Raw genomic sequence first — 55492 nt, forward strand, 5'->3', positions numbered from 1 at the left:
CAGAACGGCAGGAGCGATCGGACCTGCTGGACGACGCCGCCGGAGTGTCGTCGCCGGTACTCCTCGAAGGGTTCGTGCAGGGCGTTCAGCAGTTCCTGGCGGGATCGAAACTCCTCGGTGTCGACCTCCGCGAGCATTTCGCCCAGGGCGACGTCGTTGCCGTGGACGTCGTAGGGGATGCGTTCGTGACCGAGTTCCGCCGCGACGTCGTCTTTCGTCGCCGGGAACGTGAGATCAGCGTCTTTGAGTCGAACGTCGACGGCGGCGATACCGAACTCGACGCTCTCGGGTTCGTCGTCGTCTCCACTCGATGGTGGCCGGACTCCCATACGTATCGCTAGTCAGGGAGGTATAAAAACCGCTACGGAGACGATCCGTCGGCCCGACGCTCGTGGACCGTGCCGACACGCCTTTGACCTCGGCGACGGAGTATCGAGTATGACCGAATACACGACGGTGTCGATCCCGAAGGAACTCGCCGATCGGGTCGACGAGACGATCGAGGGGACGAGTTTCCAGAGCACGAGCGACCTCGTTCGGTTTCTCCTGCGCAGTATCGTCATCCAGCACCAGAAAGAGGGGAAGCTGACGGAAGCCGAGTTCGAGGAGATCGCCGAACAACTCCAGGGACTCGGCTATCTCGACTGATACGGATCGCTGTACCGATGTACCGGCGCGACCGCGATCCGGGCGGCGGTTGCGCCGGAAATGACTTACAGTAAACCGTGTGAGGACCGCACGCGTTGACGTCCACCGATCGCCGGCCGCGGACCTTCGCGACGGCCGGGACGCCCGCTCGCCGTCGGCCGGACGCTTTTGGGCGTCGAGCGATCTAGCACCGAACGGAGGTCGAGAACCATGCCACACGTGCCGAACTTCCCGACCCCCGCGGACGATTCCGAGGACGATCGCGACGACTCGAACCGGAGCCTCATCGATCGGATCATCGGAAGCGGAGACGGGCCGATACCGACCGGTGGCTGATACGGGCTGCTGTACCGAGGTCCCGGCACACCCGCGACCCACCTTGCGGGTGTGCTGGAACCGACGGACAGCAGCCCCCGCGAGGCTGGCGGTCGCCCGTCAAACCGGTCGCTCACGGCCTCGGTTTTTCGAGGGCGACGGTATCACCGTCCCGTCTTCCACTCGACGTCCGACAGCGACTTGTCCGGCGCCGTGGCCTCGATGACCTCGAGGGGCTGTCGGTCGCCGGATCGATCGAACGCGGCGAACGATCGGTCGCCGATCTCCCAGGGCGGGACGGCGACGAAGATCACTTCCGCGAGGTCGTCCCGTTTCGTCACCTCGAGTTCCCGGAGCGGGTGGGAGACGAACTGTCCCTGGGCCTGTCGGGCGGGCGTCGTGAGGTCGACGCCGAAGACGGCGTTGACGGAATTGTCGGGATCGGGCAGGTAGAAGTCGGTAAACACCGGCGTCTCGGCCGGGATCGCTGCGGCGTCCTCGCCCTCGAGTTCGCCGGCGGGCGTTACGGAGACGCCGGTCGTCACCCGATCGGGATCGGCGTCGCTGGCCAGGTCGAGCAACACGTCGACGAGGGCCCGCGTGACGTAGACCACGATGGATCTCACGGGCGGCGTGCAGTTAGATGTATCCCTGACCCGGCGAACCGGACGTTTCCACACTCGCCGATCGGCGCGGGGCATTCGTCGCGGCTATTGGGAATTCGTCGCGGCTACCGCGAGTGTGTACCCGCCCGGGCGTTTGCGAGCGGACGCGTCCGGCTACTGCGAGCGCGCTCCGGATACGGCGGACGAGCGCTAAAACGGCAGCACGTCCAATCCGACCTCGGCGTAGAGCCGGGGCGTCCGTTTCCGGGAACCGCTGAGGGCGTCCGCGAGCGCGGCCGCCGCGTCGTCCATCACACCGGCCCCGTGGGCGACGAGCACCCGTTCGGGACTGAGGTCGCCCAGCGCGTCCCGCGGGGGGACGAGCCGTCGCATCGGATGGACGCCGAGTCGTTCGCCGCCGGCGCGGAAGTAGTCGGCCGTGCCGACGGACTCGGGGACGACGAGCGTCCCGTCGTCCGGGTTGTAGAGCGCCACTTCCTGCCAGAATCGGTTGTCGACGACCGTCCGGGCCTCGAGGCCGGTATCCGCGAGTTCGCGGCCGAAGCGAACGATCGGCGCGTCGAGGTCCTCGGCGACGCCGTCGAAGAAGTCCGGCAGGTAGACGTGGACGCCGTACCGGTCGGCGATCGCGGCGGCGTCGCGCCTGTGCCGATCGAGCATGACGACGACGCCGGCGACGTCGCCGAACTCGGCGAAGAGGTCGTCGAGACCCTCGGCGTCGACGGGATCGAGGACCCAGACCTCGCCGTCGATCTCGAGGGCGTGACTCGCCCGTTGCATCCGCTCGTCCGGATGGGCCATCCAGCCCACGCCGCCGTCGAACCGATCGATCTCCCTGAAGTCGGTCGCGCGCTCGTCGACGCGGAAACTCATACCACACCGTAGGAGCGTCACGTGCATAAACGCGGGAGAACCGGTCGATTTCGCGCCGGTACACGCCCGGGAACCGATTCGGAGTTTGTCCGTCCCGCCCGGCGACGCTTCTTTGCTCCCGGGCGGAGTACGACCGGGTATGCTGGGTCGGCTGACGTGGCTCGCACTCGAGGTCAAGTACCTCGATCGGGCACGCACGTTCTACGAGGAGCGGCTGGGACTGACCGTTCGCGAGGAGCGCGACGGGGAACTCGCGCTCGGGGCCGGAGCGACCGACCTCGTGCTCCGCCGTCCCGAGGGGTACCCGCGCGGGGGGCTCCACACGCACTTCGCGTTCTCGATCCCCGAAGCCGAGTACAACGACTGGTGGGATCGCCTGAGCGAGGACTACGACCTCGAGGAAGCCCGGTTCGGCCCGGCCCGATCGCTGTACCTGTACGATCCCGACGGGAACTGCGTCGAACTCGGTCAGCAGGACGTCGCGGGGCCGGGCATCGACGGCATCTTCGAGGTCGTCCTCGAGGTCGAGGATCTCGATCGAGCCCGCTCCTTCTACGAGGACCTCGGGTTCGAGCCCGTCGACGAAGGTGCGGACCGCAAGCGCGTCCGGCTACAGGGTCCGATGGCGCTCGAACTCTGGGAGCCACACCTCGGGATCGCGGACGCTCGCGGCGGCGTCCACGTCGACCTGGGGTTCGAGACGGACGACCCTGGCGCGGCGCTCGACGCGGTGCGCGATCGGGTGCGCTCGATCGATCGAGAGGGCGAGGAGGCCGTCGTGGTTCGCGATTCGGACGGGCACGTCCTGACGTTCCGATCCGAATGATCGATCGGCCGCCGCTCAGCGCCGCCAGACGGTGTGGTTTCGCAGCGAGAGCACCAGTTCGTCGTCCACCGTCGCGGTTCGGCGCGCGGTGACGACGCCGCGTTCGTCGTTTGTCTCCGAGACCCGCTTGTCCTCGATTTCGAGCGTCACGTGGAGGGTGTCGCCCGGCCGAACCGGGGCGGGGAACCGGAGCTCTTCCATCCGACCCGCGGCGATCAGGCCCGAGTCGCCGTAGAAGTGATCGACGACGGGTGGCTGGGTGAGTCCGAAGGTGTGGATGCCGCTCGCGATCAGTCCGCCGAACGGCGACGCGGCGGCGGCTTCCGCGTCGACGTGGATCGCCAGCGGGTCGTACTCCGCGGCGAACGACGTGATTTCCTCTCGCGTGACCGCGTTCGTTCCGCAATCGATCGTCTCGCCGACGGTCACGTCGTCGAACGTGCGGTGACTCATTGCGCGGAGACTGGGGGATACCGGCGAGTGACATCCTACTCGCCGTAAACGGAGAGGGATCGATGATCCCTCAGGCAGTCGGGCAACGCCCGACGACGGCGAGGCTTCCCACGCATGAGGAATACCGGACTTGCCGGTAAGGTTCTAAGACTCATAGTCTCCAAGCGTCATTTGCGTAGGTGCGCTCGGCTTGGGTGGTCTTGCGGCGGTGTCACAACCGCACCCATCCCGAGGCGAGTCATTGCGTTCCGGTTTCCAAGGAACGCTCTCTCCCCACGGGTCGACCCGTTTAGCGATGCTTGCTGCTGCACTGATATCCGCCTGAACCGTCGAGACGTGACACTTGTCGTTCGTGCACCGGAGTTCTGCTTGCGTACTTCGTTTCCCGATGTGTCCGCATTCGTGGCATGTCTGGCTCGTGTAGGCTGGATTCACGTATTCGACCGGAATGCCCGCGTCTCTCGCTTTGTCCTCAACACGACCCTGAAGCCGTGCAAAGGCCCATGCGTGGAGACGCCGATTCATGTACTTGCCGTAATCTAAGTTCTCACGGATGTACGTCAAGTCCTCCATCACGATCACCGGGTTCTCGAAGGTGTCCGCGTGTTCAACGACTTCGTAGCTGGCCTTCTCGAGGATATCCGTGAGCGCGTTCTGGTAGTAGTCGAACCGTTCGTCAATACGCCATTCAGCATCGCGTCCCTGTAGTCGCTGGAGCGTGGTCGACATTTCCTTTCGGAGGTGTTTCGCACGCTTGCCACTCCAGAGAACGGGTCTTGTCGGTGTACCGCGCTTAAGGCCACAGGCCGTAATCAGCGCAGTCTCACCGATATCAAGCCCGACTGGTGTGGTGTCACCGTCTGCCGTCGGTTCTTCAATCGGGTACTCGACGGAGACGTGGAGAACCCAATTTTTTCGGTGGCGTTGAAGCCGCATCTGTCCGGCCTTCGCATCCTCGCTGAGAAGATGGTGCCAGAGGTCTTCTTGCTCGGGGTTGATTCGAAGCGGAATCCAGAAGTTCGTACCACGCCCCGGTCGCGGTGCCCACCACGTGAACTCATACTCACGTTCGCTCGAGTGGTCGAACTTCGCAGCTTGGTTCGTGAGTCGGAGTGGCTGTTCGTCGTCGATCTCACGGGCGTTGTACGTCTTTCGGAGCTTCGGGACGTAGTTGCAGAGAGCGGCCTTCGCTTGATACGGGAGGTCGTAGGGCGTCACAACGTCACTGACGCCGTTCATCGTGTCTGCTCCACTCTCGAAAGCGTCGTCTAACGCTTCGCGGTACGTCCCGAGTGTATCCTGTAGCTTCTCCTCTTTGTGGGTTGTCGGCGGAGCAAGGGTCGCTTGGAGCGTCTTAGTTGCTGTGGCCGACATCACTGACCCTCCACGTAGTCCATGAGAACGTCGATACTCACTTACCCGGTGCTGGTGAGGAAGTATCCCGGTTGCCAGAACGAATCTTCGAGCGTCTGTTTCACTTCGGGGTACTCGCTCCGAACCTTCCGTGACGTGACACCCTTGAGCGAGTTGATGAACTTCGTCATGTCGGTGGTCGGTTTCGCGGTGAACAGGATGTGGAGTGGTCGGCCCCACCGTTCACGTTCTGAATCTCGACTCTGAAGTCTTCCGAGAGTTCGTTCGCAATCTCACCGATACGTTCTGCGATTTCTTTGGTGAGAATGGCCGCACGGTACTTCGTGTCGGTTACAAAGTGATATTGGAGTGCGTAGACCGTGTGCGACCCGGTTTGAAGGTTGTGCTTCATTTCCCTAAATGTATTCTATCTATCTAATTGTATTAAATGCTGTGGCGTTAGGTATTCAGTGTGCTGTGGCTCGTGGTTTGTGTAGTCGACCGACGTGATTCACGCCCGCCGTAAACGGCGGGATTCTCTCACTGTATGAAGATAGCGCGCCGCCGATCGTCGCGTGGGAGTCGTCGACGTCGCGCTAGAGCCGTTCGGTGCTCACGTCGACGCCCGGCGGGGTCACGATCAGGAACCCGCGGAAGTGGACGAGGTTGCCGCCCGATTCTTTGACGTCGCGGGCGAACCCCGAAGCCAGTTCGTTGACGTCGCCATCGACGCAGAGGACGAGGACGTTGCCGTTCGAGATCGTCTCGAGCCACTCTTCGGCCGGCGTCGATCCGTCGAGGACGCCGAGGACGAGCTCGCCCTCGAGCTCGAGTTCCTCGTCGATGTGTTCCTCGACGGCCCGCAGGTCGAGGTCGAAATCGCTCATGTGGGTCCGGTCGAACCACGACGAGAAAAACGTTCGCCTCCGACCGTTCGCCTTCGCGCGGCGTATGCGCCGTGTGCCCGCTCACTCGCGGAGCCTGCGAGTGTTCCCTGGCCGTTAGGTGTACGACGGGGTCAGTCCATGGGAAACTCCTTCTGGAACCCCCGGAACTCGGTCCGGTGGGCCTCCTCGTCGGTGAGGATCGTCACCGCCACGTCCTCCGTGACGGGGTCGTTCGCGTCGTCGGCGGCGTCGATCAGCGATCGGTAGGTCTCGATCGCGTCCTCCTCGGCCTCGAGCACGCCCTCGATGACCGACTGGACGTCGGTGGTGTCTTCGGGGGGCTGGAGGCTCTGCTGGTTAGCCTCGAACCCCTCAGATCCCGGCGGCGACTCGTCGAGTTGCTTCAGTCGCTCGCCGAGCATCCGCGCGTGGTCGAGTTCCTCCTGGATGTCCTCTTCCAGGCTCTCCTTGACCTCCTCCGCGTGGATACCGTCCAGCACGATCGCGTTCGAGAGGTAGTTCATCACGGTCTCGAGTTCGTCGACGTAGGCCCCCGTCAGGAGGTCCGTAATCTCGTCTGTCGTCATTGCCAGCGCGTCTACCACGGCCGAAGGTAAAGTTCTCACACGGACCGACCCGCGAGACGTGGCGTACACTCATTGCCGTCCCGACCCAAGAGCAGCGCATGCGCGACCTCGACGACACCGACCTCGAGATCCTCCGGTTGCTCACCGAGGACGCTCGCCGGCCCTACAGCGAAATCGCCGACCACGTCGACCTGACGCCGCCGGCGGTCTCCGATCGGATCGCCCGCCTCGAAGACCAGGGGATCATCCGGGGGTTTACCGTCGACATCGATCGGGCGAAGCTCCGGCGGGACGTGGCGGTCCTGGCCGAACTGGACGCGAACCCGGGCGCCGTCGACGACGTCTACGCGGCGGCCGCCGACCTCGACGGCGTCGACCACGTCTTCGAGGGGATGGACGGGCGCGTGATCGTTCACGCGACGTTGCCCGACGCCAACGTCCGATCGTGGCTCGAATCGGGACTCGACTTCGAGACCCTGTCCGGGTACGACGTCACGCTGCTGGCTCGATCGGACCGACTCACCGGCGTCTCGGCAACCGATTTCTCGCTCGAGTGTGTCGTCTGTGGCCAGCAGGTGACCGACGGCGGCGTGACGGCGACCGTCGACGGCGAGATCAAGACGTTCTGCTGTCCCTCCTGCGAGGACCGGTACCTGACGGAGTACGAATCCCACCGGGAGGCCCTGGAGTAGCCGGCCAGTCGCGCCGGGCCGGTGCCGGGGAGGGACCGATCCGGCGCCGAATCACTGTCGAGGAAGGTCCGATCCGGCGTCGAACCGGACGACTATCGAACGGACTCGATCACCGCCGGTGTCACCGCCAGGACGGCGGATTCTATGTGAACGAATGGTCACTGCCTGCCGCGATATCGGGGCGGTTTCGAACATCGGGCGTATCAGGCCCCGTCTGGATGCCCGAACGTCCACCCGGGGAGCGCGCGCGAGCGATCGATCGATTCGTTCACGCCGATCGCGGTCGATAGTATCGCAATCGACTCGGTCTGGAGTGCGTTCTCGGCACCTGCCTCTAGTCTCGTAATAGGGTATTGGTTCTGTATTAGGGCGTTGATGTCTTGCGGTTTTCGATCCCGTTCGCAACCGTATGCCACGAACCCACACATATCGGTGACTCGATCAGCGGTAGTTTTATATATCCCATCGGCCGTCGGGTCCTGATACAATGTCTTCACACGACAACCCGTCCTCTGACACCAGTCAGGGGGGTCGAGTTCTTCCAGGGCACGTTAGATTCCACTGACGAAATTGAGTCAGCACGTGTCTTCGATACCACCCTCCGGGATGGTGAACAGTCGCCCGGAACTTCGTTCTCGTACGACGACAAACGGCAGATCGCCTCGATCTTAGACGACATGGGAACCCACGTCATCGAAGCCGGGTTCCCCGTCAACTCCGACGCGGAGTTCGAGGCCGTTCGTGACATCGCTTCCTCGACGTCGACGACCACCTGCGGGTTAGCCCGCGTCGTCGACAAGGACATCGACGCGGCACTCGACTCGGGTGTCGAGATGGTGCACACGTTCGTGTCCACCAGCGACGTCCAGATCGAGGATTCGATGCACGCCACGCGAGACGAGGTCGTACAGCGCGCAGTCGAATCGGTCGAACGCGTCGTCGAGACGGGAACGACCTGTATGTTCTCGCCGATGGACGCGACGCGAACCGACGAGGGGTTCCTGATCGACGTCATCGAGGCGGTCACCGAGGCGGGCGTCGACTGGATCAACATTCCCGATACGTGTGGTGTCGCCACGCCGACGCGGTTCAAGGCCATGATCGAGAAGGTCCGGGCCCACACGGACGCACGGATCGACGTCCACACCCACGACGACTTCGGACTGGCCACCGCGAACGCGCTGGCCGGCATCGAAGCGGGGGCGGATCAGGCGCAGGTCTCGGTCAACTCGATCGGCGAACGGGCTGGCAACGCCGCCTACGAGGAGTTCGTGATGGCCGTCGAGTCGCTCTACCAGACCGACACGGGGATCGACACGACGCGGATCACCGAACTCTCGAACGTCGTCGAGGAGAAAAGCGGCATGGAGACGCCGGGCAACAAACCCGTCGTCGGCGCCAACGCCTTCTCTCACGAGAGCGGGATCCATGCCGCCGGCGTCATCGAGAACTCCGACACCTTCGAGCCCGGCGTGATGACCCCCGAGATGGTCGGCGCCGAGCGCCGACTGGTTATGGGGAAACACACCGGCACCCACTCGGTCCGTGAACGCCTGCGCGAACTGGGCTTTTCGCCCACCGAGGAGCAGGTACGCGCGGTCACCCGCCGGGTCAAAGACTACGGCGCGGAGAAGCGCCAGATCACGGTCGACGATCTGGAACGCTTCGCCGAGGAAGCCGACGTCGAACGGCAGGGAGAGCAGGAGGAGGTGCGCGTCTAACCGATGCCCTCCCCGTTTGCTACCGGTCGCGAGCACCGGCTATCGCACGCGAGCGGATCGCGCCCGACTCGCAACAGTTATGACCATCGAGTCACGTACGTGGACAATAATGAGGTTCCGCGCGTCAACGTCGACTCGTACGGTCGACAGCAGCGCGCTCGCTCTTATTCGTATTGTAGGGGCGTAAGCGCCCCTCATCACACTCGCCACCGATCCGTACTCGCACCGATTCCACAGCGACCAGCAATCCACCAGATGACTCCATACCGTACACCCGGATCCACGACTCGCCCACCGACGGCGGGAGATACTCGATGAGCGAACGCGCAGCATCGATCACGCCGACCGAGGAACAGGACGACGAACAGCGCGCCGACGCCGAAATCACGGACGGCGCGACGCCGGAGACGGATGACGTCGCCGAGTCGGAGACGACGATCGACCCCGTAACGAACGGGGCCGAGGCCGTCGTCCGCGCGCTCGAGAACGCGGGCGTCGAGTACGCCTTCGGCGTCCAGGGCGGGGCGATCATGCCCGTCTACGACGCGCTCTACGACTCCGACATCACGCACGTGACGATGGCCCACGAGCAGGGCGCGGCCCACGCGGCCGACGCCTACGGCATCGTCTCCGGCGAGCCTGGTCTCTGTCTCGCCACGTCGGGCCCGGGCGCGACCAACCTCGTCACGGGCATCGCGGACGCCGACATGGACTCGGACCCGATGGTCGCCCTGACGGGCCAGGTCCCGACGGAGTTCGTCGGCAACGACGCCTTCCAGGAGACCGACACCACCGGCGTCACGACCCCGATCACGAAGGACAACACCTTCGCGGCCGACCCCGATCGGGTCGGGAGCGACGTCAGCGAGGCGTTCGCCCTCGCCCGCGAGGGCCGACCGGGGCCGACCCTGGTCGACCTGCCGAAAGACGTCACCACGTCCGAGACCGATCGCGAACCCGACCAGCCCCAGGTGCCCGAGACCTACGAGGTTCAGGAGCGCGCCGACGAGGATATCGTCGCCGCCGCGGCCGAGCGGATCGAGAACTCGAGTCGCCCGGTCATGCTGCTGGGCGGGGGCGTCATCAAGGGCGAGGCCAGCGAGGCCTGCCGCGAGTTCGCGATCGAACACGAGATCCCGGTCATCACCACGATGCCCGGCCTCGGCGCGTTCCCCGAGGATCACGAACTCTCCCTCGAGATGGCGGGGATGCACGGCACGGGTTACGCCAACATGGCGATCACCCACTGTGACACGCTGATCGGGATCGGGACCCGGTTCGACGACCGACTGACGGGTGGGATCGAGACCTTCGCGCCCGACGCGGAGCTGATCCACGTCGACATCGACCCCGCGGAGATCTCGAAGAACATCCACGCGGACTACCCGCTGGTCGGCGACGCCGAAACCGTCGTCGAGCAACTGGCCGCGGCGGTCGACTCGTCGCCGGAAGCGAAGAAGTGGCGCGCCCAGTGCCAGCAGTGGAAGTCCGACTACTCGATGGCCTACGAGGCCCCCGAGGACGAGCCGGTCCAGCCGGAGTTCGTCGTCGAAGCCTTAGACGAGGCCACGAGCGACAGCGCGATCGTCACCACCGGCGTCGGCCAACACCAGATGTGGGCCTGCCAGTACTGGACCTTCACCGAACCCCGGACGTGGGTCTCGAGCCACGGACTCGGGACGATGGGGTACGGACTGCCCGCCGCGATCGGGGCCCGTCTCGCGGCCGACGACGACCAGGAGGTCGTCTGCGTCGACGGCGACGGCTCCTTCCTGATGACGTTGCAGGGCCTGTCAGTGGCCGTCCGCGAGAACCTGGACATCACGGTCGCCGTGCTCAACAACGAGTACATCGGCATGGTCCGGCAGTGGCAGGACGCCTTCTTCGAGGGCCGCCACGCCGCGTCGGACTACAACTGGATGCCAGAGTTCGACAAGCTCGCCGAAGCCTTCGGCGCCTGTGGGTTCCGAATCGACGACTACGACGACGTCGCCGAGACGATCGAGGCGGCGATCGCCTACGACGGGCCGTCGGTGATCGACGTCCACATCGATCCGCAGGCGAACGTCTACCCGATGGTGCCGAGCGGCGGCGACAACGGTCAGTTCGCACTGACGGAGGATCAGCTATGAAGCGCGGACTCGACGGCCCGGCCCCGGAGGAGCGACCGACGCCCGCGGGTCGGCGCAACAAGCAGGGGATCCGCATCGACCCCGAGGTCGAGGCGACCCACGAGCCGCGACGGACCGTGATCTCGGCGCTCGTCAAACACGAACCCGGCGTGCTCTCGGACGTCTCGGGGCTGTTCTCGAGGCGGCAGTTCAACATCGAGAGCCTCACCGTCGGGCCGACCGAGGACGACGATCGGGCCCGGATCACGCTGGTGGTCGAGGAACCCGACCCCGGCATCGACCAGATCAAAAAACAGCTTCGCAAGCTCGTCCCGGTCATCTCCGTGCGCGAACTCGCGCCCGACGCGATGCGCCGGGAACTGGCGCTCGTGAAGGTCGACGCCGAGAACCCGGCCCAGGTCAACGCCGTCGCGGACATGTACGACGCAAACACCGTCGACTCGAGTCCCGAGACGGCGACCTTCGAGATCACCGGGGCCCGCCAGAAGATCGAGGCCGCGATCGAGACCTTCAGCCAGTTCGGGATCCGCGAAATCTCCCGGACCGGGACGACGGCACTCGCCCGCGGCACCGACGATACCGCAGCCCCCGTGAGCGCGACCGAATCGGCCGCCGAGACGGCGAACCAGCAGGACCAAACCTACACAGCAGACGATGACTGACGAATTCACTACCGACATTTACTACGACGACGACGCAGACGTATCGACGCTCGACGACGACACCGTGGCCGTTCTCGGCTACGGCAGCCAGGGCCACGCTCACGCGCTGAACCTCCACGAAAGCGGGGTCGACGTGGTCGTCGGTCTGCGCGAACGCTCTTCGTCGCGATCGGCAGCCGAAGCCGACGGCCTGACGGTCGAGACGCCGGCGGAGGCGGTCGCGCAGGCGAACTACGTTTCGGTGCTCGTGCCCGACACCGTTCAGGCGGACGTCTACGAGAACGCGATCGAACCGAACCTCGAGGCCGGCGACACGTTGCAGTTCGCCCACGGGCTGAACATCCACTACAACCAGATCCAGCCGCCCGAGGGCGTCGACGTGACAATGGTCGCCCCGAAGAGCCCGGGCCACCTCGTTCGCCGTAACTACGAGAACGACGAGGGCACGCCCGGCCTGCTGGCGATCTACCAGGACACGACGGGCGACGCGCAGGAACGCGCGCTCGCGTACGCGAAGGCGATCGGCTGTACCCGCGCGGGCGTCATCGAAACGACGTTCCAGGAGGAGGTCGAATCCGACCTCTTCGGCGAGCAGGCCGTCCTCTGTGGCGGCGTCACGGCGCTGGTCAAGCACGGCTACGAGACGCTGGTCGACGCGGGCTACTCGCCCGAGATCGCCTACTTCGAGTGCCTGAACGAGCTCAAACTCATCGTCGATCTGATGTACGAAGGCGGGAACATGGAGATGTGGAACTCCGTCTCCGACACCGCCGAGTACGGGGGGCTCACCCGCGGCGATCGGATCGTCGACGAGACGGTACGCGAGAACATGGAGGAGGTCCTCGAGGAGGTCCAGAACGGGGAGTTCGCCCGCGAGTGGATCCTCGAGAACCAGGCCGGTCGCCCGAGCTACACCCAGCTTCGCCAGGCCGAGCAGAACCACGATATCGAGGACGTCGGCGGGCGACTGCGCGACCTGTTCGCGTGGGCCGACGAGGAAGCGACCGAATCCGCCGAGGAAGTTCCGGCAGACGACTGACCCCGCGATTGCAGATCCAACCAATGAGCGAACACGAGAGCGACACCACGGACAAGATGGCCGAGGTCAGCCACACCAACCCCTACACCGGGGAGACGGCTGGCCGCCTGTTCAGCCGAGGACCGACCGTCGTCGCGGCCGACGGCGGGCAACCGGCTGCGACGGACCCCGACGGGAGCACAGCCAGCGAATCGACCGAGACGGCGACGGACCGGATGGCGGACGTCGACCACACGCCGCCGAAGGACGCCGACGACGCCAATCGCGTCTTCGAACGCGGCCACGAACACGTAGAGGACGCAGAATGAGCGAGGGAACGCTGTACGACAAGGTGTGGGATCGTCACAAGGTGACGACCCTGCCGACCGGTCAGGACCAGCTGTTCGTCGGCCTCCACCTCATCCACGAGGTGACGAGCCCGCAGGCGTTCGGGATGCTCCGCGAGCGCGACCTCGAGGTCGCCTTCCCCGAACTCACCCACGCGACGGTCGACCACATCGTCCCGACGGCCGACCAGTCCCGCCCCTACGAGGAGGACGCGGCCGAGGAGATGATGAGTGAACTCGAGGAAAACGTCCGCGAGGCCGGCATCGACTTCTCGGACCCGACGACCGGCGACCAGGGGATCGTCCACGTCATCGGTCCGGAGCAGGGCCTGACCCAGCCCGGCAAGACGATCGTCTGTGGCGACAGCCACACCTCGACCCACGGCGCGTTCGGCGCGCTCGCGTTCGGGATCGGCACCTCCCAGATCCGGGACGTGCTCGCGACGGGCACCGTCGCGATGGAGAAACAGCAGGTCCGTAAGATCCAGGTCGACGGCGAACTCGGCGAGGGCGTCGAGGCCAAGGACGTCATCCTCGAGATCATCCGCCGACTCGGAACGGAAGGCGGCGTCGGCTACGTCTACGAGTACGCTGGCGAAGCCATCGAGAACCTCGGGATGGAGGGCCGGATGTCGATCTGCAACATGTCGATCGAGGGCGGCGCCCGCGCGGGCTACGTCAACCCCGACGAGACCACCTACGAGTGGCTGAAAGAGACCGACTACTTCCAGGAGAATCCCGACCGCTTCGACGAGTTGAAGCCCTACTGGGAGTCGATCGCCAGCGACGAGGATGCGGAGTACGACGACGTCGTCCACATCGACGCGGACGAACTCGAACCGGTCGTCACCTGGGGCACCACGCCCGGCCAGGGGATCGGCATCACCGAACCGATCCCGGCGCCCGAGGATCTCCCCGCGGAGAAGCAGGACACCGCCCGACGCGCCCAGGAGCACATGCGCGTCGAACCGGGTGACACGATGGAAGGGTACGACATCGACGTGGCCTTCCTCGGTTCCTGTACGAACGCCCGCCTGCCCGACCTGCGACGCGCGGCGGCGATCGTCGAGGGCCGCCAGGTCCACGACGACGTCCGCGCGATGGTCGTCCCCGGCAGTCAGCGCGTCCAGGAGGCAGCCGAGACGGAGGGGCTCAAGGACACCTTCGAGGAGGCCGGCTTCGACTGGCGCAACGCCGGTTGTTCGATGTGTCTGGGCATGAACGACGACCAGCTAGAGGGCGACGAGGCCTCCGCCTCGTCGTCGAACCGGAACTTCGTCGGTCGCCAGGGCTCGAAGGAGGGTCGGACCGTCCTGATGAACCCGCAGATGGTCGCGGCGGCGGCCGTCACCGGCGAAGTCACGGACGTGCGCGACCTGGCCGAGTCGGAGGTGACCGCCGATGTCTGAGGAACTCGAGATTCCGTCTGTCGACGCGGTGTCGGGGACGGGCGTGCCCATCCGGGGCAACGACATCGACACCGACCAGATCATCCCCGCGCGGTTCATGAAGGTCGTCACCTTCGACGGCCTCGGGGAGTTCGCGTTCTTCGACCAGCGGTTCGACGAGAACGACGACCCGAAGGAACACCCGATGAACGAGGAGCGCTTCCAGGATTCCTCGGTCATGGTCGTCAACGCCAACTTCGGCTGTGGCTCCTCGCGCGAGCACGCCCCCCAGGCGCTGATGCGCTGGGGGATCGACGCGGTGATCGGCGAGAGCTTCGCCGAGATCTTCGCGGGCAACTGCCTCGCGCTCGGCATCCCGACCGTCACCGCCGACAGTGAGACGATCGAAGAACTGCAGGACTGGGTCGACGAGAACCCCGACGGCGAGATCGAGATCGACGTCGAGGCCGAAGAAGTGACCTACGGGGGCGAGACGATCGACGTTACCGTCGACGACGCCCAGCGCAAGGCGCTCGTCGAGGGCGTCTGGGACACGACGGCGCTGATGAAGTCCAACGCGGGCGAAGTTGCGAAGTTGGCCCAGGAACTGCCGTACGTCGAGGACCGCGCGATCCCCGACGCGGAGTAACGGGGCGCTCACCGCGGAGACGCGTTTTTCGATCGGTCGTGCGGTCCGCTGTCCCGCGTTCAGGTGTAATCGCGATCGGCCTGCGATTCACTGGAACTGGCTCCCAGGAGCCCGTATCAGGAGAGCTGTGCGGTGACGTCCGTCGAGGAGACCATCCCGACGTACTCGTCGTCCTCGTCGACGACCGGGAGGTGCTTGATCCCGAAGGTGGTCATCATCGCGGCGATCTCCTCGAGGTAGATGTCCCGGGGAACGGTCTCGACTGACTCCGTCATCACGTCGGTCACGGGCACCTCGCCGGGGTCGCGACCGTCGGCGGCGACCGAAACTACGTCCGTGCTGGTGACGATCGACGGCGGGTGGGTCGTCACGACCAGCGCGCTGATTTCCTCGTCGCGCATCCGTCTCGCGGCGTCCTGAACCGTCGCGTCCTTCGATATCGTCTCGAGCGGCGCGGACATTACCTCGTCGACGCGGGTTCGATCGTTCGAACTCATAGGTCGTCCTACGGAGGTCGGCTATTTTGAGGTATGGAATGCCCGGTACGCTGATATTCACGATCGACGACCGGAAACCCGGATCGGGGGATCGACAGCGCGCCGATCGCGATCCCGTAGCGCGATCGATGACGGTATCGATACGCTCTTTGCAGCGCCGCATCGAGGTAGGGTATGACTCACGAAATCGCCGTCATCCCGGGCGATGGGATCGGACAGGAAGTGACACCCGCCGCAGTCGAGGTACTCGAGTCGCTCGACATCGACTTCGAGTTCGTCGAGGCCGAGGCCGGCGACGCGGTGAAAGCCGAGACGGGCGAGGCGCTGCCTCGAGAGACCTACGACCTCGCGGCGTCGGCCGACGCGACGCTGTTCGGCGCGGCCGGCGAGACGGCCGCGGACGTGATCCTCCCGCTCCGCGAGGCGGTCGACTCGTTCGTCAACGTCCGGCCGGCGAAGGCGTATCCGGGCATCGACGCCGTCCGCCCCGAAACGGACCTGGTCTTCCTCCGGGAGAACACCGAGGGCGTCTACGCGGGGATCGAGGATCGACTCACCGAGGACGTCGCGACGCTGACGCGGGTCACGACGCAGTCCGCGTCCCGGCGCCTCGCCGAGTTCGCCTGCGACTACGTCGAGGACAGCGAGCACGACGGGTTCACGATCGCCCACAAGGCGAACGTGATGCGCGAGACGGACGGCCTCTTCCGCGACACCGTCGCCGAAGTGGCCGCGGAGCGCGGCGTCGAAACCGACGAGGTACTGATGGACGCCTTCGCGACGCACGTTTGTCTCGACCCAGCGCAGTTCGACGTCGTCGTCTGTCCGAACCTCGCGGGCGACGTGCTCTCGGACCTCGCCGCGGGCCTCGTCGGCGGACTCGGCCTGTTGCCCAGCGCCAACGTCGGCCCCGATCGGGCCCTGTTCGAACCCGTCCACGGCACCGCTCCGGACATCGCCGGCGACGAAGTCGCGAACCCGGCCGCGAAGATCATCTCCGCCGCGATGATGCTCGACTACCTCGGCCACGAGGCGGAGAGCGAGGCCGTCCAGACGGCCGTCGAGACCACACTCGCGGAGGGACCGTGGACGCCCGACCTCGGCGGCGACGCCTCGACCAGCGACGTGACGAACGCGATCATCGATCGGCTTTAGGATCGCCGTCGTTCCCGCACCCGCAAGCGGGTACCGGCCGCACCACTGCCGTTCGTCACCGATCGTTCCGGCCGGAGGCTTAACACGGGGAACGTGGTAGCGCCGGTCATGACCCGAGACGACACCCGCGCCGGCGTCGACTCCCGCGTCGTCGAGACCGATCGGCTCGAGACGCACTTCCTCGAGGCGGGCGATTCGGACGGGTCGCCGGTCGTCTTCCTGCACGGGAACGTCTCCTCGTCGCGATTCTTCGAGGACACGCTGGTCGACCTGCCAGCGACGTATCACGGGATCGCGCCCGACATGCGAGGATACGGCGATTCGGAGACGAAGCCGGTCGACGCGACGAACGGTCTCGGCGACTTTGCGAGCGACCTGCGTGCTTTTCTCACTGCCCTCGAGACCGAGGGGCCAGTGGCCCTCGTCGGCTGGTCGATCGGCGGCGGCGTCGCGATGCGGTACGCGATCGACCACCCCGACGCGATCGACGCGCTCGTGCTCGTCAACCCGGTCTCGCCGTACGGGTTCGGCGGGACGAAAGACGTCGAGGGGACGCCGTGTTTCGACGACTACGCCGGATCGGGCGGCGGCACCGGGAACGAGGAGTTCGTGGCGGCACTCGCGGCTCGCGATCGCGATCCGACCGGCGAGGCCTCGCCGCGGAAGATCCTGCGAACGTTCTACGTCGATCCGACCCACGACTTCGACGAGGATCGGGAGGAGTCGTACCTGATCGGAATGCTCGACACTGCCACCGGCGACGAGAACTATCCGGGGTCGGCGATCGAGAGCGAGAACTGGCCCGGCATCGCACCCGGAGAGGCGGGAGTGAACAACGCGATTTCGCCGAAGTACTGTTCGCTCGACGAGATAACGGCGATCGATCCCGACGAGAAGCCGACGATACTGTGGATCCGGGGCGACTCCGACCAGATCGTCTCCAACGAGTCGATGTTCGATCTGGGAACGCTCGGTCGGCTGGGCCAGGTTCCCGGCTGGCCCGGCGAGGACGTCTTCCCGCCCCAGCCGATGGTCGATCAGACCCGGGCCGTCTTCGACGACTACGCCGATCGCGGCGGCGAGTACGAGGAGGTCGTCTTCGGCAACACCGGCCACACGCCACACGTCGAAGTTCCCGGGGATTTCATGGACCAGCTCGCGGGAGTTCTCGAGTAACTGTCCTCGACTGGACGATCCGCGGACGGTTCATACGGACTGCCGTACGCAGTTCCGGCGCAACCGCAGACGGGCCGCGGTAGCGCCGGTACATCGGTCCAGGAATCCGTATCAAACCACGTCGAGCGTCTCCCTGTCGGCCCCGGCGAGTTCGACAAGCGCGTCGGCCTCCAGGAGGTGACAGTCGCCGGGGATCACGAGCAGGTGGAGCGGGTCGCCGAAGTCCCGATCGGCGAGGTCGGTCATCGTCCCGGCCTCGACCAGCGGGTCGGGACTGCCCGCGCGGGCGACGACGACGCCGACGAGGTCGGGGTACTCGTCGGCGAGCAGGTCGGCGCCGACGTCGGCAGTCATGTACTCCTCGCGATCCTCCCGATCGGCTTTAATATCCAGATAGACGACCGTGTGGAGCCCGTCGGCGCGATTGTCGTCGATCGTGTTCGTCACGCTCGCCGGGAGGCCGTCGGCCCCGTGAGCGTACGGGAACGGAAGCGTCGTCGCCTTACCGAAGCGGTAGTTCTGGAGGCCGGTCAGCGCGCTGGTCGCCGTCTGGACCGTCACGCCGTGGATCACGCGCGTCTCGATCCCCCGCTCGTGCGCCCGGAGTCGGAGGTCGACGTGGGTCGTCGAGATCATCGTATCGCCGGCCGTCAGGAAGGCCACGTCCTCGCGCTCGGCCGCCGTGAGGATGTCCTCGGGGTGTTGTTCGACGCCGGCGCGGTCCCGGACCTCGATCGACACGTCGTGGTACGCTTCGAGGTCGTCGATCGACGTTCCGATCAGCCTGCTGGTGTAGAACTCCGCGTAGGCGCGATCGGCGCCCCGGAGCGCCTCCTGGCCCTCGACGGTGATCGATCGCTCGTCGTAGAGTCCGAGGCCGATGAAGGTGAGCATGGGGGCACGTACTGCGAGCGGCGGGAATACCCTTTCGAGACGGCTCGCGGCCGCGTGAGTACCGATCGCCGTTCTCAGTCGGTGTCGACGATCGCGACCGCCTCGATTTCGACCAGGTGATCGGGATCGATCAGCCGCTGTACCTCGACCATACTCGTCGCCGGCCGAACGTCGCCGAAGAACTCGCCGTGGGCCGTTCCGATCACCTCCCAGTCGTCGATGTCGGTGACGTAGATGCGGGTTCGGACGACGTCCTCGATCGACGCGCCGGCTTCCGCGAGCGAGTCTTCGATGATCTCGAGCGCCCGGACGGTCTGTGCGTACGGATCGCCGACACCCACGACGTCACCGTTCCCGTCGGTCGCCGTCGTGCCCGAAACGCGGATCTCGGACCCGGTACGGATCGCCCGTGAGTAGCCGACAATCGATTCCCACTCGGTGCCGCTAGAGACGCGCTGGCGATCCATAGATCGGACGACGGACGGGACGGATATAGTTCCGACTCCCCCCGGTGCCGATTCGATCGCGGGTTAGAACGAAAGGTGTGACGTCGAGGCGGGCCCGTCGTCGTCATCGTCATCGTGCGCACCGATTCCGCCCGCGTGGGCGAACGACACTTCGTCGTCGGTGAGGTAGACCGTGCCGTCCTCGATCGCGATGTCGATCGACGGGAGGGTCGTGTCGGCGGCCTCGCCGTTGTCGCAGTAGCCCGTACACGCGTCGAACATCGAGCCGTGTTTCGGACAGATAATCCGGCCGTCGCGCATCGCGACGCCGCGGCCGGTATCGAACCGCTGGGCCTCGTGCGTACAGCGGTTGATCCACGCCTCGACGCCGTCGTCGGTCACAGACCGACTGCTCGTGGAACCGTGTTCCACGCTGTCGTCGGCCGCAGGCCGACTGCCTGTCGAGTTCTGCTCGATGCCGTCCTCGCACGGAACGAGAATGACCTCGTCCTGGTTTCCGTACCGATCCCAGATCGTGAACAGCCACGATCCCTCCTCGTGGACCGTCTCGACGGTCGTCAGCTCCGTCCGATCGGCCATGCTACGATCCATGTACGAAGGGCCCCTTGAAAATCCTTCACGATCGACGGCCCGATCGGCGTCGCCGACCACGACACGTCGTCGAGCGACCGACGGTTCGATCGGCCTCGCGTCTCGAAGCGTCACCATTACGGCGACCCGTCTCCGACTCCGGGTATGGAGGTGCCGTGCGTCCGCGTCGCGCGCGAGGAGGGCGAAGCGACGCGATCGCGACTCGCCGACGCGGACCTGATCGACGACGATTACGAGATCGACGTCGCGGATGGGGAACTCTACATCCCGGTGTCCGATCCCGACGCGGTTCCGGCGGAGTTTACGGTCGTCTCGCGGGCGGTCCCGGAACGCCGGTCCCAGACGATGCCCGCCGATCTGCTGGGGTTCGAACCGTCCTACGAACGCCTCGGCGACGTGGTCCTGCTCGACGAGGACAGCCGGGAACGCGCCCTCGAGATCGTCCAGGCGATCGTCGACTCGGACCTGCCGGTCGAGACGGTCCTCAACAAGCGATCGAAGGTGAAAGGCGAGACGCGGGTCCGCGACTGGGAGGTCCTCGCGGGCGAGGGGACCGAGACGGTCCACCGGGAGTACGGCTGCGAGTTCGCGCTGGACCTCGACGCGGTGTACTTCTCGCCGCGGCTGGCCACCGAGCGCCACCGCGTCGCCGAGCAGGTCTCGGCCGACGATCGGGCGGTCGACATGTTCGCCGGCGTCGGTCCGTTCGTCGTCCCGTTCGCGAAACGCGGCGCGGAGTGCGTCGGCGTGGACATCAACGAGGACGCGATCGAGTACCTGCGGGAGAACGCGCGCCGGAACGGGGTCGAAGACCGCGTCACGGCCATCCACGGCGACGTCCGCGAGGTCGCCGGCGAGTACGCGGACTGGGCGACGCGACTCGTGATGAACCTGCCCCACAGCGCCGACGAGTTCCTGGACACCGCCGTCGAACTCGCGAGCGACGAGTGCGTGCTCCACTACTACGACATCCAGCACGAGGACGATCCGTTCGGGCCGGGCGAACGCGCGATCCGCGCGGCCGCACGACCCGAGTACGAGATTACCGTCGAGAACCGCCGCGTCGTCCGCTCGTACGCACCCCACGAGGAGAACGTCTGTCTGGACGTCCGTCTGGAGCGATCGGCCACGCAATAGCGTCGCACGACCGGTCCGATTCGCAACCCTTATGGCTGGTATCGATCTTACGTTGAAGTGCGCGACGACGTGGGCGTGCCGGTGTCTTGCCGAGAGGAGCGAGGCAAGGCTCGGGACACGAACGCAGTGAGTGTGCCGGTGTAGCTCAGACTGGCAGAGCGAATCCTTCGTAAGGATTAGGTCGAGGGTTCAAATCCCTCCACCGGCTCTTTCTGCCGAACGAAGTGAGACTGAAAAGCCGCAGGGAGGGATTTGAATCAGGGTGGAGCTTCGCTCCGACCGTGGTTCACAATCCCCTCCACCGGCTTCTTTTTCGCCGAACTGTCCCGCAAGCCGGTGCGACGTTCTGGAGGGGTGTGGGCGATCGAAGTCGAATCGCGAGCGTCGCGGCCGATCGGCGTCGGACAGCACGGATCGCGTTCGGACCTGATGACCACGGACGATCGACTACACCAGTGCCGAGAGCCCGAGGACGACGGCGATCGCGATCGCAGGGTAGTCGAGGCGGCCGAACGACAGCGCCGGGAGTGTGGGATTCCACGCGAAACAGCGTGCCTGGAGTGCGAGGGAGAGTCGATCGGCGCGGTCGAACGCGCGTTCGAGGCCGAGGACGCCGATCGTGCTGGCGCGCTCGACGGCGCGCCGTTCGGTGCCGAGGCGGGCGGCCATGGCGTCCTGGATCGTCCGGAGGTCTGCCCGGAGCACCGGGAGGAACCGGAAGACGAGCGCGACCCCGATCCCGAGTAGCTGGCCCGGTTTGCCGGGGATCGTCCGCTGGATCGCGGCGCGAGAGTGGCGAACCGGCGTCGATCGGACGTAGGCGGCGCTGACGAGCAGGACGAGTAGGACGCGATAGCTCGCGCGAGCGGACGCGAGGCCGTCGCCGACGTCGATCCAGGGCGCGCCGAGGGACGCCGCCGCGACGATGGGCGCGAGCGCGAGAATCACCAGCGCGAAGCGGTAGGCGACCAGGGTCCGCCACAGCGGGACCCGCGCGGCCGCGAGGAGGAGCGCGGCCACGACCGAGAGCGCGAGGAGGGCGCGCGGACTCGTGTGGGCCAACGCCGTCGCGGCGAAGCCCATCTGCACCGCGAGCTTGGAGCGGGGGTCGAGCCGGTGCGCGATCGTCTCGTCGGGGTCGTAGGTGAGCATCGCTACTCGCGGTGTCGCCGGGAGCGTGGCACCCGTACCGGGAGGTCGGCGAGTTTGTCGAGCGCGCCGGGGAGCGTCCCGTCGACGACGACGCGGCCGTCCCGCATGGCGATCACGCGATCGGCCAGCGAGACCACGTCGCGGAGGTCGTGGGTTGCGAGGACGACGCCCGTCCCGTCGTTCGAGAGCGACGCGAGCCGATCGAGGACGGACCGGCGTGCGGGGTCGTCGAGTCCGGTGAACGGTTCGTCGAGGACGAGGTGGGACGGGTCCATCGCGAGCGCGCCCGCGATGGCCACGCGGGACTGCTCGCCGCCCGAGAGGGCGTCGATCCGATCGGTCTCGCGACCGGTCATGTTGACGGCGGCGAGCGCCGACTCGACGCGGCGATCGATCTCCGCGCGCGGGAGGCCGAGGTTCTCGGGGCCGAAGGCGACGTCGGAGCCGACGGTCGCCGCCACGAACTGGTCCCGCGGGTGCTGGAAGACCATCCCGACGGTCGAGCGAGCGCCCACCAGGTCGTCCCGGACGGGCGTGCCGTCGACGCGGACCGTTCCCGAATCAGGTTCGAGAAGGCCGTTACAGTGACGACATAGGGTGGTCTTCCCGCTCCCGTTCGCGCCCGCGAGCACGACGAACTCGCCGTCGTCGATCGTCAGGGAGACGTCCTCGAGGACCGGGACGTCCTCGAACCCGAACGAGACGGCGTCGAACTCGATCATCCAGCGATCCCCCGTCGACTGCTCATACCGGATCGAGTCGACCGCTTCGAACGACCGCGAGTGCGGCGGCGAGTTTGATGAGGTCGGCCGGCACGAACGGCACCGCGACCGCGACGGCGGCCTCCGGGAGACTCGTCGAGGCGATCCAGGCGAACCAGGCGATGCCGCCCGCGTAGACGATAGCGAGTCCGGCGAGCAGGCTCCCGACCACGAGCGGGACGGGGACGTCGGCGGGGTCTCGCGGCGAGACGTCCCAGTGGACGAGAAGGCCGATCACCAGGGCGCCGATCGGGAACGCCCAGAGGAACCCGGCTGTCGGTTCGGACAGGAGCACGCCGGGGCCGCCGGTTGCGCCGGAGAACACCGGCGCGCCCATCGCGCCGGCGGCGAGGTAGAGGCCGATCGAGAACGTTCCCCAGAGCGGGCCGAGGTAGAGGCCGGCGAGAAAGACCACGAGTACCTGGAGCGTGACCGGTGCCGGCGACAGCGGGTACGGGATCGTGACGATAGCGGCCGCACCCATCAACGCCGCCAGTAACGCGGCTCGAGCGACGGCTCTGACGGTTTCGCCTCCAACGAGTTCGACGTCTGACTGTTCCGTTTCCATACAGCCGGATCGTTCGTATACTCGGATCAATACTTCGGTTTACGACACCGGTCTCGGTCACAACCATCGCTCTCACGCGTTCGCACTGGTTCGTACGCGTCGCGCGATCGGCTCGAAACAGCGGGCTACCTGTCGGTTCAGGCGACTGTCCGGTCGCGTCGCGTAACGTGGCTTCCCCGTCCTCGGACGGGACTTTCTCGGTTGGAAGAATTCGTTTCGCCCAGTAACGTCCGATTGTGTCCGCGATGCAACCGAAACGAACGGCGTCCTTATGCGCTCGTTCGATCCCTCGTGAGGGAGCTATGGGTTCGAGTAGCACGGCAGTACGGCGTGGGGGAGTTCGGTGGACAGGATCGACGTTTCGATCGCGGACCGGGACTGCGGCCCGGGGCGAATGGACGGGTTCGACGCGGAGGAAGGGTCTATGACACGATCGTCCGCGACGGCGGCAGTGGTGGTCCTCGTCGCCGTCGGAATGGCGACGAGCGTGGTCGCCCTGCCGCTCCTCGGTGGTGGGACCGGGAACGTCGGTGACGCGGGGGCCGACACGGACGGGGTCGTTTCGGCCGCTGACGGCGAGACGCAGTTCGATCGCGAGGCGGCGACCGGGACGACGAACCCGCGACTGGTCTCGATGGAACCGACGACGGCGTCGACGAGCGACGGCGGGGGTGCGACCGCGTCGCTCTCACAAGCACAGGAAGACGCCGTCGAGGCCGGCGTCCAGGAGGGGATCGACCTCGTCCAGTCCCAGGGGGTCGAGGTGACCCAGGAGCAGGAGGCCGCCGCAATCGAGGGGGCGCGCGAGTCGGTCGCCCAGCACCAGGAGGCCTCCGTCGAGCAGGTCCAGGAGGCGACGAAAGGGGCAGTCCACGGCACGCTGATCCAGCAACAGCGCGTCGAGGTCGAGCAGGTCCAGTCGGCGGTCGGCGGGGCCACCGACGGCGCGCTGGCCCAGTACCAGACGGTCGAAGCGAGCCAGATGCAGAGCGCGACGTGGGGGGCGACACACGGTGCGATCGCCCAGAAACAACGCGTGACCGTCGAGCAGATCCAGGTGGCGACCCGCGGTGCCGCCGCCGGGGCCGCGAGCGAGGCCGGCGACAAAGACGTCCGGGAACAGCCGAAGATTCAGGAGGCGGCCCAGGGGGCGGCCTACGGCGTGCTCGAGCAGTACCAGAAGATTACGGCCGAGCAACGGCAGCGGGTCTCTCTAGAGCACGTCCAGAACGCTGCTGCCGGCGCGTCCGCGGGTGCGCTCGACGGGAGTACGAGGGCGGCGCTCGAAGGGGAACAAGACGTCGACGTCGAGCAGCGCCAGCGGGTGACGATCAAACAGGTCCAGAAGGCGGCCGCGGGCGCGGCGGCCGGCGCGATCGTCCAGAAGCAGTCGGTCTCGGTCGAGCAGACCCAGGCGGCGGCGCGCGGCGCCGGGAGCGGGCCGCTAAAACAGGTCCAGCGGGTCACCGTCCGGCAGGTCCAGCGGATCTCCATCACGCAGATCCAGGAGGCGTCCTTCGGCGCGGCGAAGGGATCGATAACCCAGAGCCAGGAGGCGACGGTCGAGCAGATCCAGGCGGCAGCCGACGGGGCCTCTCAGGGTGTCCTCGTCCAGCAACAGGAGGTTTCGATCACGCAGATCCAGTACGCCGCGCTCGGGGCCGCGAAGGGGTCGATCGAGTCGGCGGTCCAGCGTCAGATCGTCGAGGTCGAGCAGATCCAGGCCGCAGCACGCGGCGCCGGGGAAGGGGCGGTGATCCAGAAACAGATCGTCGACGTGGTCCAGGTCCAGAAACTCGCCGAGGGGACCGCCGGCGGCGTGCTCGTCCAGTACCAGGAGGCGACGATCGAGCAGATACAGATCGCGGCCCGCAGCGCCTGCCAGGAGACGGCCCGCGTGGTCCAGTACCAGCGGATCAGCATCACACAGCTACAGATCCTGAGCCAGGAGACGGCGTCCGACACGGCCGCCTTCGCCGTCGACGAGGGGGTCGACGACGAAACCGAACTCCGGCAGTTCGCGAGGACCGACTCCGAACAACGAATCGAGGAGGTCGACGAACTCGAGGGCGAGGCGTCGATCGCGTTCGAGGCCCAGGAAAGCGACGGCGATCGCGTCGTGATCGACGAGGTCGACCTCTCGGAGGGCGGCTTCGTGGCCCTCTACGCGGGAGACGACGTGGGTCTCGAACCCGACGCCGTCCTCGGGGTCTCGGAGTTCCTCGAGGCCGGCACGCACGAGGACGTCGAGATCCAACTCGACGACCCGATCGCCGAGGAGCAGTCGCTGATCGCCGCCGTCCACCTCGACACGGACGACGATGGGTCGTTCGACTACGCCGACACCGGTGGCGAGGACGATCAGCCGTACGTCACGCCTGATGGGTCGCCGGTCTTCGACACGGCGGTCGTCGAGGCCGAAGACGACGCGGACGAGGAAGACGTGGCCGACGAGGACGAAGATGCAGAGGCCGAACCCGAGGCATCGCTCTCGGTCGTCGACCAGACGGGCGACGGCGAGACGCTGACGATCGAGGAAGCGACCGCCTCGGTCGAGTACGCGATCACGGCCGAGTACGACGATGCGTCCGTCGAGAGCGACACGTTCGACGCGAACGAGACGATCGAGAACGAGTCCCTCGACCTCGATCCGCCGATCGAGGAGAACGCGACCGTCGACGTCGCGCTCGTCGGCCCGGACGGCGAGGAACTGGCAAACGAGACGATCGAGTACGCGATCGCGGACGAGGCCGACGGCGACGACGAAGCGCCGGAGGCGTCGCTGACCGTCGAGGATCAGGACGGCGACGGTGAGAGTCTCGTCGTGGACGAGGCGACCGCCTCGGTCGAGTACGTTCTCACTGTGACCGACGAGGACGGTGAGCAACTGGGCGAGAGCGACACGTTCGCCCCGGATGAGACGATCGAAAACGAATCCCTCGATCTGGAACCTCCGCTGGAGGACGACGCGGCGCTCGCGGTCGCCGTCGTCACGGCCGGCGAGGACGGTGACGACGCGACGCTCGCGAACGAGACGATCGAGTATACGATCGCGGACGAAGCGCCGGAGGCGTCGCTGTCGGTCGAGAATCAGACGGGTGATGGCACGAACCTGACGGTCGAAGAGGCGAACGCCTCGGTCGAGTACTCGCTCACGGTGACCGACGAAGACGACCAGCGGATCGGCGAAACGGGCCCGTTCGCTCCCGGGGAGTCGATCGAGAACGAGACGATCGATCTCGATACACCGCTCGAAGACGACGCGACGCTCGACGTCGCAGTCGTCGACGAAGCCGACGAGGAACTGGCAAACGAGACGATCGAGTACACGATCGAGGAAGACGAACCCGTGGCGACGCTGTCGGTCGCCGATCAGGAGGGCGACGGGGAGACGCTAACAGTCGAAGAGACCAACGCCTCGGTCGAGTACGCGCTCACCGTCGTCGACGAGGACGGCCAGCAGATCGGCGAAGCAGGTCCGTTCGATCCGGACGAAACGATCGAGAACGAGACGATCGATCTCGACCCGTCGCTCGAAGACGATGCGACGCTCGAGGTCGCTGTCGTTTCCGCCGCCGATCCCGAGGCGGACCCCCTCGCGACCGAGACGATCGAGTATACTCTCGTCGAGGCGTTTGCCGTCGAGTACCTCGACTGTTCGAACGCCGAGGTGACCGGGACGTTCGAGGAGGGCGACGAGATTATCGTCACAACTGGCTTCTACGAGTCGGGCGCGGACGGCAATTCGGTCGGCGAGTACGCGATCACCGTCGGCGAGGACGTGCCGGCCCCGTTCGACGGGACGCTCACCTACGAGACTGGCCAGGAGTTTACCGCCACCGAGACGGACGCGGGTGCGACCGTCGAGGTGCCGTCGGGTGACTTCGGTGCTGCGATCACCGGCTTCGCCTCGCCCGACGCGACCCCCGGAGAGATCGATAATCCGAACCCGGACGCCGAGCAGTGCATCCTCGAGGTCCGGCCGGAACTGCCCGCGATCACCGTCGTGGAGACGACGCCGACCGACGACGGGATCGACGTGACCTTCGGCTACGACAACCCGAACGACGCGCCCCTGATCGTCGACAGCGAGTTCGTCGAGGGGACGACGGTCCAGGAGCCGATCGAGGAACTCCAGCCCGGCGAGAACACGTTCACCGTCGAGTGGACGCCCGCGTCCGACGACGAACGGGTGGTCTGGGAGGTCGACATGACCGGCTACGATTACGAGGGTGTGCTCAGGGCCGAGACCGCAACCGCCGGCGAGATCGATCCGTCCAGCGCCGAGACGGGGGCGGAGGAGCCGATCGACGAGCCGGCGGAAGACGCTCCAGTCGAGCCTGGCGACGAGTCCGATGGGACGGACGGGGACGCCCCAGCCGATTCCGACGATTCGGATGCTGATGAGAGTCCAGGCGAGGAGTCACCTGCTGAGAGTCCGGACGAGGAGCCACCTGCTGAGAGTCCGGACGAGGGGCCGTCCGACGAGCCAACTGGTGAGAGTCCGGGCGACGATCCGTTCGACGACACCTTCGACGGCGTCTCCGGCGCCGGGGCGACGTAGCCACCGGTTCAGGATATCGTGTGGTCGATCGTTGGAAAACGAGTGTGGCGCGCGATCGTCGTTCGTTCTCGTCTCGCCCGCTCAGTGCTGGTGGCCGGTCGCTTCGCCGAAGGTGACGCCGAACCGTTCCTCGAACAGGTCCATCACGCGCTCCTCCTGGGCCTCGAGTTCCGGGTCCGTCTCCTCGCCGTGGTGGACGAGGTGGTGAGCGCGGCTGGCGAACGACAGCAGCGTCACGTCACCGATCGTCTCGGCGGTGCTCTGGTCGCCTTCCGCGACGAGGTCGACGAGTCCGCTCGGGATCGTCACGTCGTCGCTGGAGCCGTCGTCGGAGCTGATCGAGATCGTCGTCGTGTCTACTTCGTCCGTCATACCACTACGGTCGTGAAGCGCACCTATAGGTGCTGTGGCTTGGGGCGACGTCGCCGGAACCCGGTCCGTCGTGGGTTCGCGGCGTCCGGGATCGCCGGTGTGTTTTTGCGCGTCGCAGTCGAAGCATCACGTATGCCTACCGTCGAACTCGAAGCGGAGACGATCGAACGGCTGGACGCGCTGCGCGTCGAGGACGAGTCCTACGACGAACTGGTGACCGAACTCATCAACATCTACGAGGCCAGCGAGTACACGATGTTCCACGCCGGCGATTGATACGGTCTGCTGGAACGAGTGTCCGATTCAACCGCGATCGACGGTTGCGCCGGAACCGACTTCCAGTAGTCCGTACGAGCCGGTTCGCGCCTGCAGGGGAGCGCGAGTAACGCGCGAGCGTCGTTCGGAAAATTACCGTTCCCCGGCTGCGGTGCGCCGCACCGACTCCCACCGCCCGTTCGTCTCGAGGTGTGACTGCAGTTCGTCGGCGTACTCCTGGGTGAGCTGTTCGGCGGCCCGGCGTTGCTCCTCGTGTGACCCGCCGTCGTCTCCGCCGTCGAGTCCGAGCGCCCCTTTGATCGAGTCGAGGACTCCGCCGCCGGACGATCGCGAACTCGAGCCGCCGGCCTGGCCCCCCATCGCGCCCATCCCCGTCTGGATGTTGTCGAGTTCGGGGATGACCTGCTCGACCTTCTCCGTGTTGGCGACGATCCGCGCCCGATCGGGATCGTCCGGGTGTTCGATCTCGAACTCGGTCGCGGTCATGATCAGGCTCCACTGCTGGCTCGAGAACTTCGAGCCCTGGATCCGCGAGGAGAACTCCTGATCGACGGTCATCCGTGCCCCGACGATCCGGTCGGTCCAGTTCGTGTCGCTCATGGCCCTCGATTGGGTCGGTGCCGGTATCAGCGTTTCCCTCGGCGGCGGGGCTGGCGGGCCGCGGCCGGCCGATCGTCGGTCAGTCCAGTCGCTCCGAGGTCTCTTCGTACCGGGTCGACAGTTCCACGTACCGATCGGCCGTCGTCTCGAGGTGTGGGTCGTCGACCGCCGCTTTCGGTTCGGCCGGCGTCCCGGCGACGAGCGTCGACGGCGGAATCTCGGTCCCCTCCGTGACGACGCTTCCGGCGGCGACGACCGCGCCCTCGCCCACGTGGGAATCGTCGAGTACGACGGCGTTCATCCCGACCAGCGCCCGTTCGGCGACGGTCGCGTCGTGGACGATCGCGCTGTGACCGACCGTGGCGTACGGCGCCAGTTCGGCCCCCTCGTGCATGACGGCGTTGTCCTGCACGTTGGCCCCCTCGCCGACGACGATCGTCCCGTGATCGCCCCGGAGCGTGGTGTTCGGCCAGACGCTGGCGTCGTCCTCGATCACCACGTCGCCGATGACGACCGCGGCCTCGTCGACGTACGCGGAGTCGGCGACCCGCGGTTCCATCCCGTCGAACGATCGTAACATGGGTGGTGCTGTCTCGGGGAGCGTCTTGAACCCCGGGGTTCCGCCGACGCGGGACCGTGAGCGCTGCGTTCCGGGCGACTGGGGTCGACACGCACGAGGTCATCGGAACCGACGTAGTTCGATCGGGTCGCCGACACTGACGGTCAGGACTCCCAACGTGTGTTGGCACCATCGATAATGGCGGCAGCGTGAAACCGGCGACGTGCAACGGGGTCAGTGCCACCCGCGACCAGGAGACCCCGTTGCTGTGTCATCGCAGGCACCTGACCTCCTGACTGGGATTCGGCTTCCCTTCCATTCCGTCTTCTCTCGACCGCCCGTCGCCAGTCGGTAGATTGGGCGCGAGCGAGACCTGTCCCGCAATCGGTCAGGAATCGTCGTCCGGCGGGCGTTCCGAGAGGCGATCGAACCGATCCTGAAGTCGCTCGCGTCGGTCCCGTTCCGCGTCGGGGCGGTACGTCACCTCCCGAAGCGATCCGTCCGCGAGTTCGACGTCGAAGACGGCCCCGTCGTGGCGACCGTCCGGCGGGAGTCGCTCCACGTCGACGGTGCGTTCGTCGACCACCGTTCCCGCCTCCTCGAGCAGGAGTACGGCTGTGGTCTCGTCGACGATCCGGTCGAGCGTCGCAGTGTAGCGGTCGGTCATGGCGCTGTCGGTACAGTGCTGGGTCGAGAATCGGTCGGTACAGTCGTCGATCGATCGATCGACGGCCGGTCGGCCGTCGGCACGGCGTTCGATTCGTGTTCGCTCGTCGTCGAGTCGTTCCCCTGGTTGTCGGCCGATGGCGCGTGTTTCGCCTCGGTCAGAGCCAACGGATCCGTCGACGCGTCTCGTTCGGTCGTCATCGAAACGGTCCGGCCGTCGGTCTCGAGTACGACGTCACCGTGGACGCCGGTCCAGTAGGTCCGGACGTTCCGATCGGCGAGCGACTCGAGCACCTCGTCGTGGGGGTGGCCGTACTGGGAGTCGGCGGCGCTCGAGACGATCGCGATCTGGGGGTCGACGGCGTCGAGGAACGGTTCCGTCGACGAACTCGAGGAGCCGTGGTGGCCGACCTGGTAGGCGTCGGCGTCGATCTCGTCGCTCCGCTGGTCGACGAGCCGTCGTTCCGCGTCCCCGCTCGCGTCACCGGTGGTCAGGTAGGTGAACTCGCCGAACTCGATCGCGAGGACGAGACTGCTGTAATCGAGGTCGTCCGTCTTATCGACAGTGTCCGCCGGCGGATGAACCAGGCTCGCCTCGACAGCGTCGTTCTCGAGGGAAAGGTCGTAGCCATCCCCGACTTCGAACAGGGTCACGTCGTAGGTCTCGACCGCGTCGAGGTACTCCTCGTAGGTCTGGCTCGCGTGGACGACCCCCGAGTCGTAGACCGCGCCGACGCCGTCGCCGCGCTCCTCGAAGTGTTCGATGACGGCTGCGTGACCGCCGATGTGATCGGCGTGGCCGTGGGTCGCGATCAGGTGATCGACCCGATCGATCCCCTGGCCCTCGAGATAGTCGATGACGTCGCGCCCGTCGTCCCGCCAGTCGCCCGAATCGATCAGGATCGTCTCGCCGTGTGGGGTGACGATCAGCGTCGCGTCGCCCTGCCCGACGTCGATGTGGTGTATCTCGAGTTCGCCGTCGATATCGTCGTCCTCGGTTTCGTACTCGTCATTTGCGCCAAATCCGACGGCGTAGCCGGCGGAGACGACCAGTCCGGCGACGAGCACCACTACCACCAGTCCGCGGCGCATATCCCGACGTGGGCATGGACAAATATGTGGCTTGTGACTAGTTCACACTGGTTGACATCAGGACGGTCCGTCGCGACTGGAGGGCGGGGACCATCCCCGTCGCGACTGCGGGACGGCCTCGCGAGGGCGCTAGAACGCGTCTCCTTCGAGCGTCATCTCCGCGTGCAGGTCGGGCTTGACCGCGTCGTGGACCTTGCAGAGTTCGTTGGCCCGATCGAGGATCTTCTCGGCGGTCTCGTCGTCGACCTCGGCCTCGACCTGGATGTCGAACGCGATCGACTCGAGTTTGTCGTCGTCGTTGAGTTCGCCCGTCGACTCGATGGCCACGCGGCCGAGGTCGTCGACGCCGCGCTGCTCGCCGCCCACCCGGAGTGCGGGGACGTAACAGGACGCGTAGGCGGCCAGCAGCGATTCGAGCGTGTCGGGCGCGTCCTCGCCGGTCGCGTCGATCGTCGTCTCGAAGTCACGAATCTCGTTCGTCGCGCTGAACCCCTCTTCGGAGACAGTGGTTACCTGTTTCGCCATCGCAGTCGAGACGACTACAGCCGGCGGTGTAAACGTTGTTCTCGATTGCGGGACAGTTCGCCCGGGTGACAGCGAAGCGGTCCGATCGCAGCCGCTCATACGGACTGCCGTACGTCAGTGCCGGAGCGACCGCGAGCAGTCCTGCGGGTGCTCCGGAACACAGGTACAGCGGACCGTCTCACCCGAGGTCGAACGATTCGTCGCCCTCGAGGGCGACGACCTCGGTGCCGCTGCCGGTCGCGCGGACCTCGCGGGCGAAGTCGTCGGGGTCCTGCTCGATCGGCGGGAAGGTGTCGTAGTGCTGCGGGAAGGCGTAGTCGACGTCGAGCCAGTCGACGGCGACCGCGGCCTGCCACGGCCCCATCGTGAAGTGGTCGCCGATCGGGACGGCCGCCGCGTCGGGTTCGAGGTACGGACCGATGACCTCGCGCATCTCGGTCATGAGGCTCGTGTCGCCGGCGTGGTAGAACGTCGTCGAGTCCTCGTCGGCTACCTGCGTGGGCTTCGTATCGGAGACGACGAACCCGGCGGGCATTCCGCCGCTCGCGTCGTTTTCGGTCATGATCCCGTTCGTGTGGTCCGCACGGACCATGGTCACGAAGGCATCGCCACACTCGACGGTGCCGCCGAGGTTCATCCCCATCCCACCGACCGCGTCGTCGAAGCCGAACTCCGCCTCGCAGTAGGAGACGAGTTCGGGTGTCGCCACCAGCGTCGCCTCGGCGAACTCCTCGGCGTGGGCGATGTGGTCGGCGTGGCCGTGGGTCAGCAACACGTAATCGGGCGTCTCGACGTCCGACGGATCCAGGTCGGTCTTCGGATTGTCGAAGAACGGATCGATCAGCAATTCGGTGTCGCCAACGGTGACGTGCCACGTCGAGTGGCCATGCCAGGTGACTTGCATAGCATTCGATCGGTTCGTCCGACGTAAACTTAAAATTGAGCGGCCCCGGACCGGGACCCGGTTACCCTCCCGCCGTCCGTCGTCGACGCGGGCGGGATCGACCGGGAATCGGTCCCCGGGATGGATCGTGTACGATCACCCATGTTTATACGGGAGTCTTTGCTACGATAGCATGCCGCACGCGGACTGACACACCACGCATGCGGTCCGGTCGCGCACCCCGCGATCGCGCTCTACACGCGTCGAGCACAGTGAGCCGGGCGAGTTCACGAGGGAGGATCCTCAGCGATGCTCGACGAGTACGGCGACTGCGGGTGCCGATCCCGCGATCGATCGGTTCCTGCCGTCGATGCCGTACCGTTTTTTGTACGGGGTTCTTACGGGGACCATGCTCGCACTGACGCTCGAGGAGTTCATGGTGGAGTTGAACGACGGATCGATCAAGAACGTCGGCCCGAAGAACAAGTCTGCGACGGTCAAACTGTTCGACGTCGAGTCCGCCGAGGCACGGGAGTTCGGCGACAAGCGCGTCAAACTCGTCTTCGAGGACGACGACGGCAACGAGATCCAGGTGTCGCTGTTTCCCGACGACGTTCGCAAGATCGCCGACGACATCGAGGCGCTCGAGGACGACTCCCCGGTATTCGAGTGAGAAACGTACACGAACGATCGTGAACGATGTGTGCGTTCATCCCGAACGCATTCCGACAACCGTTTTAGGGCGAAACTGCTTGGTCCGGGTAGATGGGTAACTGTATCATCTGCGGCACACCCGTCGACGGCGAGATCTGCGAGAGCCACGAAGAGGATGCCGTCTTCGAATTCGACGGCAATTCTCCCTCGCAGCTGACTCCCGGTCGCTACTACCGGGGGACCGTCGACGGTTACGCCGATTTCGGGGTCTTCGTCGATATCGGAGACCACGTCACTGGCCTGTTGCACAGAAGCGAACTCGACAAACGACTCGAGAGCCTCGACTGGGAGCCCGGGGACGACGTCTTCGTCCAGGTGCTCGATGTCCGGGACAACGGGAACGTCGACCTCGGCTGGTCGATCCGCCAGCGCGAACGCGAGTTCCGTGGGAAGCTGATCGACACGGGGACCGACGAAGTACGTCCCGAGGAGTTCGAGGACGACACGGACGAGACGGCAAACCACGCCAGCACGACCGACGACGCGGAGGACGCAGCTGGCGACCCTCAGACGGGCGCCGACGACGGCGGTCCGACCGGGACGGAGACGGCCGCCCCGGACGCGAGCGAAACCGTCACGAGCGGGAGCGGGTCCGTCGCGACCGAAAGCGCCGCCGCGTCGGCGCCAGCGACCGACGACGCGGCCGACGCCGAACCGGAGGCCGAACCCGCACTCAACCGCACGACGGTGGATTCGATCGACTCTCAGGTCGGCAGCGTCGTTCGCCTCGAGGGCGAGATCACCGGCGTTCGCCAGACCAGCGGTCCGACGGTCTTCGAACTCCGCGACGAGACCGCGACCGTCGAGTGTGCGGCGTTCGAGGAGGCCGGCGTTCGCGCCTACCCCGACGTCGAAATCGACGACGTCGTCGCCCTCGAGGGCGAGGTCGAACGCCACCACGGCGAGTTGCAGATCGAGACCGAATCCCTCGAGATTCTCGAGGGCGAAGACCGAGAGACCGTTCACGACCGACTCGAGAACGCGATCGAGAGCGAGGCCCGACCGGCCGACGTCGACCTGCTGGCCGACCACGACGCCGTCACGGCCGTCGAGGACCACCTCGCCGACGCCGCGACGGCCATTCGGCGGGCCGTGATGGAGGCCCGCCCGGTCGTCGTCCGCCACGGCGCGACCGCCGACGGCTACGTCGCCGGGGCCGCGATCGAACGCGCCGTCCTCCCGCTGATCCGTGAGAAACACACCCGCGAGGACGCGGAGTACCACTACTTCGAGCGCCGACCCCTCGACGGTCGCGTCTACGACATGGACGCCGCGACCAACGACGTCACGTCGATGCTCGAGGCCCGCGATCGCCACGGCGAGCAACTCCCGCTCGTCGTGCTGGTCCACGCCGGGTCGACCGTCGAGTCCGTCGACGGCTACGATTTCCTCTCGATGTACGACGCCGACGCGCTCGTGATCGACGATAGCCGCGCCGACGAGGAGATCGTCGACGCCGTCTCCGTCGCGGTGACGCCCTCGCTCGAGGGCGCCGACGTCTCGGACGTGACGTCGACGGCGCTCGCGGCCAACGTCGCCGCGCACGTCAACGACGACGTGCGATCGGACCTCGAACACCTCCCCGCCGTCAGCTACTGGGAGAACGCACCCGCCGACTACGTCGACCTCGCGGCCGAGGCCGGCTACGACGAGACGGACATCGCGAACCGGCGCGAAGCCGTCGCGCTCGAGGCCTACTACCAGTCCTACAAGGACAAGCGCGAACTCGTCATCGACCTGCTGTTCGAGGACAGCGAGGCGGCGTCACGGAACGACGGTCTCGCCGCCCACGTCTCCGAACAGTTCCGCGCGAAACTCGAGACCGAACTCGAGACGGCCCAGGAGAACTGCGCGGTTCGCGGCGTCGACGGCGTGACCGTCACGCTCCTGGATACGGACGCGTTCACGCACCGGTACGACTTCCCGACCACCGTCCTGTTGCTGGACGAACTCCACCGCCGCGAACGCGATCGGGCCGACGTCCCGTTCGTGACGCTCGGCGTCGGGTCGGACGAACTTCACGTCCGCGCGACGGAGTCGCTGAACGTCCGCGACCTCGGCGATGCGATCGCCGAGCAGGTACCCACCGCGGGCGTCAGCGTCGTGGGCGGTGCGGACGGCCACGTCGAGTTCCTGCCGGGCGAACGCGATGCGGTCCGTGAGGCTGCGATCGACGCACTCGCCGAGACGCTCGCGTAAGACGCACCCTTCTCCGCTGTCGACGACCCCCGAGAGCGGCGGTGACGGCGAACTGGGACAGGAGTGATCGATGGGCGACCGTCGAACGGCGTGAGAATCGCTTCAGGACGACACCGGTCTGGCGTCGGCGCGAATCGACTCGAACACGCCGGTCGCCCACTCGCGCGCGATCCCCGCGTCGGTGTCGACGAACACGCGCATCGTGCCGGTGTCCTCGTCGTAGCCGGCGACGCCGACCCGATCGTCGAACAGCGCGAGGCCGTACGGGAGGGCGTCCCGCGTGTGGACGGTGACGGTTCCCTCGTCGATGGCCGTCGCGAGCGCCGCCTCCGACTCGTCTCGAAGCGTCTCGACGGCGTCGGGGACGTAGACGAGTTCGACGGCCCGTTCCCCGAAGAGTCCGTCGCCGCCGTCGTCGATTCCGGGCGGGATCATGTGCGTCGTGTTGAACCCGCGGAACGTCTCGCTCTCGCGCAGGAGCGACAGGAACCGTGCGATCGGCGCGTACGGCTCCGTCGGCGTGGCGACGGTGACCGTCGCGTCGGTGAACGGTTCGACGACGAACTCCTCGTGGTCCTCGCAGATGTACTCGAACAGCGGTTCGAGTCGACGCGCCGTCCGCAGGTACGTCTCGAACTTGCAGACGCCGTACGCGACGGTTTTGCCGTATCCGGTCAGCCGGTAGCGGCCGTCGACGCGCTCGCCGTACCCCTCGTCCTCGAGCCAGCGGACGAACCGGTGGCTCGTCGCCCGCGAGACGCCGAGCACCGCCTGGATCTCGGGCCGATCGAGCGGTGCTTCGAGCAGGACCCGTAGCAGGTCGCCGTGGCGGACGACGTCGATCAGCGTCTCGGTCTCGGGGTAGCGGTCACCGTCGCGCCGCCGTGTGTCTCGCTGGAGGTTTCGATCGTAGCTGATGAGTTCGTCGAGGAGATCGTGCGTCACGTGGTACTCACTCTCGCGGAGTCGATACTGCTAGTACACCGTTCGCCTGCTTAACCCTGTCTCACGCCGTGAGACGGGTTTCATTGTCGGATCTCGATCTCGGAAATCAAGTATAGGTCGTCCAGCCGCCTCCGGAGAAGCATGGGAACGACGACATCACGGATCGACCCCGAACGGACCGACGCCTTCCTCGAGAGCCTGCTCGAACGGGCCGCGAACACGATGTCCCTGTTCGGCATCTACGTCGGCGATCGGCTGGGGTACTACGACGCACTGGCATCGGCAGGGCCGCTCACCGCGCCGGCGCTCGCCGCGGAGACCGACACTCACGAGCGGTACGCCCGCGAGTGGCTCGAACACCAGACCGTCACCGGCGTCCTGACCGTCGAGACCCCCGGCGACGACCCGATCGACCGACGGTACGCGCTCCCCGCGAGCTACGTCGAGGTTCTCTGTGAGCCCGAGAGCCTGAACTACCTCGCGCCGCTCGCGGGGCTCGTCGCGGTGTTGGGTGCCCCACTCGAGGACGTCATCGAGGCGTTCCGGACCGGCGGTGGCGTCCCGTTCGCGGCCTACGGCGAGGCCTGCCACGAGGGAATCGCGGCGATGAACCGGCCCGCGTTCGTCACCCAGCTCGGCCCCGAGTGGCTCGCGTCGATTCCCGACGTCGACGCGGCGCTCCGGGACGGCGGTCGCGTCGCGGACCTCGGCTGTGGCCACGGCTGGTCCAGCATCGGCGTCGCCGAACACTACCCCGAGGCGATCGTCGACGGCTACGACCTCGACGCGGCCTCGGTCGAGCGGGCGACCGAAAACGTCGCCGAACGCGGGGTCGACGATCGGGTCACGGTTCACAACCGCGACGCGGGTGATCCCGGCATCGACGGCGACTACGACCTCGTGATGGCGTTCGAGTGCGTTCACGACCTCTCGGACCCGATCGCCGTCCTCGAGACGATGCGACGACTGGCGGGCGACGACGGCGCCGTCCTTGTCGTTGACGAGCGCGCCGGCGAGTCGTTCACCCCGGAGGGCAACGAGATCGAGCCGCTGCTGTACGGGTTCAGCGTCCTGCACTGCCTGCCCGTCGGCATGGTCGACGAACCGGCGACGGGTACCGGGACCGTGATGCGCCCGGACACGCTCGCCGAGTACGCGACCAGCGCCGGGTTCTCGTCCGTCGACGTGCTGCCGATCGAGAACCTCTTCTTCCGGTTCTACAGGCTCCACCCATGACCGCGACTGCCCCCAGTGCCGACCCGATCGGGGGGTCCGACGACCCGCGCATCCCCTGGGACTCGCCGACGGTCCGCATCGTCCTCCTGAGTACGCTACTGGCGCCGCTCGGGGTGCCGCTGGTCAGTCCGACCCTGCCGATCGTCCGCGACACGTTCGGCGTCAGCGAGGCGACGGCCAGCCTGGTGATCAGCGCGTACTTCGTCGCCGGAATCGTCCTCTCGCCGTTCATCGGGGCGCTGGCCGATCGGCTCGGTCGGCGGTTCGTGCTCGCGGCGAGCCTCGTCGTCTTCGGCCTCGCGGGCGGCGTGATCGTCGTCGCCCCGTCGTTCACGACGGTCCTGCTGGTGCGGGTCGTCCAGGGGACGGCCTCTGCTGGCATCTTCGTCGCGACGGTCACCATCATCGGCGACACTTTCGAGGACGCACAGCGAAACGCGGTGCTCGGGGTCAACACGGCCGTTCTCTCGGCCGGAGCGGCGATCTTCCCTGTCGTCGGCGGGGTGCTCGTCGCCGTCTCGTGGGACGCCCCGTACCTCCTGTACCTGCTCGCGGTGCCGCTCGGCGCGCTCGCCTGGTACCTGCTCGAGGAACCCGATCGGAACGGCGAGTCCGATCGCGACGACGGGACCTCGCCCGCGGGTGCCGAACGGGAAACGGCCACCGACGGCGGCACGGCCGCGAGGGGCGTGACGCTCGACGCGAACTACGTTCGCGGCGTGCTCGCCGCGATCGGCACGGCGAGCGTGCTGTCGATGTTCCTCGCCACGTTCGCGGCCGAACTCCTGCTGTTCGGCTCCGTCCTGACGGCGGTGCCGTTCCTGCTGACCGGGTCGCACGGCCTCACGCCCGCCATCGTCGGCGGCGTTCTCATGCTCTCGGAGGGCGTCTCGGTCGTCGTCGCGGCCGCGAACGGCCGGTTCGCAAAGCGGGTGGCGAACGCGACGCTCGTCGCGGTGGGGTTCGGCTGTCTGGCGATCGGCCTCGCCGTCGCCGGCCTCGCGGCCTCGGTCCTCGCGATCGCGGCGGCGACGGCGATCATCGGCGCGGGTGTCGGCCTCGTGTTGCCGTCGGTCGACGCGGAGGTGAGCGATCGGGTCGCGGGCCGCTACCTGGCGGGCGCGCTGAGTCTTCGCAACAGCACGACGTTCCTCGGTCGAACGGCCGGTCCCGTCGCGTTCGCCGGCGTCGCCGCGACGACCGGCTACGCGCCGCTGTTGCTCGTCGGCGCGATCGGCGCGGTCGCCGTCGCCGGGTTCGTCGTCGCGGGCGGGCGGTCGATCGACGACGGCGAAGTGTTCCCGACGCGGAGCGCGTGATCGTTCGGGTCACTCCTCCTCGGGCTCCTTCTCGGCACGTTCTCGGCGTTCTTTCGCCACCACCGTGGCGTCCGGCCAGGTGACGCTCCCCTCGAAGGGAATCCCGATCCGTTCGGCGGCGCGGGCGATCATGTGCGCGCCGGTCGGCACGGTCAGGAAGAGAAAGAGAATCCCCACGAGCGCCGTCAGCCCCTCGCTGCCGGGTCCGAAGTGGACGAAGCCGGCCACGAAGATGGCCGCGGTCCCGAGCGTCGTGGGCTTGCTCGTGGCGTGCATCCGGTTGTAGACGTTCGGCAGGCGGAGCATCCCGATCGTCCCGACCGACAGGAAGAACACGCCGATCGCGATCAGCGCGATCACGAGGCCGGTCCGGATCATTCGATCACCTCGCCTTCGGTGACGAACTTGGCGACGGCGACCGTCGCGATGAAGCCGATGATCGCGAGCACGAGACTCACGGTGACGAACAGCCCCCGATCGGTCTGGATGGCGAAGAGGACGGCGATGGCGACGACGTTCGTCGCGATCGCGTCCAGCGCGACCACCCGATCGGGGTTGGTCGGCCCCCGGATCACGCGGTAGCTACAGAGCACGCACAGTCCGCTGACGAGTATCAACGCCGCCCCCACCGCCGCGTTGAGCACGGCCGGATCGAACACCTCACTCATCGTCGACACCTCGGCGTTCGTGACTCCTGTCTCTTTCCCCGCCGGAGACGACGATTTCCGGCGGCCGATCGTCGGGCGACGCGTCCTCGTCGAACATCTCGAGCGCGTAGTCTTCCCACTCCCGGATGGGGGCGGCGATCGCCTCCGGGTCGCGGCCGTCGACCGCGTGGACGTACAGCGAGTTCGTCTCCTCGTCGTAGTCCAGGGTGACCGTCCCGGGCGTGATCGTGATGCTGTTGGCGATGGTCGTGATCGCGAGGTCGGTCTCGACCCGGAGCGGAACCAGGATCACCTCGGGCTCGATCGGCATCCCGGGCGAGAGCACCCGGTAGGCGACGTCGAGATTCGCGCGAACGATCTCCCACGAGAAGGTTGCGAGATAGCGGACTGCGGCCGGGAGCGCGCGCGTGCCGCGACCGAGGTCGATCCGCTTGACGTAGAGCCGCCGGAAGCCGAACGCGACCGGGAGGCCGACGGCCAGTCCCAGGAGGAACTGTCCGACCACCGCCGACGGGGTGAGTTCGACCCCGCGAACGAGGATCCACAGCAGGGCGAAGACGACGCCCGCGATCGGCCAGGTCCGGACCCTCATTCGTGCCCACCTCCCGTCTCGTCCTCGGCGACGAACTCGCCGACGGCCTCCTGGTATCCCTCGCTGTCCAGCGCGGCCGTCGCGGCGGCGTCGGCGAACTCGTAGACGGGTTCGAACCCGGCCCCGACCGCGACGATCGCCGCCGCGAGGACGACGAGAACGCCGACCTGAACCGCGTCGACGCTCGCGGTCTCGACGGCGTCCGTCCGCACGCCCCAGAAGCTCCGGTTCCAGGTCCGCGTCACGTACGCGATCGTCAGCAGCGACCCGACGAGCAGGAGAACGAGCACGGTCGTCGACTCCGCCCGCGCTGCCGCGTCGAAGACGAGGAACTTACCGAAAAAGCCCGACAGCGGCGGGATACCGACGAGCGCGAGCGACCCGACGAAGAACGCGATCGCCAGCGGCGGCGATCGGCCCGCAAGCCCGCCGAGATCGGCCAGTCGGCTCGTTCCCGTCGCCGACCTGACGGCACCGACGGCGAGAAAGAGCAGCCCCTTCGCCAGCGTGTGGTTGAGCGCGTACACCAGCGCGGCGACGATCCCGACGTGGCGAAGCGTCGGGTTCGCCGTCGTCGCCGCGATCGCGACGGGGATCGCGATGAACCCGACCTGCCCGATGCTCGAGTACGCGAGCACGCCCTCCATGGAGGATCGGCCGACGGCCCCGATCCCGCCGACGAGGATGCTGGCGGCGGCCATGACGAACAGGGCGGCCCCGACGAACGCGAGCGGCGAGTCTCCCGCGATGGCGACGCCGGTTCCCGGCACGTCGAGACTGACCGCGACCTGCGCGTCGGCGAAGACGGTAAAGGAGAGGCGGATGATCGCGTAGATGCCGACCTTCTTCGTCGCCCCGGCGAGCAGGGCGGCGATCTGTGGCGGTGCGGACCGGTAGGCCGTCGGGATCCAGAACTGGAAGGGGACGAGTCCGGCCTTGATCGCGAACACCGACAGCAACATGGCGAAGAGGCCGACGATCGGACCGAGATCGAGCCCGTAGGCCGCCGGTTCGGCGACTCGCCGGGCGAGTTCGGCCATGTTGAGCGTGCCGGTCGTGGCGTAGATGCCGCCGACGCCGAGCAGGAAGACCGCGCTCGCGAGCAGGTTCAGGGCGACGTACCAGAACGCGGCGCGGGTGTGTTGCGGGCCGCCGTAGTAGGCCACGAAGATGTAACTGGCCATCAGCATCACCTCGAACCAGACGAAGAGGTTGAACAGGTCGCCGGTGAGGAAGGCCCCGGTGACGCCCAGCGCGAGGAAGTGAAACAGGGGGAAGTAGTAGCTCCGCCGATCGAGTTCGGGCAGTACGCGGGTCGAGAAGACCAGCGACGCGATCCCGAGGATCGCGACCATGGTCAGCATGAACGCCGAGAGGCCGTCGACGACGAGCGTGATGCCGAACGGGGCCGGCCACCCTCCGACCTGGTAGGTCGCGATGCCCGGCGCGTCCGGCGCGAGGATGATATACCAGTCGATCGCCGCGACGGCGATCGCGTAGGCCGCCCCGCCGGCGACGCTCACGCCGATCCGCCCCCACGGCCGCCGGCCGAGCAACAGGCTACCGACGGCCGCCAGGAGAACGATCAGCATCGGCGCGATCACGAGCTGGGACTCGGACCCGATCGGCATCGCGGTCAGCGGCGTCGCCGCTCCCGTCGAACGGGCCGTCGCCGTCGTCAGCGTCGTCGTCATTCTCGATCACCCAGTTCGGAGACGTCCAGCGTGTCGTGTTCCTCGTAGACCCGGTAGGAGAGGACGAGCGCGAACGCGGTCATGCCGAAGCCGATGACGATCGCTGTCAGGACCAGCGCCTGCACCAGCGGATCGGCCGTCTCCGGCACGTGCTCGCCGTGGCCGGCCAGTACGGGCACCGAATCGGCGGTCCCCGGCGCGATGCCGCCCATCGCCAGCAGGTAGACGTTCGCGGCCTGACTGATGATCGCCAGTCCCCAGACGACCCGGATCAGGTCCCGCCGGAGGATCAGGAACGTTCCCAGCGCGAACAGCGCGCCGATCACGGCCGCGAGGACGATCGCCGTCATTCTGCCCCCACCACCGAGAGGATCGTGAGCAGGCCGCCGACGACCACGCAGTAGACCCCGAAATCGAACGCGAGCGCGCTCGCGACCTCGACGTGGTGGTAGATCGGCACGCCCTCGAATTCCCAGAACGTCTGCGTGAGGAAGGCCCGGCCGAACAGCAGCGGGACCAGTCCGCTGACGACGGCGATCGCCAGCCCGTACTCGAAGACGCGCCGGTAGGCCACGACGACCCGATCGCGCGAGGGCTCTTTACCGGGGTCGACGTCGCGACCGAGCACGCCGCGCTCCAGGAAGTCCAGGCCGAACGCGAGGTAGACGATCGCGAAGGCCGTCGTCGTGAGTACCCCACCGATGAAGCCGCCGCCGGGAAGGTTGTGTCCCTCGATAAACAGGGAGACGGAGACGACGAGGATGATCGGAACGATCACCCGGGCGGTCGTCCGCATGATGACCGTCGTCGTCATCGGTCCGCACCTCCGGTGTCGTCGGTCCTTGTCTCGTCACTGCTCGTCTCGTTCGTCTTCGCGTCGTCGGACGCCACCTCGTCGGTCCCCGTCTCGTCGCCGCCGGATCGCATGACGATCAGCGTCAGGATCGAGATGGCGGCCAGCGCGACGACGACGAGTTCGCCGAGCGTGTCGAAGCCGCGGAAGTCGACGAGGATCACGTTGACGATGTTCGTCCCGCCGCCCCGGTCAACGGCGTTATTGGCGTAGTAGCGGGCGACGTCCGTGCTCCCTTCGGAGCGGGCGTCGGTCGTGAGGAGGACGGTGAGAAACACCGTCGCACCGACCGCCACCGAGAGGACGGCGTCGCGGGCGACCCTGCCGAGGTCGACCTCGTAGTACTCGGGAATCTCCTCGATCACGAGCAGGAAGATCACGAGCAGGAGCGTCTCGACGACCAGTTGCGTCAGCGCGAGATCCGGCGCGCTCGCGAGGATGTAGAAGATGGCGAGCATAAAGCCGAGGATCGAGAGGGTGAGGATGCCGGCGACGTGCGAGTCGGACGTGACGACCGCGAGGGCGGCGACCACCGCCACCGCCAGCACGAGCGTGATCGCCGCCGTGGCCTCGACGCCCACGAGGTCGGCGGGGGCGACGGCCACCGTGGCGGCGAAACCGACGAGCGCGAACCCGGAGGTGGCAGCCAGCGTCCACGTCGCGTACGTCCGGAGCAGGCCGTTGTGGACCCGCGAACCGAGCCACGAGCCCACACCCGTGAGGTTGCCGACGACGGCGTCGTACCACCAGTTCGCGCTCACCGGGGGCGTCGCGGCCGGAACCGATCGGATCGCGTCGTGAATCCGATCGTAGAACGGGTAGGCGGCGAAGCCGACCCCGATCGCGATCGCGCTCATCCCGACGGGGGTCGAGTACGAGGTGGGGAGGCCGACGTGCATCGCCTCGGAGTCGGTCGCGGTCGCGTCGACGCCGGACTGGACGATGACCCGGACCGCGAGCTGAGGGTCGACGCTGACGACGGCGGCGATCGCGGCCAGGACGGCGGGCGGTACGATGAGCATGATCGAGGGTTCGTGTACGTCGCCGAGGTCGTCGGGACGGCTGCCGAAGAACAGGCCCAGAAACCGGAGCGAGTAGAGGACGGTGAAGATGCTCCCGAAGACGGCCACGGCGGGGTAGAGCCAGCCGAGCGCGCCGATGTCGTGGTAGTGGCTCGCCTCGACGGCCGCCTCGAACAGCAGTTCCTTCGAGTAGAAGCCGTTGAACGGGGGAATGCCGGCCATGCTGAGGGCGACGATCGTCGTGATGGCGGCCGTCACCGGCAGGTCGCGGCGGAGCCCGCCGAGGGCGTCGATCCGCCGGGTGCCGGCCTCGTGGGCGACGATCCCGGCGACGAGGAAGAGCGCGGCCTTGAACAGGGCGTGGTTGAGCAGGTGGAAGACGCCGGTCTCGGCCCCGTAGATCGACGTGAAGCCGAAGCCGGCGATCATCAGTCCGAGGTGACTCGCCGTCGAGTACGCCAGCAGTTCCTTGATGTCCGTGGCGGCGACCGCCAGGATCGCACAGACGGTCATCGTCGTCAACCCGAGCGTCGCGAACAGGAAGAGCCACTCCTCCCCGACGAGGATCGGGCGCATGCGACCGACGAAGTAGACGCCGACCTTCACCATCGTCGCGGAGTGGAGAAAGGCCGAGACGGGCGTGGGGGCGGCCATCGCGTTCGGGAGCCAGAAGTGAAGCGGGACCTGAGCGGACTTCGACCCCGCGCCGATCGCGAGCAGTCCGAGCACCGGCAGGAACAGCCCCCGATCGCGGAGGGCCGACTGCATCGCGTCGGGGTTCTCGAGCATCGCGGCGAGGTTGTAGGCGGATTCGACCGCGGGGACGTCGACCGCGACGATCGAGAGCAGGACGAAGCCGACCAGCAGGAAGAGGCCGCCGCCGACGGTGACGAGCATGGCCATCCGGGCGGCGTACTGCGAGGACTCGTCTCCGGTGTAGTGGCCGATCAGGACGAACGACGCGAGGCTGGTGAGTTCCCAGAAGAGGAAGATCGCGAGCAGATCGGCCGCCAGCGCGACGCCGACGATCGAGCCCATGAACGCGAGTAACGCGGCGTAGAACCTGGCGAGGTGCGATTCGCCGTGCATGTACGCGGGCGAGTACAGGAAAATGAGCGTCCCGATACCGGAGGCGAGCAGAGCGAACAGCAGGCCCCAGCCGTCGACGTAGAACCGCAGTGCGACGTCTATCGACGGGATCCAGGCGAGGGCGACGGTGTCGGGACTCGTCGTCGCTGCGTCGTACTGCGAGGCGAGCAACGCGAACGACGTTATGGCGACGACGGCGCCCGCGTAGCCGGTTCGCTCGCCGAGCAGACGGAAAAGCAGGGGCGTGAATCCTGCAGCGACGAACGGCAACGCGACCGCGGCGACGACCATCGCCAGGTCGGGTGACATCCAGTACGCCGGAGATAGGGCGACCCCACTCTTAAACGATTACCTTTCCGACCCGGGATTCGTGACGGAAACCAACGGACGACCGACTCGCCGCCCGGCGAGCGTCGGATCTCCTTCTGACGGAACCCGCGGTTCCGGAGTCCGACACGCTTATTCACGAACGGCGACGACCGTCCTGTAGTGAGTACCGAGACGCCCGATCCGACCGAAACCGACGCGTTCGAGCAGGTCTGTGAGACGCTCGTCGAGCGGATCCTCGCGGGCGAGATCGATCGCGACGAGGTCGAGAAAGCCAAACTCGAGGCCTGTTCGGAGCACTCGGTACCGAAGGTCCCCAAGAACTCCGAACTGGTGGACTACGCGCCCGACGAGCACCGCGAGGAACTCCAGTCGGTGCTCCAGCGCAAGCCGGTCCGGACGGCCTCCGGCGTCTCGCCGGTCGCGATCATGACCTCGCCCGAGCGCTGTCCCCACGGGAAGTGTCTCTACTGTCCCGGCGGGCCGGACTCGGAGTTCTCGAGTTCCCAGAGCTACACGGGCGAGGAACCCGCCGCGGCCCGGGGCGTCCAGAACGACTACGATCCGTACGGCCAGGTTCGACTACGACTCGAGCAACTCCGGGAGATCGGTCACCCCGTCGACAAGGTCGAACTCATCCTGATGGGCGGGACGATGACCGCCCGGAGCCACGACTACCAGGAGTGGTTCGTCAAGCGCGCCCTCGAGGCGATGAACGACTACGACGTCGAGAGGGAGCCCGAACCGGCCGAAGGCGAGAGCTTCGCGCAGGATCCCGAGGAGTACGAGTGGAAGTACCTCGAGGACGTCATCGCCGAGAACGAGACGGCGGACGTGCGCAACATCGGCACCACGTTCGAGACCAAACCCGACTGGTGCGATCCCGAACAGATCGATCGGATGCTCGATCTCGGCGGCACGAAAGTCGAGGTGGGCGTCCAGACCACGTACGAGCGGATCAACCGGGAGATGCACCGCGGCCACGGCGTCGCCGAGTCGATCGACGCCAACCAGCGCCTTCGCGACGCGGCGTTCAAGGTCGGGTTCCACATGATGCCCGGCCAGCCCGGAATGTCGACGGAGATGTGTCTCGAGGACTTCCGGCGACTCTTCGAACAGGAGCAGTGGAAACCCGACTACCTCAAAATCTATCCGACGCTCGTCGTCCGCGGGACGGCCACCTACGACTGGTGGTACCAGGACGAGTACGAACCGCTCGGGAACGAGGAGGCTGCCGAACTCGTCGCCGAGATCAAGGACATGATCCCCCGCTATACGCGACTCCAGCGCGTCCAGCGGGACATCCCGGCCGATTTCATCGACGCTGGCGTCTGGAAGTCGAACCTCCGGCAACTCGCGCGCCAGCGCATGGACGAGCACGGCTGGGAGTGTGAGTGCATCCGCTGTCGCGAGGTCGGCATGAACGACGACGCGCCCGAGAACGTCGAACTCGACGTGATGACCTACGAGGCCTGCGGCGGCACGGAACACTTCATTTCGTTCGAAGACTTCGAGAACGACCTCCTGATCGGGTTCTGCCGCCTGCGGTTCCCGGGAGATCCGGTCCGATCGGAACTCGAGAACGCGGCGCTGGTGCGCGAACTGCACGTGTACGGGAGCGAAGTCACGGTGGGGAGCGAACCGCTTCGCGGTTCGGAAAACGCGAGCGGGCAGGGCCCGCGAGCGGACGAGGGCCAGACCGACCAGCACCAGCACCGGGGATACGGCCAGCGACTGATGGCCCGTGCCGAAGAACTCGCCGCCGCCGCCGGCTACGACAAAGTGAGCGTCATCTCGGGGATCGGTGCCCGGGAGTACTACCGGACCAAACTCGGCTACCACCAGGACGGGCCGTACGTGAGCAAGCGACTCTGACCGCCGGATATCGCGTCACGATCGCGTCGGTCCCCGAGATCGGTCCGACTGCGGTGGCCCGCGACGCGATCGGTCAGCGATACCGACTCCTCTCTCCAGCTTATCTCTGCACTCATAGCAGGTTGAAAATGGGTGGGAACATGACGAAATTTTATACCGGTGGAAGGAAAACTACCCTCTGCCGACTGTTGTCGGCACCGTTGTCGACTCCCCCCAGATCGACAACGACACACCAAACTGTATTTCGTCCGACCGCGCCGCCGGTACATCCCTCGCTCGCCCCACGGAGCGACCCCCGACGGCGCGTGTCTCGGTTCACCGGTCGACCGTCGGTCCACTTCGATCGTCCGTCCGCGATTCCCGTTACTAATCGGAGTGACGTCTGCCGGACGCACACGATGGGGTACCATCGGTTTATACGACCTAGTTATAATGCGACAGAGTGCGTCACAGTGTCCTGATGGCGTTCAGCGACACGCTCCTCGAGGCCGGGGCGGACATCTGGGAGGCACAGCTGGAGCACCCGTTCGTCCGGGAACTCGCCGCCGGGACGCTCGACGAGGCGGCGTTCGAACACTGGGTCAAACAGGATTACCGGTACCTGCTGGATTACGCGCGACTGTTCGCGATCGCGGGTGTGAAAGCGCGCGACGAGAAGACGATGACGCACCTGCTCGGCGTCGCGCACCAGGTGCTCGATCACGAGATGGACCTCCACCGCGAGTTCGCCGCCGACTACGGCATCTCGCGCGAGCAACTGGAAGCGGTCGAGAAAGCCCCGACGTGCGTCGCGTACACGAACTTCCTCCTGCGGACCGCCTACGAGGGCTCGATCGCGGAAATCGCGGCGGCGCTGTACCCGTGTATGCAGGGCTACCTCGACGTCGCCGAGCACATGGCCGACCTCGCCGACGAGGACCACCGGTACACCCCGTTCATCGACCTGTACACGAGCGCGGAGTTCCGCGAGGCGACCGACTGGTGTCGCGCGTTCGTCGATCGCTGCGGCGAACGCTACCCCGGCGAGCACGACGCGATGCGGGCGGCGTTCCTCACGAGCGCCAGACTGGAGTACCAGTTCTGGGAGATGGCCTACACGCGGGAGGGCTGGGACGTCTGACCAGGCCGGTCCGCGCCGCGGTTGCGACGTCCGCTAGTCGATCGTGACCTCGAGTTCGAGCACGCCGAGGTACGAGGGGGCGTTCCCGCCGGTCGTCCGGAACTCGGTGACCGTCGAGTCGACGACGTCGTAGAACTCCGCCTGCGTCTCCGGGAAGATCTGCTGGCCGTCGTCCTGCAGGAGGAACGCGGGCGCGTTCGTTGCCCGGAGGCGTTCGACCCGCTGGGTCCACGCCGTCTCGTCGTAGAGGAAGACGCCGAACGAGAACCGGCCGGCGGCGACCGCCTCCTGTTTGGACTGGAAGCGATCCGCGTCCTCGACCGTGTACTCCTCGTCGCTCAACCAGGCGATCGCGGCCAGGTCGTCCGTCCGGACGAGGTAGACGTCCCACGAGAGCGTGTCGTCGAACTTCTCCCAGGTGTTTCGCGGGCCCACGGTGTCGACTTCGACGCTGAACGCGGGTCGGCCCCGGGACCCGGTCGGTTCGTGGACGAACGTCGCGTCGTACCCCGGTGCCCGGATCCCTCGATCGTGGTAGACGATGCCGGATGCGTCGACCTGCCCGCTCCCGGTCAGTTCCTCGACGAGATCCAGGATCGAGATGCCGCCCTCGTCTTCCAGCCGATCGAAAAACGAGGGAAGCCGGAAGACGTCCTCCCAGCGGCGATCGGGTGCCTGGCTCATGCGTCTCGCCCTCCGCCGTGGTGCGGTCGGGTCCGCTCACACCGCGTCGGCCGGGACCGATCGAGCGATCGAACGCCACTGCCGTCGTTCATACGCGTTCAAAACGGGCGAGTTCGGATTATACTGTCGGAACGATCGACGGTCGGCGCGTACGAAGCGGAGCGACACGTCTTTTTGACCGCGCCGGGGAGTGTGCGGTATGGATCCCAAGCGGGAACTCACGAGCGTCGACCTCGCCGCCCTCGTCCAGGAACTGGGCACCTACGAGGGCGCGAAGGTCGACAAGGCCTATCTCTACGGCGACGATCTGGTCCGGCTCAAGATGCGGGACTTCGATCGGGGCCGGCTGGAACTGCTGCTCGAGGTGGGCGAGGTCAAGCGCGCCCACACCGTCTCGCCCGAGCGTGTACCGGACGCCCCCGGCAGACCGCCGCAGTTCGCGATGATGCTCCGCAATCGGCTCTCCGGGGCGGACTTCGCGGGAGTCGAACAGTACGAGTTCGATCGCATCCTCGAGTTCGTCTTCGAGCGCGAGGACGGGACGACCCGAATCATCGTCGAACTGTTCGGTCAGGGCAACGTCGCCGTCACCGACGGCGAGTACGAGGTGATCGACTGCCTCGAGACCGTCCGGCTCAAGTCTCGCACCGTAGTCCCCGGCTCTCGCTACGAGTTCCCCGACACGCGGACGAACCCGCTGACGGTCTCTCGCGAGGCGTTCGATCGCGAGATGGACGACTCCGACACGGACGTCGTCCGGACGCTCGCGACCCAGTTGAACTTCGGCGGCCTCTACGCGGAGGAACTCTGCACCCGCGCCGGCGTCGAGAAAGGGCTCGACATCGACTACGCGACCGAGGACGACTACCGGCGGGTGTACGAGGCGATCGAACGGCTCGCACTGGACATCCGCAACGGGAACTTCGACCCGCGACTCTACCGCGAACCGTCCGACGACGACGAGGACGACACCGAGGGGCCGGTCGTCGACGTCACGCCGTTCCCCTTAGAAGAGCACGAGCGGCAGGAACTGCTCGCCGAGCCGACCGACAGCTTCCTCGCGGGGCTGGACGACTACTTCTTCGAACTCACGCTCGAGGACGAGGACGAACCCGACCCGGCCGACCAGAAGCCCGACTTCGAGGCCGAGATCGCCAAGCACCAGCGGATCATCGAGCAACAGGAGGGCGCGATCGAGGGGTTCGAACGGCAGGCCGAGGCACAGCGGGAGAACGCCGAGTTGCTCTACGCCAACTACGGCCTCGTCGACGACATCCTCTCGACGATCCAGGAAGCCCGCGCCCAGGATCGATCGTGGGACGAAATCGAGGAACGGTTCGCGGAAGGGGCCGACCGGGGCATCGAGGCCGCCGAGGCGGTCGTCGACGTCGACGGCAGCGAGGGGATGGTCACGGTCGAAATCGACGGCGAGCGGATCGACCTGCTCGCCCACGACGGCGTCGAGCAGAACGCCGATCGCCTCTACACCGAGGCCAAACGGATCGAGGAGAAAAAAGAGGGCGCGCTGGCGGCGATCGAGGACACCCGGGAGGACCTGGAGGCGGTCAAGCGCCGCCAGGAACGGTGGGAAGCCGAGGACGGCGCGCCCGACGAGGGCGAGGACGAGGAGGCGGACGAGGACCGGGACTGGCTCTCCCTGTCGTCCGTCCCGATCCGGGAGAACGAACCCTGGTACGATCGGTTCCGATGGTTCTACACGAGCGACGACTTCCTCGTCATCGGCGGACGAAACGCCGACCAGAACGAGGAACTGGTGAAGAAGTACCTCGAACGCGGCGACAAAGTGCTTCACACGCAGGCCCACGGCGGTCCCGTCACCGTCCTCAAGGCGACGGACCCGAGCGAGGCCTCGTCGGGTAACATCGAGATTCCCGAGTCGAGCATCGAGGAGGCCGCCCAGTTCGCCGTCTCCTACTCGTCGGTCTGGAAGGACGGCCGCTACGCGGGCGACGTCTACGCCGTCGACTCGGATCAGGTCTCGAAGACCCCCGAGAGCGGCGAGTACCTCGAGAAAGGCGGCTTCGCGGTGCGCGGCGATCGGACCTACTACGACGACACGCCGGTCGGCGTCGCGGTCGGCATCCAGTGTGAGCCGTGGACGCGCGTGATCGGCGGCCCGCCGTCGGCGATCGAGGGACAGGCCGAGACGACGATCGAGATCGAACCGGGCCGGTACGCGCAGGGAGACGCGGCGAAGCGAATCTACCGGCGCTTCCGCGAGCGGTTCGAGGACGAGTCGTTCGTCCGCAAGATCGCCAGCCCGGACCGGATCCAGCACTTCATGCCACCGGGCGGAAGCCGAATCGCCGAGGAGTGAGCCAGCGGGTCCGTCGTTCCGTCCCCGCTCGTTCTCAGTCGACCGTGTCGACGTCTACGTCGGCGTCCGCGTTCGCGTTCGCGTTCGCCTCCTGTCTGTCGACCCACCGCTGCTGGCTCTCGTCGTAGGACGCGCCGAGCGCGATCAGGAAGCCGACGATCGCGGTCACGACGGCGATCGCCCCGACGGCGACGACGGCGATCGAGAGTATCGGCCCCGAGAGGACCTGTGCCGAGGTCAACAGCGACACCCCGGTCACGGCCGAGATCAGCCCGAGCAGGCGACCGAAGCGGCCGGTGTCGAGCCCGTCGTCCGCGTCGCCGGTCTCGGTGTCGAACAGTTCGTTCAGGACGCCGGCGTAGTCGTCGTCGCCGCTGACGCCGTTCCCGAGGGAGTGGATCGAGTGTGCGACCCACAGCCCCGCGGTGAAGTTGAGCAGGGCGACGAACGAGACGAGGCCTACCTGGCCCGCGACGAACAGGCCCGCCAGGATCGCGTTTGCGAACGCGAGGACCATGATACCGTGGACGGTGAGCGATCGGTTTCCGAAGTCTTCGAGGAGCGTCACGTGTGCGAGCTTCATACAGGAGATAGGCTCGCCACGGGGATACCACTGGACCCTTACTATGGTGGATATTCCCACCCGCGCCAACGGGCAGACCGATACGAACCGATCGACGGCAGGACGGTGGCTCCCGGAACGGGATCGCCTGACCGCCAGGACCGATCGCGAGGGGATCGCAGACCACTTACCCGCACCCCGAGAACGCACGGGCATGCAGATCAAAGACCGGGAACAGGTCGAGGGCGGGCGCGAGCGGGTCACCGTCGTCCCCGAGAGCGTCGACGACCTCTGGCACCTCCAGTACGTCCTCGAACCCGGCGATCGCGTCGCGGGCGATACGACCCGCCGGATCCAGCGCAACGACGACCAGATGCGCGACACCGGCGGGGAGCGCGAGCACATGTGGGTCGCGATCGCGGTCGAGGACGTCGAATTCCACAAGTTCGCCAACCGCCTGCGGGTCGGCGGCGAGATCGTCGCCTGTTCCCGCGAGGATCAACTCGGCTTTCACCACACCCTGAACGTCGAGGAGCGCGACGAGCTCTCGATCGAGAAGTACTTCAAACCGGACCAGGAGGCCCGCCTGGAGGAGGCCGAGGAGGCGACCGAGAACCCCGACGTCGCGATCGCGACCGTCGAGGAGGGGCAGGCCCACGTCCACACGGTCGCCCAGTACGGCACCGAGGAGCGAGCGACCATCACCGGTCCCACGGGGAAAGGCGAGTACGCCCGCGATCGATCGGAACTGTTCTCCGAACTCGGCGACGTCCTGAAGCGCCAGGACGCCGATGCGATCATCCTGGCGGGACCCGGATTCACGAAACAGGACGCGTACAAATACCTCGAGGACAACGAGCCCGACGTCGCCGAGGACGTGACGATGGTCGACACGGCGAGCGTCGGCGATCGGGGCGTCCACGAGGTCCTCAAGCGCGGCGCGGTCGCCGACGTCCAGCAGGAGACCCGGATTGAGCGCGAGGCCGAGTACATCGACGAACTCACGGAGCGCATCGCCCAGGGTGCGAAGGCGGCCTACGGCCCCGAGGAAGTCCAGCGGGCCGCGGAGTTCGGCGCGATCGAGCGGCTGCTGATCCTCGACGATCGACTCCGGAAGGAGCGCGGCCCGGACGGCGAGTGGGAGATCGACGTCGACGACGTCGTCCGCACGACGGAACAGAAAGGCGGCGAGGTGACGGTCTTCTCGAGCGAGTTCCCGCCCGGCCAGCAACTGTCGAACCTCGGGGGAATCGCGGCACTGTTGCGATACCGCCTCGACTGAGAGGTAGGGTTCCGGGTCGATCGACTCGACTGAGAGGCGAGGTTCCAGATCGATCGGCAAGCGCCGATCCCGGTTACCGCGACTCCAGCAGCGTCCGCTCGTCCACCTGAATTAGCTGGACCAGCACGGACGCGAACAGCGATCCGGAACTCCAGATCGCGGTTTCGCTCCCGTCGTCGTCGACGACCGAGAGCAGGACGGCGTCGTCGTCGACGATGACGACCCGGCCCGATCGATCGTCGCCTCGCCGGTGCTCGGGCGGTTTGAAGACGTCGACGCCCTCGAGTGTGTGGAGTCGATCGCGGACCCCATCGGTCCAGCTGATGCCGAGGACGTCGACGCCCGCCGCGCCGCGCTCTTCGAGTGCCGCCTCGATGTCGTCGGTGAGCAGTTCCGGCAGGCGCGTGCCGAAGACGATCCGCCGGTCGGCACCCGAGAGGAGGTCGACGACGCGGTCGTCGACCCGGTCGCTCCCCCGGACCGTCCAGATGTCCTCCTGTTCCTCCTCGCCGGTCGGCTCCGTGCGGACGTCCTCGACGTACTCGAAGGCTCGCTCCTGTTCGGTCTCGAACCGATCGCGCAGGATCTCACGGGCCTCGTCGACGCTCACCGGCCGGTAGCGGATGGGGTTCGATTGCTGGACCTCGAGCAGTCCCCGCTCCTCGAGGGTTTCGGCGACGCCGTACACCTGCGATCGCGGGACGTCGACGACCCGGGCGACGTCTCGGGCCGTCCCCGAGCCGATGCGGTGCAGGCCGATGAAGACCTTCGCCTCGTAGCTCGTGAGGCCGAGGCGCTCGAAGGCCTCGAGTGCGTCGGCTTCGTCGCCGCTCACTGCTCGTCACCCCCATCGTCGGGGCGGCCGCCGTCGCTCGCGGCTCGCGTACTCGCGGGCGAGGGCGCCTCGAACGGGACGTCGGGGCCGAAATAGCGCGTCCAGAGGACGAGCAGGGTCGGCAGGACGAGCACGCTCGCGACGAACGCGTAGATGATCGTCAGCGCCGTGATGATCCCGAACTGCTCGAGCACGGGGAGGATGGCGAACGCGAGGACGCCGAACCCGCCGACGGTGGTCGCCGCGCTCCCGAGGAGCGCGCCGCCGGTGCCCGTCACCGTGGTGTGCATGGCGTCCCAGACCGAGTTCTGGCGCTCGAGTTCGAGCGTGTACCGGGCACTGACGTGGATGCTGTAGGCGACGCCGAGGCCGATCGTCAGGCTGGTGATCATCCCCGTCAGGACATTAAAGGGCATCCCGATCAGGTACATCGTCCCGAGGATCCAGCTGACCGCGAGCGCGACCGGGAGCAGGGTCACGGCACCCAGCGTCGCGCTGTTGCCGGTCAGCCAGTACGCGACCGTGAGGAAGACGAACACGGCCACGAGCGTGATCAGCAGGCTCTCGAGCACCGTATCGAGGAGGTCCTGCTCGACGACGTGGTTGACGATCGGATCGCCGGTCGCCACCACGGACCAGCGATCGTCGCCGTCCTCGAAGTCCGCCGCGATGGCGCGCATTCCCTCGGTCGTTTCCGCGGACGAGGCGTCGCCCTCGATCGAGACGACCAGTCGGGCGGCCTCGTATTCGCCGTCCGAGCGGTAGAGCACGTCGCTCGCGGCCTCGTCGTCGATCTCGTAGAGTTCGTCGTACAGCGCTTCGACGTTCTCGTCGGGGACGTCGTCACCGTCGGTATCCGCCGCGTGGAACGACTCGTTGAAGGACTCGTTCTCGGCCGCGACCGATTCCATTACCGACAGCGGACTGCGCACGTCGGCCTCGCCGCTCGCCAGTTCGTGCGCCACGTCGCTGTCGGCAGCGTCGTCCTCGGCGTCGGCCACCCGTTCGAGCGTCTCGTCGTCGGCG

The 55492-nt window shown here is 66.8% G+C and carries 57 protein-coding genes, 1 tRNA gene and 1 pseudogene (2 of these 59 running past the window's edge); 25 read left to right on the forward strand and 34 right to left on the reverse strand.

The features are described 5' to 3' along the window. Positions 1-329, reverse strand: the 5' portion of a protein-coding gene (locus AC6I6X_RS00825) for a DUF5789 family protein (protein ID WP_497928622.1). It extends 1 nt beyond the left edge of the window; only the first 329 of its 330 coding nucleotides appear in the window; the start codon lies at positions 327-329; only part of the stop codon is in view: it crosses the left edge, with 2 bases visible at positions 1-2. Between the two features lie 109 nt (positions 330-438). Between AC6I6X_RS00825 and AC6I6X_RS00830 the strand changes: the two genes are divergently transcribed. Together AC6I6X_RS00830 and AC6I6X_RS00835 are read left to right on the forward strand one after the other, a co-directional pair. After that, positions 439-648, forward strand: coding sequence for a ribbon-helix-helix domain-containing protein (locus tag AC6I6X_RS00830; protein WP_497928623.1), 210 nt, complete (start codon positions 439-441; stop codon positions 646-648). A gap of 210 nt (positions 649-858) precedes the next feature. Then, the gene (locus tag AC6I6X_RS00835) at positions 859-984 is read left to right on the forward strand and encodes a hypothetical protein (protein WP_497928624.1); all 126 of its coding nucleotides are present in this window, start codon (positions 859-861) and stop codon (positions 982-984) included. A 143-nt stretch (positions 985-1127) separates the two neighbouring features. Here AC6I6X_RS00835 and AC6I6X_RS00840 read toward each other — a convergent pair whose 3' ends face one another. Both AC6I6X_RS00840 and AC6I6X_RS00845 read right to left on the reverse strand, forming a co-directional pair. Beyond that, positions 1128-1577 carry a JAB/MPN domain protein-containing protein gene (locus AC6I6X_RS00840; RefSeq protein WP_497928625.1) on the reverse strand — a complete coding sequence of 150 codons (450 nt, stop codon included), beginning with the start codon at positions 1575-1577 and terminating at the stop codon, positions 1128-1130. Between the two features lie 201 nt (positions 1578-1778). Then, positions 1779-2462, reverse strand: coding sequence for a hypothetical protein (locus AC6I6X_RS00845; protein ID WP_497928626.1), 684 nt, complete (start codon positions 2460-2462; stop codon positions 1779-1781). 139 nt (positions 2463-2601) lie between these two features. Here AC6I6X_RS00845 and AC6I6X_RS00850 point away from each other — a divergent pair, with 139 nt between their 5' ends. Next, positions 2602-3288: a VOC family protein gene (locus AC6I6X_RS00850; protein WP_497928627.1), complete on the forward strand. Its 687-nt coding sequence runs from the start codon at positions 2602-2604 to the stop codon at positions 3286-3288. Positions 3289-3303: 15 nt separating this feature from the next. On the opposite strand, the gene AC6I6X_RS00855 is transcribed toward AC6I6X_RS00850, so the two are convergent. From AC6I6X_RS00855 to AC6I6X_RS00875, 5 genes and pseudogenes are all read right to left on the reverse strand, one after another. Then, positions 3304-3741 carry a MaoC/PaaZ C-terminal domain-containing protein gene (locus AC6I6X_RS00855; protein WP_497928628.1) on the reverse strand — a complete coding sequence of 146 codons (438 nt, stop codon included), beginning with the start codon at positions 3739-3741 and terminating at the stop codon, positions 3304-3306. A 144-nt stretch (positions 3742-3885) separates the two neighbouring features. Continuing rightward, a complete protein-coding gene (locus tag AC6I6X_RS00860; protein WP_497928629.1) occupies positions 3886-5115 on the reverse strand; it encodes an RNA-guided endonuclease TnpB family protein in 1230 nt (409 codons plus the stop codon). Between the two features lie 41 nt (positions 5116-5156). Continuing rightward, a pseudogene (gene tnpA / locus AC6I6X_RS00865) lies at positions 5157-5506 on the reverse strand (IS200/IS605 family transposase). A 184-nt stretch (positions 5507-5690) separates the two neighbouring features. Beyond that, positions 5691-5981 carry a DUF5779 family protein gene (locus tag AC6I6X_RS00870; protein ID WP_497928630.1) on the reverse strand — a complete coding sequence of 97 codons (291 nt, stop codon included), beginning with the start codon at positions 5979-5981 and terminating at the stop codon, positions 5691-5693. Between the two features lie 131 nt (positions 5982-6112). After that, the gene (locus AC6I6X_RS00875; RefSeq protein WP_497928631.1) at positions 6113-6568 is read right to left on the reverse strand and encodes a ferritin-like domain-containing protein; all 456 of its coding nucleotides are present in this window, start codon (positions 6566-6568) and stop codon (positions 6113-6115) included. Positions 6569-6666: 98 nt separating this feature from the next. On the opposite strand from AC6I6X_RS00875, the gene AC6I6X_RS00880 reads away from it, so the two are divergent. From AC6I6X_RS00880 to leuD, 8 genes are all read left to right on the forward strand, one after another. Continuing rightward, positions 6667-7260 carry a winged helix-turn-helix transcriptional regulator gene (locus AC6I6X_RS00880; protein WP_497928632.1) on the forward strand — a complete coding sequence of 198 codons (594 nt, stop codon included), beginning with the start codon at positions 6667-6669 and terminating at the stop codon, positions 7258-7260. Between the two features lie 464 nt (positions 7261-7724). Then, positions 7725-8981, forward strand: a complete 1257-nt coding sequence (locus AC6I6X_RS00885) for a LeuA family protein (protein ID WP_497929628.1) — start codon at positions 7725-7727, stop codon at positions 8979-8981. 314 nt (positions 8982-9295) lie between these two features. Further along, complete coding sequence (gene ilvB, locus AC6I6X_RS00890) at positions 9296-11113, forward strand: biosynthetic-type acetolactate synthase large subunit (RefSeq protein ID WP_497928633.1); 1818 nt, start codon at positions 9296-9298, stop codon at positions 11111-11113. After that, positions 11110-11775 (forward strand): acetolactate synthase small subunit, encoded by a 666-nt coding sequence (gene ilvN / locus AC6I6X_RS00895; RefSeq protein WP_497928634.1) that lies wholly within the window; start codon positions 11110-11112, stop codon positions 11773-11775. The genes ilvB and ilvN overlap by 4 nt, the downstream gene beginning before the upstream one ends. After that, the gene (gene ilvC, locus AC6I6X_RS00900; RefSeq protein ID WP_497928635.1) at positions 11768-12814 is read left to right on the forward strand and encodes a ketol-acid reductoisomerase; all 1047 of its coding nucleotides are present in this window, start codon (positions 11768-11770) and stop codon (positions 12812-12814) included. Before ilvN ends, ilvC begins: the two co-directional genes overlap by 8 nt. A gap of 23 nt (positions 12815-12837) precedes the next feature. Next, positions 12838-13122, forward strand: coding sequence for a DUF7989 family protein (locus AC6I6X_RS00905; RefSeq protein ID WP_497928636.1), 285 nt, complete (start codon positions 12838-12840; stop codon positions 13120-13122). Next, complete coding sequence (gene leuC / locus AC6I6X_RS00910) at positions 13119-14549, forward strand: 3-isopropylmalate dehydratase large subunit (RefSeq protein ID WP_497928637.1); 1431 nt, start codon at positions 13119-13121, stop codon at positions 14547-14549. The genes AC6I6X_RS00905 and leuC overlap by 4 nt, the downstream gene beginning before the upstream one ends. Then, positions 14542-15177, forward strand: coding sequence for a 3-isopropylmalate dehydratase small subunit (leuD, locus tag AC6I6X_RS00915; protein WP_497928638.1), 636 nt, complete (start codon positions 14542-14544; stop codon positions 15175-15177). The genes leuC and leuD overlap by 8 nt, the downstream gene beginning before the upstream one ends. Before the next feature lie 116 nt (positions 15178-15293). On the opposite strand, the gene AC6I6X_RS00920 is transcribed toward leuD, so the two are convergent. Next, positions 15294-15674, reverse strand: a complete 381-nt coding sequence (locus AC6I6X_RS00920) for a CBS domain-containing protein (protein WP_497928639.1) — start codon at positions 15672-15674, stop codon at positions 15294-15296. 174 nt (positions 15675-15848) lie between these two features. Here AC6I6X_RS00920 and AC6I6X_RS00925 point away from each other — a divergent pair, with 174 nt between their 5' ends. After that, positions 15849-16829, forward strand: a complete 981-nt coding sequence (locus tag AC6I6X_RS00925) for an isocitrate/isopropylmalate dehydrogenase family protein (RefSeq protein ID WP_497928640.1) — start codon at positions 15849-15851, stop codon at positions 16827-16829. A gap of 108 nt (positions 16830-16937) precedes the next feature. Further along, positions 16938-18005, forward strand: a complete 1068-nt coding sequence (locus AC6I6X_RS00930; RefSeq protein ID WP_497928641.1) for an alpha/beta fold hydrolase — start codon at positions 16938-16940, stop codon at positions 18003-18005. A 111-nt stretch (positions 18006-18116) separates the two neighbouring features. Here the strand turns inward: AC6I6X_RS00930 and dph5 are convergent, their stop codons facing one another. From dph5 to AC6I6X_RS00945, 3 genes are all read right to left on the reverse strand, one after another. Then, on the reverse strand, positions 18117-18899 hold the full coding sequence (gene dph5, locus AC6I6X_RS00935) for a diphthine synthase (protein WP_497928642.1): 783 nt from the start codon (positions 18897-18899) through the stop codon (positions 18117-18119). Positions 18900-18973: 74 nt separating this feature from the next. Beyond that, the gene (locus AC6I6X_RS00940) at positions 18974-19366 is read right to left on the reverse strand and encodes a RidA family protein (protein ID WP_497928643.1); all 393 of its coding nucleotides are present in this window, start codon (positions 19364-19366) and stop codon (positions 18974-18976) included. A 63-nt stretch (positions 19367-19429) separates the two neighbouring features. After that, positions 19430-19945, reverse strand: coding sequence for a Rieske (2Fe-2S) protein (locus AC6I6X_RS00945; protein WP_497928644.1), 516 nt, complete (start codon positions 19943-19945; stop codon positions 19430-19432). Positions 19946-20101: 156 nt separating this feature from the next. Here AC6I6X_RS00945 and AC6I6X_RS00950 point away from each other — a divergent pair, with 156 nt between their 5' ends. Together AC6I6X_RS00950 and AC6I6X_RS00955 are read left to right on the forward strand one after the other, a co-directional pair. Then, positions 20102-21094, forward strand: a complete 993-nt coding sequence (locus AC6I6X_RS00950; protein ID WP_497928645.1) for a class I SAM-dependent methyltransferase — start codon at positions 20102-20104, stop codon at positions 21092-21094. 134 nt (positions 21095-21228) lie between these two features. Continuing rightward, positions 21229-21302: transfer RNA gene (locus AC6I6X_RS00955), tRNA-Thr, on the forward strand. 239 nt (positions 21303-21541) lie between these two features. Here the strand turns inward: AC6I6X_RS00955 and AC6I6X_RS00960 are convergent. The 3 genes from AC6I6X_RS00960 to AC6I6X_RS00970 are packed head-to-tail and all read right to left on the reverse strand — an operon-like array spanning position 21542 to position 23575. Next, entirely contained in the window at positions 21542-22246 is a 705-nt protein-coding gene (locus AC6I6X_RS00960; RefSeq protein WP_497928646.1) for an energy-coupling factor transporter transmembrane component T family protein, read from the reverse strand. 2 nt (positions 22247-22248) lie between these two features. Then, entirely contained in the window at positions 22249-22968 is a 720-nt protein-coding gene (locus AC6I6X_RS00965; RefSeq protein WP_497928647.1) for an energy-coupling factor ABC transporter ATP-binding protein, read from the reverse strand. Positions 22969-22990: 22 nt separating this feature from the next. Further along, the gene (locus tag AC6I6X_RS00970; RefSeq protein ID WP_497928648.1) at positions 22991-23575 is read right to left on the reverse strand and encodes a biotin transporter BioY; all 585 of its coding nucleotides are present in this window, start codon (positions 23573-23575) and stop codon (positions 22991-22993) included. A 424-nt stretch (positions 23576-23999) separates the two neighbouring features. Here AC6I6X_RS00970 and AC6I6X_RS00975 point away from each other — a divergent pair, with 424 nt between their 5' ends. Then, entirely contained in the window at positions 24000-28139 is a 4140-nt protein-coding gene (locus tag AC6I6X_RS00975; protein WP_497928649.1) for a DUF7282 domain-containing protein, read from the forward strand. Between the two features lie 81 nt (positions 28140-28220). Here the strand turns inward: AC6I6X_RS00975 and AC6I6X_RS00980 are convergent, their stop codons facing one another. Next, on the reverse strand, positions 28221-28511 hold the full coding sequence (locus AC6I6X_RS00980) for a DUF7545 family protein (protein ID WP_497928650.1): 291 nt from the start codon (positions 28509-28511) through the stop codon (positions 28221-28223). 132 nt (positions 28512-28643) lie between these two features. On the opposite strand from AC6I6X_RS00980, the gene AC6I6X_RS00985 reads away from it, so the two are divergent. Then, complete coding sequence (locus AC6I6X_RS00985; protein WP_497928651.1) at positions 28644-28787, forward strand: DUF7557 family protein; 144 nt, start codon at positions 28644-28646, stop codon at positions 28785-28787. Positions 28788-28919: 132 nt separating this feature from the next. Here AC6I6X_RS00985 and AC6I6X_RS00990 read toward each other — a convergent pair whose 3' ends face one another. The 6 genes from AC6I6X_RS00990 to AC6I6X_RS01015 form a co-directional block, all read right to left on the reverse strand. Further along, positions 28920-29387 carry a DUF5799 family protein gene (locus AC6I6X_RS00990; protein ID WP_497928652.1) on the reverse strand — a complete coding sequence of 156 codons (468 nt, stop codon included), beginning with the start codon at positions 29385-29387 and terminating at the stop codon, positions 28920-28922. Between the two features lie 79 nt (positions 29388-29466). Continuing rightward, positions 29467-29967 (reverse strand): gamma carbonic anhydrase family protein, encoded by a 501-nt coding sequence (locus tag AC6I6X_RS00995; RefSeq protein ID WP_497928654.1) that lies wholly within the window; start codon positions 29965-29967, stop codon positions 29467-29469. Positions 29968-30334: 367 nt separating this feature from the next. After that, on the reverse strand, positions 30335-30613 hold the full coding sequence (locus AC6I6X_RS01000; RefSeq protein ID WP_497928655.1) for a DUF3006 domain-containing protein: 279 nt from the start codon (positions 30611-30613) through the stop codon (positions 30335-30337). Then, the gene (locus AC6I6X_RS01005) at positions 30610-31704 is read right to left on the reverse strand and encodes a ComEC/Rec2 family competence protein (RefSeq protein ID WP_497928656.1); all 1095 of its coding nucleotides are present in this window, start codon (positions 31702-31704) and stop codon (positions 30610-30612) included. Before AC6I6X_RS01005 ends, AC6I6X_RS01000 begins: the two co-directional genes overlap by 4 nt. A gap of 129 nt (positions 31705-31833) precedes the next feature. Further along, positions 31834-32229, reverse strand: a complete 396-nt coding sequence (locus tag AC6I6X_RS01010; protein WP_497928657.1) for an OsmC family protein — start codon at positions 32227-32229, stop codon at positions 31834-31836. Positions 32230-32407: 178 nt separating this feature from the next. Then, complete coding sequence (locus AC6I6X_RS01015; RefSeq protein ID WP_497928658.1) at positions 32408-33133, reverse strand: metal-dependent hydrolase; 726 nt, start codon at positions 33131-33133, stop codon at positions 32408-32410. A gap of 388 nt (positions 33134-33521) precedes the next feature. Here AC6I6X_RS01015 and AC6I6X_RS01020 point away from each other — a divergent pair, with 388 nt between their 5' ends. Both AC6I6X_RS01020 and AC6I6X_RS01025 read left to right on the forward strand, forming a co-directional pair. After that, positions 33522-33785 (forward strand): hypothetical protein, encoded by a 264-nt coding sequence (locus tag AC6I6X_RS01020; RefSeq protein WP_497928659.1) that lies wholly within the window; start codon positions 33522-33524, stop codon positions 33783-33785. 92 nt (positions 33786-33877) lie between these two features. After that, positions 33878-36025, forward strand: a complete 2148-nt coding sequence (locus AC6I6X_RS01025) for a DHH family phosphoesterase (RefSeq protein WP_497928660.1) — start codon at positions 33878-33880, stop codon at positions 36023-36025. 102 nt (positions 36026-36127) lie between these two features. On the opposite strand, the gene AC6I6X_RS01030 is transcribed toward AC6I6X_RS01025, so the two are convergent. Continuing rightward, positions 36128-36970: a helix-turn-helix transcriptional regulator gene (locus AC6I6X_RS01030; protein WP_497928661.1), complete on the reverse strand. Its 843-nt coding sequence runs from the start codon at positions 36968-36970 to the stop codon at positions 36128-36130. Between the two features lie 141 nt (positions 36971-37111). Between AC6I6X_RS01030 and AC6I6X_RS01035 the strand changes: the two genes are divergently transcribed. Both AC6I6X_RS01035 and AC6I6X_RS01040 read left to right on the forward strand, forming a co-directional pair. Continuing rightward, positions 37112-38206, forward strand: coding sequence for an SAM-dependent methyltransferase (locus AC6I6X_RS01035; RefSeq protein ID WP_497928662.1), 1095 nt, complete (start codon positions 37112-37114; stop codon positions 38204-38206). Further along, complete coding sequence (locus AC6I6X_RS01040; protein ID WP_497928663.1) at positions 38203-39525, forward strand: MFS transporter; 1323 nt, start codon at positions 38203-38205, stop codon at positions 39523-39525. The genes AC6I6X_RS01035 and AC6I6X_RS01040 overlap by 4 nt, the downstream gene beginning before the upstream one ends. Positions 39526-39534: 9 nt before the next feature. On the opposite strand, the gene mnhG is transcribed toward AC6I6X_RS01040, so the two are convergent. Genes mnhG through mbhE form a run of 7 tightly spaced genes read right to left on the reverse strand, consistent with a single transcriptional unit; the run spans position 39535 to position 45752 of the window. Further along, complete coding sequence (gene mnhG, locus AC6I6X_RS01045; RefSeq protein WP_497928664.1) at positions 39535-39903, reverse strand: monovalent cation/H(+) antiporter subunit G; 369 nt, start codon at positions 39901-39903, stop codon at positions 39535-39537. Then, the gene (locus AC6I6X_RS01050; RefSeq protein ID WP_497928665.1) at positions 39900-40193 is read right to left on the reverse strand and encodes an MrpF/PhaF family protein; all 294 of its coding nucleotides are present in this window, start codon (positions 40191-40193) and stop codon (positions 39900-39902) included. Before AC6I6X_RS01050 ends, mnhG begins: the two co-directional genes overlap by 4 nt. Then, complete coding sequence (locus AC6I6X_RS01055; protein WP_497928666.1) at positions 40186-40785, reverse strand: Na+/H+ antiporter subunit E; 600 nt, start codon at positions 40783-40785, stop codon at positions 40186-40188. Before AC6I6X_RS01055 ends, AC6I6X_RS01050 begins: the two co-directional genes overlap by 8 nt. Further along, positions 40782-42479: a complex I subunit 5 family protein gene (locus AC6I6X_RS01060; RefSeq protein ID WP_497928667.1), complete on the reverse strand. Its 1698-nt coding sequence runs from the start codon at positions 42477-42479 to the stop codon at positions 40782-40784. Before AC6I6X_RS01060 ends, AC6I6X_RS01055 begins: the two co-directional genes overlap by 4 nt. Beyond that, positions 42476-42829 carry a sodium:proton antiporter gene (locus AC6I6X_RS01065; protein ID WP_497928668.1) on the reverse strand — a complete coding sequence of 118 codons (354 nt, stop codon included), beginning with the start codon at positions 42827-42829 and terminating at the stop codon, positions 42476-42478. The genes AC6I6X_RS01060 and AC6I6X_RS01065 overlap by 4 nt, the downstream gene beginning before the upstream one ends. After that, positions 42826-43293, reverse strand: a complete 468-nt coding sequence (locus tag AC6I6X_RS01070; RefSeq protein WP_497928669.1) for an MnhB domain-containing protein — start codon at positions 43291-43293, stop codon at positions 42826-42828. The genes AC6I6X_RS01065 and AC6I6X_RS01070 overlap by 4 nt, the downstream gene beginning before the upstream one ends. Next, a complete protein-coding gene (gene mbhE, locus AC6I6X_RS01075; RefSeq protein ID WP_497928670.1) occupies positions 43290-45752 on the reverse strand; it encodes a hydrogen gas-evolving membrane-bound hydrogenase subunit E in 2463 nt (820 codons plus the stop codon). Before mbhE ends, AC6I6X_RS01070 begins: the two co-directional genes overlap by 4 nt. Positions 45753-45932: 180 nt before the next feature. Here mbhE and AC6I6X_RS01080 point away from each other — a divergent pair, with 180 nt between their 5' ends. Beyond that, on the forward strand, positions 45933-47645 hold the full coding sequence (locus tag AC6I6X_RS01080) for a tRNA uridine(34) 5-carboxymethylaminomethyl modification radical SAM/GNAT enzyme Elp3 (RefSeq protein ID WP_497928671.1): 1713 nt from the start codon (positions 45933-45935) through the stop codon (positions 47643-47645). A gap of 460 nt (positions 47646-48105) precedes the next feature. Continuing rightward, a complete protein-coding gene (tenA, locus tag AC6I6X_RS01085; protein ID WP_497928672.1) occupies positions 48106-48765 on the forward strand; it encodes a thiaminase II in 660 nt (219 codons plus the stop codon). Positions 48766-48798: 33 nt separating this feature from the next. Here tenA and AC6I6X_RS01090 read toward each other — a convergent pair whose 3' ends face one another. Beyond that, complete coding sequence (locus AC6I6X_RS01090) at positions 48799-49449, reverse strand: hypothetical protein (RefSeq protein WP_497928673.1); 651 nt, start codon at positions 49447-49449, stop codon at positions 48799-48801. Positions 49450-49648: 199 nt separating this feature from the next. On the opposite strand from AC6I6X_RS01090, the gene rqcH reads away from it, so the two are divergent. Further along, complete coding sequence (gene rqcH, locus AC6I6X_RS01095) at positions 49649-51787, forward strand: ribosome rescue protein RqcH (protein WP_497928674.1); 2139 nt, start codon at positions 49649-49651, stop codon at positions 51785-51787. 34 nt (positions 51788-51821) lie between these two features. Here the strand turns inward: rqcH and AC6I6X_RS01100 are convergent, their stop codons facing one another. Further along, positions 51822-52370, reverse strand: coding sequence for a hypothetical protein (locus AC6I6X_RS01100; protein WP_497928675.1), 549 nt, complete (start codon positions 52368-52370; stop codon positions 51822-51824). A 193-nt stretch (positions 52371-52563) separates the two neighbouring features. On the opposite strand from AC6I6X_RS01100, the gene AC6I6X_RS01105 reads away from it, so the two are divergent. Continuing rightward, positions 52564-53631 carry an mRNA surveillance protein pelota gene (locus AC6I6X_RS01105; protein ID WP_497929629.1) on the forward strand — a complete coding sequence of 356 codons (1068 nt, stop codon included), beginning with the start codon at positions 52564-52566 and terminating at the stop codon, positions 53629-53631. A gap of 73 nt (positions 53632-53704) precedes the next feature. On the opposite strand, the gene AC6I6X_RS01110 is transcribed toward AC6I6X_RS01105, so the two are convergent. Further along, the gene (locus tag AC6I6X_RS01110; RefSeq protein ID WP_497928676.1) at positions 53705-54466 is read right to left on the reverse strand and encodes a TrmB family transcriptional regulator; all 762 of its coding nucleotides are present in this window, start codon (positions 54464-54466) and stop codon (positions 53705-53707) included. Next, on the reverse strand, positions 54463-55492 hold the 3' portion of the coding sequence (locus tag AC6I6X_RS01115) for an MMPL family transporter (protein WP_497928677.1). The gene runs 2138 nt beyond the window's last position; 1030 of the gene's 3168 nt are visible here — the last part of the coding sequence; its start codon lies off the right edge, out of view — the gene reads right to left on this strand; the stop codon is at positions 54463-54465. The genes AC6I6X_RS01110 and AC6I6X_RS01115 overlap by 4 nt, the downstream gene beginning before the upstream one ends.

This window comes from Halosolutus sp. YCN4 (genome assembly GCF_059736495.1).

Bases quoted from the DNA above. Each gene is read 5' to 3' on its own strand.
- AC6I6X_RS00830 (WP_497928623.1), top strand. From the start codon at position 439: ATGACCGAATACACGACGGTGTCGATCCCGAAGGAACTCGCCGATCGG.
- AC6I6X_RS00835 (WP_497928624.1), top strand. From the start codon at position 859: ATGCCACACGTGCCGAACTTCCCGACCCCCGCGGACGATTCCGAGGAC.
- AC6I6X_RS00845 (WP_497928626.1), bottom strand. From the start codon at position 2,462: ATGAGTTTCCGCGTCGACGAGCGCGCGACCGACTTCAGGGAGATCGAT.
- AC6I6X_RS00850 (WP_497928627.1), top strand. From the start codon at position 2,602: ATGCTGGGTCGGCTGACGTGGCTCGCACTCGAGGTCAAGTACCTCGAT.
- AC6I6X_RS00855 (WP_497928628.1), bottom strand. From the start codon at position 3,741: ATGAGTCACCGCACGTTCGACGACGTGACCGTCGGCGAGACGATCGAT.
- AC6I6X_RS00860 (WP_497928629.1), bottom strand. From the start codon at position 5,115: ATGTCGGCCACAGCAACTAAGACGCTCCAAGCGACCCTTGCTCCGCCG.
- AC6I6X_RS00870 (WP_497928630.1), bottom strand. From the start codon at position 5,981: ATGAGCGATTTCGACCTCGACCTGCGGGCCGTCGAGGAACACATCGAC.
- AC6I6X_RS00875 (WP_497928631.1), bottom strand. From the start codon at position 6,568: ATGACGACAGACGAGATTACGGACCTCCTGACGGGGGCCTACGTCGAC.
- AC6I6X_RS00880 (WP_497928632.1), top strand. From the start codon at position 6,667: ATGCGCGACCTCGACGACACCGACCTCGAGATCCTCCGGTTGCTCACC.
- ilvB (WP_497928633.1), top strand. From the start codon at position 9,296: ATGAGCGAACGCGCAGCATCGATCACGCCGACCGAGGAACAGGACGAC.
- ilvN (WP_497928634.1), top strand. From the start codon at position 11,110: ATGAAGCGCGGACTCGACGGCCCGGCCCCGGAGGAGCGACCGACGCCC.
- ilvC (WP_497928635.1), top strand. From the start codon at position 11,768: ATGACTGACGAATTCACTACCGACATTTACTACGACGACGACGCAGAC.
- AC6I6X_RS00905 (WP_497928636.1), top strand. From the start codon at position 12,838: ATGAGCGAACACGAGAGCGACACCACGGACAAGATGGCCGAGGTCAGC.
- leuC (WP_497928637.1), top strand. From the start codon at position 13,119: ATGAGCGAGGGAACGCTGTACGACAAGGTGTGGGATCGTCACAAGGTG.
- leuD (WP_497928638.1), top strand. From the start codon at position 14,542: ATGTCTGAGGAACTCGAGATTCCGTCTGTCGACGCGGTGTCGGGGACG.
- AC6I6X_RS00920 (WP_497928639.1), bottom strand. From the start codon at position 15,674: ATGAGTTCGAACGATCGAACCCGCGTCGACGAGGTAATGTCCGCGCCG.
- AC6I6X_RS00925 (WP_497928640.1), top strand. From the start codon at position 15,849: ATGACTCACGAAATCGCCGTCATCCCGGGCGATGGGATCGGACAGGAA.
- AC6I6X_RS00930 (WP_497928641.1), top strand. From the start codon at position 16,938: ATGACCCGAGACGACACCCGCGCCGGCGTCGACTCCCGCGTCGTCGAG.
- dph5 (WP_497928642.1), bottom strand. From the start codon at position 18,899: ATGCTCACCTTCATCGGCCTCGGACTCTACGACGAGCGATCGATCACC.
- AC6I6X_RS00940 (WP_497928643.1), bottom strand. From the start codon at position 19,366: ATGGATCGCCAGCGCGTCTCTAGCGGCACCGAGTGGGAATCGATTGTC.
- AC6I6X_RS00945 (WP_497928644.1), bottom strand. From the start codon at position 19,945: ATGGCCGATCGGACGGAGCTGACGACCGTCGAGACGGTCCACGAGGAG.
- AC6I6X_RS00950 (WP_497928645.1), top strand. From the start codon at position 20,102: ATGGAGGTGCCGTGCGTCCGCGTCGCGCGCGAGGAGGGCGAAGCGACG.
- AC6I6X_RS00960 (WP_497928646.1), bottom strand. From the start codon at position 22,246: ATGCTCACCTACGACCCCGACGAGACGATCGCGCACCGGCTCGACCCC.
- AC6I6X_RS00965 (WP_497928647.1), bottom strand. From the start codon at position 22,968: ATGATCGAGTTCGACGCCGTCTCGTTCGGGTTCGAGGACGTCCCGGTC.
- AC6I6X_RS00970 (WP_497928648.1), bottom strand. From the start codon at position 23,575: ATGGAAACGGAACAGTCAGACGTCGAACTCGTTGGAGGCGAAACCGTC.
- AC6I6X_RS00975 (WP_497928649.1), top strand. From the start codon at position 24,000: ATGACACGATCGTCCGCGACGGCGGCAGTGGTGGTCCTCGTCGCCGTC.
- AC6I6X_RS00980 (WP_497928650.1), bottom strand. From the start codon at position 28,511: ATGACGGACGAAGTAGACACGACGACGATCTCGATCAGCTCCGACGAC.
- AC6I6X_RS00985 (WP_497928651.1), top strand. From the start codon at position 28,644: ATGCCTACCGTCGAACTCGAAGCGGAGACGATCGAACGGCTGGACGCG.
- AC6I6X_RS00990 (WP_497928652.1), bottom strand. From the start codon at position 29,387: ATGAGCGACACGAACTGGACCGACCGGATCGTCGGGGCACGGATGACC.
- AC6I6X_RS00995 (WP_497928654.1), bottom strand. From the start codon at position 29,967: ATGTTACGATCGTTCGACGGGATGGAACCGCGGGTCGCCGACTCCGCG.
- AC6I6X_RS01000 (WP_497928655.1), bottom strand. From the start codon at position 30,613: ATGACCGACCGCTACACTGCGACGCTCGACCGGATCGTCGACGAGACC.
- AC6I6X_RS01005 (WP_497928656.1), bottom strand. From the start codon at position 31,704: ATGCGCCGCGGACTGGTGGTAGTGGTGCTCGTCGCCGGACTGGTCGTC.
- AC6I6X_RS01010 (WP_497928657.1), bottom strand. From the start codon at position 32,229: ATGGCGAAACAGGTAACCACTGTCTCCGAAGAGGGGTTCAGCGCGACG.
- AC6I6X_RS01015 (WP_497928658.1), bottom strand. From the start codon at position 33,133: ATGCAAGTCACCTGGCATGGCCACTCGACGTGGCACGTCACCGTTGGC.
- AC6I6X_RS01020 (WP_497928659.1), top strand. From the start codon at position 33,522: ATGCTCGCACTGACGCTCGAGGAGTTCATGGTGGAGTTGAACGACGGA.
- AC6I6X_RS01025 (WP_497928660.1), top strand. From the start codon at position 33,878: ATGGGTAACTGTATCATCTGCGGCACACCCGTCGACGGCGAGATCTGC.
- AC6I6X_RS01035 (WP_497928662.1), top strand. From the start codon at position 37,112: ATGGGAACGACGACATCACGGATCGACCCCGAACGGACCGACGCCTTC.
- AC6I6X_RS01040 (WP_497928663.1), top strand. From the start codon at position 38,203: ATGACCGCGACTGCCCCCAGTGCCGACCCGATCGGGGGGTCCGACGAC.
- mnhG (WP_497928664.1), bottom strand. From the start codon at position 39,903: ATGATCCGGACCGGCCTCGTGATCGCGCTGATCGCGATCGGCGTGTTC.
- AC6I6X_RS01050 (WP_497928665.1), bottom strand. From the start codon at position 40,193: ATGAGTGAGGTGTTCGATCCGGCCGTGCTCAACGCGGCGGTGGGGGCG.
- AC6I6X_RS01055 (WP_497928666.1), bottom strand. From the start codon at position 40,785: ATGAGGGTCCGGACCTGGCCGATCGCGGGCGTCGTCTTCGCCCTGCTG.
- AC6I6X_RS01060 (WP_497928667.1), bottom strand. From the start codon at position 42,479: ATGACGACGACGCTGACGACGGCGACGGCCCGTTCGACGGGAGCGGCG.
- AC6I6X_RS01065 (WP_497928668.1), bottom strand. From the start codon at position 42,829: ATGACGGCGATCGTCCTCGCGGCCGTGATCGGCGCGCTGTTCGCGCTG.
- AC6I6X_RS01070 (WP_497928669.1), bottom strand. From the start codon at position 43,293: ATGACGACGACGGTCATCATGCGGACGACCGCCCGGGTGATCGTTCCG.
- mbhE (WP_497928670.1), bottom strand. From the start codon at position 45,752: ATGTCACCCGACCTGGCGATGGTCGTCGCCGCGGTCGCGTTGCCGTTC.
- tenA (WP_497928672.1), top strand. From the start codon at position 48,106: ATGGCGTTCAGCGACACGCTCCTCGAGGCCGGGGCGGACATCTGGGAG.
- AC6I6X_RS01090 (WP_497928673.1), bottom strand. From the start codon at position 49,449: ATGAGCCAGGCACCCGATCGCCGCTGGGAGGACGTCTTCCGGCTTCCC.
- rqcH (WP_497928674.1), top strand. From the start codon at position 49,649: ATGGATCCCAAGCGGGAACTCACGAGCGTCGACCTCGCCGCCCTCGTC.
- AC6I6X_RS01100 (WP_497928675.1), bottom strand. From the start codon at position 52,370: ATGAAGCTCGCACACGTGACGCTCCTCGAAGACTTCGGAAACCGATCG.
- AC6I6X_RS01105 (WP_497929629.1), top strand. From the start codon at position 52,564: ATGCAGATCAAAGACCGGGAACAGGTCGAGGGCGGGCGCGAGCGGGTC.